General features: G+C 31.0%; 44 protein-coding genes and 1 pseudogene (1 of these 45 only partly in view). 15 read left to right on the top strand and 30 right to left on the bottom strand.

The window, feature by feature from the left end:
- Positions 1 to 391: 391 nt before the first annotated feature.
- The 7 genes from AQ1689_RS12880 to AQ1689_RS12850 all read right to left on the bottom strand — a co-directional run bounded on the left by AQ1689_RS12880 (position 392) and on the right by AQ1689_RS12850 (position 5472).
- Complete coding sequence (locus AQ1689_RS12880; RefSeq protein ID WP_101956352.1) at positions 392 to 898, bottom strand: hypothetical protein; 507 nt, start codon at positions 896 to 898, stop codon at positions 392 to 394.
- Between the two features lie 95 nt (positions 899 to 993).
- A complete protein-coding gene (locus AQ1689_RS12875; RefSeq protein ID WP_101956351.1) occupies positions 994 to 1728 on the bottom strand; it encodes a hypothetical protein in 735 nt (244 codons plus the stop codon).
- A 1-nt stretch (position 1729) separates the two neighbouring features.
- Complete coding sequence (locus tag AQ1689_RS12870) at positions 1730 to 2194, bottom strand: hypothetical protein (protein WP_145993775.1); 465 nt, start codon at positions 2192 to 2194, stop codon at positions 1730 to 1732.
- A gap of 100 nt (positions 2195 to 2294) precedes the next feature.
- Positions 2295 to 3815 (bottom strand): DUF3570 domain-containing protein, encoded by a 1521-nt coding sequence (locus AQ1689_RS12865; RefSeq protein ID WP_180947596.1) that lies wholly within the window; start codon positions 3813 to 3815, stop codon positions 2295 to 2297.
- Entirely contained in the window at positions 3800 to 4012 is a 213-nt protein-coding gene (locus AQ1689_RS12860; RefSeq protein ID WP_058885104.1) for a DUF4266 domain-containing protein, read from the bottom strand. The genes AQ1689_RS12865 and AQ1689_RS12860 overlap by 16 nt, the downstream gene beginning before the upstream one ends.
- 33 nt (positions 4013 to 4045) lie before the next feature.
- Positions 4046 to 5023: an FAD:protein FMN transferase gene (locus AQ1689_RS12855; protein ID WP_101956348.1), complete on the bottom strand. Its 978-nt coding sequence runs from the start codon at positions 5021 to 5023 to the stop codon at positions 4046 to 4048.
- Positions 5023 to 5472 carry a thioredoxin family protein gene (locus AQ1689_RS12850; RefSeq protein ID WP_101956347.1) on the bottom strand — a complete coding sequence of 150 codons (450 nt, stop codon included), beginning with the start codon at positions 5470 to 5472 and terminating at the stop codon, positions 5023 to 5025. The genes AQ1689_RS12855 and AQ1689_RS12850 overlap by 1 nt, the downstream gene beginning before the upstream one ends.
- 110 nt (positions 5473 to 5582) lie before the next feature.
- Between AQ1689_RS12850 and AQ1689_RS12845 the strand changes: the two genes are divergently transcribed.
- The 6 genes from AQ1689_RS12845 to AQ1689_RS12820 all read left to right on the top strand — a co-directional run bounded on the left by AQ1689_RS12845 (position 5583) and on the right by AQ1689_RS12820 (position 11241).
- Entirely contained in the window at positions 5583 to 6518 is a 936-nt protein-coding gene (locus AQ1689_RS12845; RefSeq protein WP_101956346.1) for a hypothetical protein, read from the top strand.
- A 25-nt stretch (positions 6519 to 6543) separates the two neighbouring features.
- The gene (locus AQ1689_RS12840; RefSeq protein ID WP_145993774.1) at positions 6544 to 7191 is read left to right on the top strand and encodes an immunoglobulin domain-containing protein; all 648 of its coding nucleotides are present in this window, start codon (positions 6544 to 6546) and stop codon (positions 7189 to 7191) included.
- 62 nt (positions 7192 to 7253) lie between these two features.
- On the top strand, positions 7254 to 8081 hold the full coding sequence (locus tag AQ1689_RS12835) for a gliding motility-associated C-terminal domain-containing protein (RefSeq protein WP_101956344.1): 828 nt from the start codon (positions 7254 to 7256) through the stop codon (positions 8079 to 8081).
- A gap of 2 nt (positions 8082 to 8083) precedes the next feature.
- Entirely contained in the window at positions 8084 to 9004 is a 921-nt protein-coding gene (locus AQ1689_RS12830; RefSeq protein ID WP_101956343.1) for a PorP/SprF family type IX secretion system membrane protein, read from the top strand.
- A 16-nt stretch (positions 9005 to 9020) separates the two neighbouring features.
- The gene (locus AQ1689_RS12825; RefSeq protein ID WP_101956342.1) at positions 9021 to 10346 is read left to right on the top strand and encodes a T9SS type B sorting domain-containing protein; all 1326 of its coding nucleotides are present in this window, start codon (positions 9021 to 9023) and stop codon (positions 10344 to 10346) included.
- Between the two features lie 10 nt (positions 10347 to 10356).
- Positions 10357 to 11241, top strand: a complete 885-nt coding sequence (locus tag AQ1689_RS12820; RefSeq protein ID WP_101956341.1) for a PorP/SprF family type IX secretion system membrane protein — start codon at positions 10357 to 10359, stop codon at positions 11239 to 11241.
- Positions 11242 to 11297: 56 nt separating this feature from the next.
- Here AQ1689_RS12820 and AQ1689_RS12815 read toward each other — a convergent pair.
- The 15 genes and pseudogenes from AQ1689_RS12815 to AQ1689_RS12745 all read right to left on the bottom strand — a co-directional run.
- A pseudogene (locus AQ1689_RS12815) lies at positions 11298 to 11957 on the bottom strand (ABC transporter ATP-binding protein); the annotation flags it as partial.
- Between the two features lie 127 nt (positions 11958 to 12084).
- Positions 12085 to 13701, bottom strand: a complete 1617-nt coding sequence (locus tag AQ1689_RS12810; RefSeq protein ID WP_239764721.1) for an ABC transporter permease — start codon at positions 13699 to 13701, stop codon at positions 12085 to 12087.
- A gap of 28 nt (positions 13702 to 13729) precedes the next feature.
- A complete protein-coding gene (locus tag AQ1689_RS12805) occupies positions 13730 to 14299 on the bottom strand; it encodes a hypothetical protein (RefSeq protein WP_101956338.1) in 570 nt (189 codons plus the stop codon).
- 36 nt (positions 14300 to 14335) lie between these two features.
- On the bottom strand, positions 14336 to 14818 hold the full coding sequence (locus tag AQ1689_RS12800; protein ID WP_145993773.1) for a hypothetical protein: 483 nt from the start codon (positions 14816 to 14818) through the stop codon (positions 14336 to 14338).
- A 493-nt stretch (positions 14819 to 15311) separates the two neighbouring features.
- Positions 15312 to 15488 (bottom strand): hypothetical protein, encoded by a 177-nt coding sequence (locus AQ1689_RS12795; RefSeq protein WP_180947595.1) that lies wholly within the window; start codon positions 15486 to 15488, stop codon positions 15312 to 15314.
- A 57-nt stretch (positions 15489 to 15545) separates the two neighbouring features.
- Positions 15546 to 16589: a Fe(3+) ABC transporter substrate-binding protein gene (locus AQ1689_RS12790; RefSeq protein ID WP_101956370.1), complete on the bottom strand. Its 1044-nt coding sequence runs from the start codon at positions 16587 to 16589 to the stop codon at positions 15546 to 15548.
- Positions 16590 to 16798: 209 nt separating this feature from the next.
- Positions 16799 to 18166, bottom strand: a complete 1368-nt coding sequence (locus tag AQ1689_RS12785) for an HTTM domain-containing protein (protein WP_101956335.1) — start codon at positions 18164 to 18166, stop codon at positions 16799 to 16801.
- Between the two features lie 101 nt (positions 18167 to 18267).
- Entirely contained in the window at positions 18268 to 20751 is a 2484-nt protein-coding gene (locus AQ1689_RS12780; protein ID WP_101956334.1) for a TonB-dependent receptor domain-containing protein, read from the bottom strand.
- Positions 20752 to 20754: 3 nt separating this feature from the next.
- The gene (locus tag AQ1689_RS12775) at positions 20755 to 21732 is read right to left on the bottom strand and encodes a sterol desaturase family protein (RefSeq protein ID WP_101956333.1); all 978 of its coding nucleotides are present in this window, start codon (positions 21730 to 21732) and stop codon (positions 20755 to 20757) included.
- 29 nt (positions 21733 to 21761) lie between these two features.
- A complete protein-coding gene (locus AQ1689_RS12770) occupies positions 21762 to 22880 on the bottom strand; it encodes an imelysin family protein (protein WP_101956332.1) in 1119 nt (372 codons plus the stop codon).
- 77 nt (positions 22881 to 22957) lie between these two features.
- Positions 22958 to 24193, bottom strand: coding sequence for a DUF4856 domain-containing protein (locus AQ1689_RS12765; protein WP_101956331.1), 1236 nt, complete (start codon positions 24191 to 24193; stop codon positions 22958 to 22960).
- Positions 24194 to 24323: 130 nt separating this feature from the next.
- Positions 24324 to 25889: a bifunctional metallophosphatase/5'-nucleotidase gene (locus AQ1689_RS12760; protein WP_101956330.1), complete on the bottom strand. Its 1566-nt coding sequence runs from the start codon at positions 25887 to 25889 to the stop codon at positions 24324 to 24326.
- Between the two features lie 56 nt (positions 25890 to 25945).
- Positions 25946 to 26761, bottom strand: coding sequence for a hypothetical protein (locus tag AQ1689_RS12755; protein WP_101916056.1), 816 nt, complete (start codon positions 26759 to 26761; stop codon positions 25946 to 25948).
- Between the two features lie 8 nt (positions 26762 to 26769).
- Positions 26770 to 27627, bottom strand: a complete 858-nt coding sequence (locus AQ1689_RS12750; RefSeq protein WP_101916057.1) for a hydroxymethylglutaryl-CoA lyase — start codon at positions 27625 to 27627, stop codon at positions 26770 to 26772.
- Positions 27628 to 28190: 563 nt separating this feature from the next.
- Positions 28191 to 30827 carry a valine--tRNA ligase gene (locus AQ1689_RS12745; RefSeq protein WP_101956329.1) on the bottom strand — a complete coding sequence of 879 codons (2637 nt, stop codon included), beginning with the start codon at positions 30825 to 30827 and terminating at the stop codon, positions 28191 to 28193.
- Positions 30828 to 31012: 185 nt separating this feature from the next.
- Between AQ1689_RS12745 and AQ1689_RS12740 the strand changes: the two genes are divergently transcribed.
- Positions 31013 to 31405 carry a DUF1573 domain-containing protein gene (locus AQ1689_RS12740; protein WP_101956328.1) on the top strand — a complete coding sequence of 131 codons (393 nt, stop codon included), beginning with the start codon at positions 31013 to 31015 and terminating at the stop codon, positions 31403 to 31405.
- A gap of 81 nt (positions 31406 to 31486) precedes the next feature.
- Here AQ1689_RS12740 and AQ1689_RS12735 read toward each other — a convergent pair whose 3' ends face one another.
- Entirely contained in the window at positions 31487 to 32749 is a 1263-nt protein-coding gene (locus AQ1689_RS12735) for a pepsin/retropepsin-like aspartic protease family protein (RefSeq protein WP_232122535.1), read from the bottom strand.
- A gap of 201 nt (positions 32750 to 32950) precedes the next feature.
- Here AQ1689_RS12735 and AQ1689_RS12730 point away from each other — a divergent pair, with 201 nt between their 5' ends.
- Positions 32951 to 34147, top strand: a complete 1197-nt coding sequence (locus AQ1689_RS12730) for a pyridoxal phosphate-dependent aminotransferase (RefSeq protein WP_101956326.1) — start codon at positions 32951 to 32953, stop codon at positions 34145 to 34147.
- A gap of 11 nt (positions 34148 to 34158) precedes the next feature.
- Entirely contained in the window at positions 34159 to 35166 is a 1008-nt protein-coding gene (gene murB, locus AQ1689_RS12725) for a UDP-N-acetylmuramate dehydrogenase (protein WP_101956325.1), read from the top strand.
- Between the two features lie 738 nt (positions 35167 to 35904).
- Here murB and aqpZ read toward each other — a convergent pair.
- A complete protein-coding gene (gene aqpZ / locus AQ1689_RS12720; protein ID WP_101956324.1) occupies positions 35905 to 36591 on the bottom strand; it encodes an aquaporin Z in 687 nt (228 codons plus the stop codon).
- Between the two features lie 130 nt (positions 36592 to 36721).
- Here aqpZ and AQ1689_RS12715 point away from each other — a divergent pair, with 130 nt between their 5' ends.
- The 4 genes from AQ1689_RS12715 (at position 36722) to lipA (ending at position 39830) form a co-directional block, all read left to right on the top strand.
- Positions 36722 to 36928, top strand: coding sequence for a membrane or secreted protein (locus AQ1689_RS12715; RefSeq protein WP_101916064.1), 207 nt, complete (start codon positions 36722 to 36724; stop codon positions 36926 to 36928).
- Between the two features lie 105 nt (positions 36929 to 37033).
- A complete protein-coding gene (locus AQ1689_RS12710; RefSeq protein WP_101956323.1) occupies positions 37034 to 37597 on the top strand; it encodes an RNA polymerase sigma factor in 564 nt (187 codons plus the stop codon).
- A 91-nt stretch (positions 37598 to 37688) separates the two neighbouring features.
- Positions 37689 to 38909, top strand: coding sequence for an Nramp family divalent metal transporter (locus tag AQ1689_RS12705; protein ID WP_101956322.1), 1221 nt, complete (start codon positions 37689 to 37691; stop codon positions 38907 to 38909).
- A 51-nt stretch (positions 38910 to 38960) separates the two neighbouring features.
- Positions 38961 to 39830 carry a lipoyl synthase gene (lipA, locus tag AQ1689_RS12700; protein ID WP_058885138.1) on the top strand — a complete coding sequence of 290 codons (870 nt, stop codon included), beginning with the start codon at positions 38961 to 38963 and terminating at the stop codon, positions 39828 to 39830.
- A 257-nt stretch (positions 39831 to 40087) separates the two neighbouring features.
- Here the strand turns inward: lipA and AQ1689_RS12695 are convergent, their stop codons facing one another.
- From AQ1689_RS12695 to AQ1689_RS12685, 3 genes are all read right to left on the bottom strand, one after another.
- Entirely contained in the window at positions 40088 to 41446 is a 1359-nt protein-coding gene (locus AQ1689_RS12695; protein ID WP_101956321.1) for a pyridoxal-phosphate dependent enzyme, read from the bottom strand.
- A gap of 284 nt (positions 41447 to 41730) precedes the next feature.
- Complete coding sequence (locus AQ1689_RS12690) at positions 41731 to 42111, bottom strand: hypothetical protein (protein ID WP_145993772.1); 381 nt, start codon at positions 42109 to 42111, stop codon at positions 41731 to 41733.
- Positions 42112 to 42526: 415 nt separating this feature from the next.
- The gene (locus AQ1689_RS12685; RefSeq protein ID WP_101956319.1) at positions 42527 to 43762 is read right to left on the bottom strand and encodes an ABC transporter permease; all 1236 of its coding nucleotides are present in this window, start codon (positions 43760 to 43762) and stop codon (positions 42527 to 42529) included.
- A 141-nt stretch (positions 43763 to 43903) separates the two neighbouring features.
- Here AQ1689_RS12685 and AQ1689_RS12680 point away from each other — a divergent pair, with 141 nt between their 5' ends.
- Positions 43904 to 45193 (top strand): exo-beta-N-acetylmuramidase NamZ family protein, encoded by a 1290-nt coding sequence (locus tag AQ1689_RS12680; protein WP_101956318.1) that lies wholly within the window; start codon positions 43904 to 43906, stop codon positions 45191 to 45193.
- 191 nt (positions 45194 to 45384) lie between these two features.
- Here the strand turns inward: AQ1689_RS12680 and AQ1689_RS12675 are convergent, their stop codons facing one another.
- Entirely contained in the window at positions 45385 to 46062 is a 678-nt protein-coding gene (locus AQ1689_RS12675; RefSeq protein ID WP_101956317.1) for a class I SAM-dependent methyltransferase, read from the bottom strand.
- A 131-nt stretch (positions 46063 to 46193) separates the two neighbouring features.
- On the opposite strand from AQ1689_RS12675, the gene AQ1689_RS12670 reads away from it, so the two are divergent.
- The gene (locus AQ1689_RS12670) at positions 46194 to 46553 is read left to right on the top strand and encodes a hypothetical protein (protein WP_101901602.1); all 360 of its coding nucleotides are present in this window, start codon (positions 46194 to 46196) and stop codon (positions 46551 to 46553) included.
- A gap of 454 nt (positions 46554 to 47007) precedes the next feature.
- On the opposite strand, the gene AQ1689_RS12665 is transcribed toward AQ1689_RS12670, so the two are convergent.
- Both AQ1689_RS12665 and AQ1689_RS12660 read right to left on the bottom strand, forming a co-directional pair.
- Positions 47008 to 49572, bottom strand: coding sequence for a DEAD/DEAH box helicase (locus tag AQ1689_RS12665; protein WP_101956316.1), 2565 nt, complete (start codon positions 49570 to 49572; stop codon positions 47008 to 47010).
- Between the two features lie 10 nt (positions 49573 to 49582).
- Positions 49583 to 50342, bottom strand: the 3' portion of a protein-coding gene (locus tag AQ1689_RS12660) for an SH3 domain-containing protein (protein WP_101956315.1). Its footprint extends 35 nt past the window's final position; the window shows 760 of its 795 coding nt (coding positions 36-795); its start codon lies off the right edge, out of view — the gene reads right to left on this strand; the stop codon is at positions 49583 to 49585.

The raw sequence follows: 50342 nt of genomic DNA, 5'->3' as shown, positions 1-50342 counted from the left end.
TATATCTAGGTCTTTTTTTATCTGAAAGCTATACCCCGCTCCTAATAAAGCCGTGTGCATAAAATAATTCGTATGCACTGTAAATTCTCTTTCATTGCTAAGCCCATCTATCGTTAAATTAGCATACGAGCCAATATAACCTAGCTTAATTTGAGCATTAAACGGTGTTTTATAAAGCGCCGTTAACGACAAAGAATTGTTAATTTGACTTCCTAAACTACCAAAATTACTATGTGTAAACGGCATAGTGGTTTTATGCAATGTTGCAGCTATAAAACCTACTTCATATCCTATGTCGGCATATAAACCTTGATGCGATGCTTTTTCTTGCCCGTTTATCGATATACAAGCAAGAAATAAATGAATTATTAAAACTACTTTTAGTTTCATATTACTGTTTTTCAAGATTAATTAATGTTGAGTTATCTGACACACTACATCCGTTTGATTTAACCCAAAAACCTTCAAATTTAGTCTTATCTTTCGATAAAATAAGTTCATAGGTATTTTCAGTACAATAACGACCACAACCAGCTTTAGGATTGTCTATTTCTGTTTTATCGATGGTTTCAACAGTTAGTTTATCACCTTCAAATTTCATATCTAACTTAAAAACAGCAAAGTATTGCTGATCTGGAATTCCTGAAATTTTTAATGAACCTTCAATTAATTCGCTTGCTAGTTCATGCTTTGTAATAGTTAAAGTATAGCGATACTTTGGCGAACAACAACTTGAACACTCTAATGTACCATCCCAAACACCAACAAGGTTTTGTTCAGCATCTTCTTTAACTTCCTCCTTAGGAATACTTATTGTTTGGTTATATACGATATCTATTGATTTAGTACATGCCGAAAACAACAAGCATAAAATTACGATGTATCCTATTTTTTTCATTTTATTTAAAAATTTAATTATTTAAATGATAAAACTATTTGCTTTTACGCTAAAATTTGCTTTTACGCTAAAACCACCCAAACATTAAAAAGCAATTAGAATACCTTTTTAATGTTTTTAAAGTTAAATCCGTAGCTTACATATAGAGCAATCTGATTGTTTTTTGTAGAAAAATCCACCTGATTTGTAGTAACAGATTTTTTACTATTTTTAACACTTCCTGTTAAAAAAGAATCATTATCTGACAGGTAATATTTAGCGCCAAAAGTGATGGTGTTTTCATTTTTAAAATACTTGGTCACCGATATTTCAGGGATAACATACACATTCCCCGATTTTACAGAAGAGTTGCTCGCTGTTATTTTATCCGAAGCATCGCCTTTTTCTTCTTGTAAATTCGTGTTTTTTACAAAAGAAATTGAAGAGCCCAACCCTAGGGTTATATCTAGGTCTTTTTTTATCTGAAAGCTATACCCCGCTCCTAATAAAGCCGTGTGCATAAAATAATTCGTATGCACTGTAAATTCTCTTTCATTACTAAGCCCATCTATCGTTAAATTAGCATACGAGCCAATATAACCTAGCTTAATTTGAGCATTGAACGGTGTTTTATAAAGCGCCGTTAACGACAAAGAATTGTTAATTTGACTCCCTAAACTACCAAAATTACTATGTGTAAACGGCATAGTGGTTTTATGCAATGTTGCAGCTATAAAACCTACTTCATATCCTATGTCGGCATATAAACCTTGATGCGACACTTTTTCTTGCCCGTTTATTGATATACAAGCAAGAAATAAATGAATTATTAAAACTACTTTTAGTTTCATATTACTGTTTTTCAATATTAATTAACGTTGACTTATCTGATACACTACACTTGTATGATTTAACCCAATCACCATTAAATTTAGTCTTATCTTCTGATAAAACAAGCTCATAAGTATTTCCAGTACAATAACGACCACAACCTGACTTAGGAGTACCTGTATTTTCTGTTTTACCGATGGTTTTAATGATCAACTCATTTCCTTTAAGCTTCATATCTAGCTTAAAAACAGCAAAATATTGCTGATCTGGAATTCCTGAAATTTTTAATGAACCTTCAATTAATTCGCTTGCTAGTTCATGCTTTGTAATAGTTAAAGTATAACGATACTTTGGCGAACAACAACCTGTACAATCTATTGTACCATCCCAAACACCAACAAGGTTTTGCTCAGGCTCTTCTTCAGGTTCTTCTTCAACAACCTGTTCAATAACCTCTTGTTCAATTTCCTGATCAGCCATACTCATTGTTTGGTCATATACTATCTCTATTGATTTAGTACATGCCGCAAACAACAAGCATAAGATTATTATATATCCTATTTTTTTCATTTTATTTAAAAATTAATTAAAAGGTAAACGTGTTTTTTAAAGTGATTGAAGTTGCCTCTAATCCGGTAGATCTTTTAAAACGTGACAACCTAAACTCTAATGATTTAAACTGAAATTCTCTTTTTTTGTTGATTTTAAAACCTAAGACACCATTTACTGGTGAAAACTTCATTCCTACCCCATATTTATTGGTTGTGAATTTGGCTAAATCATAATCAGAGGTATAATATTCCGCATCTAAATTATGCGCACCATACGCTTCGAAATAGTCTGATTTTGTTTGAGTATGAAAACGATAAAAAGGATATAAAGTAAAACCATCGCCTAATTTTATTGGTGTTTCTATTTCAAAACTACTCGCTTTTATACCAAAATCATCGGTGTACCATCTGTAAAACAAACGGGTTACTAAAAAATTACTAACAAAATAATTTGCTCTAAAACCAAGGGCTTTTTTCACTCTTGACTTCGGTAATTTTTCACTTTTAACATGTTTAAATTGCTCTTGAGTAATTCCGTCATTAAAATAAACACGGTGAAAAGGCGTATTTAAAATCCCTTTCTGAATAATAACCTCAGCAGTTACAGAGGCATTTAATCGGCTGTTTATATTCCCACCATAAGTTGCACCTACATTATAAGTAAACCTAGTGTCTTTGTCATAGCCTTTGAAAGCTGCTGCTGTTTGATTTCCATAATAGTCATCATCATCGTCATCATCATCATCATCATCATCATCTCTAGCACTATAATTTGTAGTAACTAAACGATCGTGGTGATCATGATCGTGATCATCATCATCATCATCTTTATCATCGTCTTTATCTTTATCAGTATTAAAATAATCGTAATAATAATCATGGTCATCATCATCATCATCATCATCGTCGTCGTCATCATCATCGTGGTGATGCCCATTTTTACCGCCACCTGCGCCAGTATTTCTACCGTCTCTAATTTCACCAGGATAAATTAAAAGCCATTTATCGATAAAAACTCCCGCTGTAATACTTAAAAATTTATTACCATCTTTCGAATCTTTCTGCCAGGTAATTTTACCATAATTTGAGGTAACATCAAACTCTTTTGAATAACCATACAATACCGAAACTGCCGAATTATTATCGGGCATTAACCTGCTAAAATTTAACGACAAATACTTTCGAGTATCTTCACTCGCTAAATTGTTATCATTGTTTTCAGGAGTTTCTGAACGAGTACTTGCCGATGTTACAGCACCGTATTTATCAATATTAGCCGTACTTGCCGACGTATAATGATCTAAACCTAAAGTTGCCCCAAAAGTTGCCGTTTTATTTACCGGTATTGAAACCGATATTTGCGGCGCATTATTATCTAATTTTTCGGTACCTAAACCACCTGTTACTGCACCATTATTTCCGTCTTGTTCATAGTAGTTATATAAAATATCTACCTCAACTTTATCTAATTGTTTTATTTTTTTTTGTGAAAAAGCATTTACACCTGCTATAAAGCATAAAGCAATCATTAATCTAGTATTTAGTTGCATCCACATCCGCCGCCTGTTTTTCCTCCGTTAGCACCTGAAGCTCCTTCTCTATAGTTTTGAGAGCTTGTTTCGTATTGTTCAATTTTTCTTGATGATAAAGCCATATCTTCATCATTTAAATACATTTTTTGATAAGGTTTTACACTTACACAATTTGAAAAAGTGAGTGCTATCAATAAAAATGCCATTGTTTTTTTTATCATATTTCAAGTTTAGTTTTACGTTAATTTTTGTTTTTAGTTTAGTTTTAAGTTCGTAGATGTTTTCATTTTATTATCAGCAGTAATTAACAAACATTCAACACCTTTTAGCTGATTTATAAGCGCCAATCCTTTTTCTTTTCCTAGCACATAAACAGCGGTTGCTAAGGCATCGGCTAATTCGGTATTTTGACAAAAAACACTAACACTTTTTAAGCCCCTAACCGGCCAGCCTGTTTTAGGATGAATAATATGTGAATACTTAATGCCATTAAATTCAATATATTTTGCATAATTCCCTGAGGTTACCACGGCATTATTGTGCAATTTGAAAGCACCAAGACTTTTTAATATATTATTAGGATCTGCAATTTTTATCAGCCATTTTTTAGTAATCGGATGATTTCCCCAAGTGGTTAAATCGCCACTAGCATTTACCAAACCTGCGGTTACCCCTAATTTTTTTAATTTAGCTTTTACCTTTTCGGCGGCATAGCCTTTTCCGATAGATCCGAAGCCAATACGCATGCCTTTTTTAGTTAAAAACACGGTGTTTTTTTGTGTATCAACAATAATATTTTTGTAATTGATATTTTTTACAGAATTTAAAACCGCCAAGCTATCTGGTAATCTCTTCATTGGTTCATTAAAATACCAAAGCCTGTCTAACGAAGCAAAGCTGATATCAAAATTACCATTTGTTAAGGCTGATATTCTTTTACTTCTAGCTATTAAACCAACTAACTCACTACTCACTTTTACAGGCTTTACCCCTGCGTTTCTAATAATTTCTGATGTTTGAGAAGTCGCTTTCCATGACGATATTAAATTTTCAATACGTAGGGTTTCTTTTATTGCTTCTTTAATAAAAAAAGCTGCTTTTTCAGGCGTTTTTGCAACCACTGTAAACTCAAAATCAACCCCCATTAAAAGTGTTTTTTTATTGTAGACTTCTTGTGATTTTACTGAAAAAGATAAAAGAAATACTATTGATGATACCAGTACTTTTAGCATTATTTCAAGTAATTATTAATATAATAACTTGCTGTTTCACTTTTATAACCATCAACCGATTTAACAACCTTACCTTTGTTGTTTAAAACTGCCACAAAAGGAAAAGCACCCGAATTATTGTATTTTTCTGCTGCTTTTTCAATATAAGCGATATGCTCTTTGGTTAATTTTCTTCTACTGCGTAAAAAATCAAGATTTACTAAAACATAGTCTGAAAAAGCTTTCTTTTTAAACATTTCAGAGTCTAATACTTCCTCTTTTAATTCTTTACATGGAATACACCAATCAGAACCTGAAAAATAAATAAACACCTGCTTATTTTGTTCATTTGCTATTTTTTGTGCTGCTTCAATATTGGTTAACCAAACAATATTTTCATTTTCAGATACTTGTGCATTTGTAGTAATAGCCACTACTAGGAATAATACTGTAAAAATTATTTTATTCATTTTTTTTTTGAAATTTTACGCAAAACTAATACTTATTTAGAATTAATAAACATAAATTTGTCGAAAATTTAACCTGTATACTTAATTAATCTAAATTAATTATCTTTTCAATGAAAAAATCCTTTTTACTGTTTCTCTTATTTTTATGTTCTGTTGTTTTAGAAGCACAAGAAGTGACTATTGGTGGCGCAACAGTTATGTGTGGTAGCTCTCAGACCTCAACAGTTCCCGTTAAATACCAAGATGACGCTTGGGATTTCGGAAAAAAGAATAGTTGGTCTGTAATGCTTTATAAAAAAAATGAATTGAATAAGATTAAAGGAAATTTAACTGAATTAGGGTTTTATGCTAATTGTAATTCTTACCGCCCAAAAACATATACCTTTTCTAAGCAACGCATTTATATTAAAGAAATAACTAAAGGTGCAATTACAAGTAGTAAAATCCCCGATTTAACAACATTTACCAAAGTTTACGATGGTGATATTACCTGGAAAAGAGGTGTAAATTTAGCTAGCAGTCTAAATATAATAACACTTACAACGCCCTTTAAATATTCAGGAACTAAAAATTTATTGGTTTATTTTGAAAATGAATCAGGAAAAGGTGCTGGGTATAGCAGTATTCCTTTTTTATGGAACAACAATGGAAATAACAGGGTTGCTTACGCATCTTATAAATTAAGTGATAAAAGCAGTTCTAATGGGCGTATCGACAGAACATTGCCTGTTACCTATTTCAAATTTTCGCCTGCAAGCACACCTCCAGAAATTACTATGGAAGCTGATAAAAGTATTTGTAGTAAAAGTGCTTTCAAGTTTACAGCTGTTAGTGTTACACCAGCTATGGTTACATTAAAATGGACAACATCAGGAACTGGAAGATTTAATAATAAATTCATCAAAAACCCAACATATACACCAAGCACTACTGACTCAGGAAATATAATTCTAACATTAACCGCCACAAATACTGACGGTTCTGATACTGAAAATTTCACACTGACTATTAACCCGTTACCAACGGCATCTATCAAGAAAATTTAAATAACACGTATAAATAATAATTATTATGAAAAAGAAATTACTATCAATTACCGTATTCTTATTTTGTTGTCTTTCAATGCTAGCAAACAATACACTATCTAATGAAAAAACACCTCAACCTCAAATAAATTTAATAAAATCGGTAAACCCTCCTACTACTTCTTTAGCGAATATTACACTATGTGAAGGTGAAGAGTTAAAATTAACAGCTGAAGATGCCGGTACAGGAGCAACCTACGAATGGACTAAGGGAAGTAGTCTAAAATCAAGCACGATAGATTTAATTATAAACACAGTTGCAATAACTGATGCAGGAATATATACCTTAACTGTAACAAAAAATGGTTGTACAAATACCGCTGATATTGAAGTGAAAATCAATAAAAAACCTGCTGTACCAACCCTAAGCAATACCGCCGCTACTTGTAGTGCTGATGGTTCAACTAAAATTACAAATTATGATAGTTCTGTCAGTTATATTTTTACAGATACAGCTACGAATAGTATCGTTAACACTATTAGTATTAAAGCATCTGGTGAAATTGAAAACATGACAATTGGAACTTCATATACGGTAAAAACTGAAAGAAACACTTGTATATCTACAAATTCTACTGCTTTTGATAATAAAACAATGTTACCTGCGCCGGAAGCAATTATCAAACTAAAATAAATTAAAATCTTTAAATCTACGAGGTAAAATAGCCTCGTAGGTTTTTATTAAAATTTATCCGAATGTTAAAAAAAGTATTCTTTATTATTTTGGTTATAGTACATTTTAGTACAATATCGGCAGAAAATAAAATTTATGCGATAAATAACACTTCTTTACATACAGATAAGCATCAAAATTCTTTAACAGAAATCACCCTTTGTGAAGGAGAGGATTTATCGCTTACAGCAGAATTTTTTGTGGGCGCAACTTATAAATGGTTTACCTCGGATAACAAAACAATTAATAGCATTGATTTAGTCCGTTCAAATATTTCTCTAAATATGGCGGGGATTTACCTGTTAACCATCTCTAATAATGGCTGTAATGATACTGCTGAAATAAATATTATCGTGATTCCTAAACCAAATGCGGGAACAAACGGTTCTTTAAATATTTTAAAAGGTATTAGCCCTAGCGAGCAAGAATTATTTAACGCTTTAGGAGGAAATCCTGAGCAAAATGGTGTTTGGACAACCAATAACAACGCATATACCTATACCGTAAATTCGAATACTTGTAAAAGCACTGCCAAAGCTACAGTAAATATTATTGAAGATGTTAAAATAACAAACGCTTTTACCCCTAATAAAGATGGTATTAATGATACTTGGATTATCCTTTCAGATTTATCAAAAATATATCCGAAGAACAAATTATTCATCTTTAACAGGCATGGAAATAAGGTGTATCAGGCTGCTCCTTACAAAAATAATTGGGACGGAATTGCCAATTCAAACCTAATTATTAACAGCCATAGTAAACTTCCTGTAGGTGCTTATTATTACGTTTTAGAATTAAATGACATCAATAATACCGCTTTTAAAGGCTGGGTATATATTAATTATTAAATATGAAAACAACAACTATTATTTACGTTTTTTTACTACTAATACTAGCTAGTATTCATAATTTAAGCGGTCAAAATACAGCTGATTTTTCGGTTTTTAATCATAGTTTAAATATTATAAATCCTGCTTTTACAGGTAAAAATAATAAAACGCAAATAGCAACTAATTATAAAAAAGTCTGGGCAGGTATTGAAAACTCCATACATTCTAATATTGTTTGCTTTAGTATGCCTACCCAAAAAGGTATTGGTCTTGGTGTTTCTATAATAAATGATCGTTTTTATTTATATAATCAAACAAATATAGCTGCCGATATTTCATCTAAAGTAAAATTAGATGCAAATCACGAACTATTATTTGGTTTAAAAGCATCGGTAAATTTCTTTGGAATTAATTTAAAAAACCTGAATACTTTTCAAAGCAACGACCCATTATTTATGCAAAATCAGCAGCTAATTTCGCCTAACTTTTCCGTTGGTTTTGCCTTAAGAAATGAACGTTATTTTGTACATGCTGCCTTATTAGATGTTTTAAAAGAACGTAAAAACACCACATCTGCAAATACTTTAAATGCAATGCGTGTAAATTTTGGTGCAGGAATTTATCATCAACTTAACCCTGTTTTAAGCTTAACTAACACCGCATTATTTAGAGCCACAAAAGGAGCGCCACTTTCTATTGATATTACTTCAATGCTTTCTATAAATAACAATTATGACATTGGGCTTACCTACCGATATAACGCTGCTTTAATGACTAATTTCCTTATAAAAACCACCGATTGGCTACAATTAGGCTATAGTTATGGTATTCCTACCAATGAAATAGCAACATACAACAATGGAACCCACGAATTTTTTATCCGAATATATTTTAATACCAAAATAAATAACCGTTTTAAATGGAGATTAGGCTGTTTTTAACACATAAATACTTATAATGAAAAAAATAATTTTACTCGTTTTATCTTTCTTAGCAACCACAATTTACGCACAAGGTAACCAAGTTACTGTTGGTACTCCAGAGTGTGGAAATTCTATTACAAAAACTGCCCCTGCCCGTTACGATTACGTACTTGAAAAAGAAAATAGTTGGGCTAGTATGTTATATAACGCATCTCAAATAAGTGCTTCTGGGGCTATAAAAGGACTTGCTTTTTATGCCGATTGTACAACGTCTAATGAATGTACTTTTGATACCGCAAAAAATCAAAAAATATATTTAAAAGAAGTTGATTTCAATCAATTTAACAGCACTTCAGAACCTGATTTAGCAACGTTTACCAAAGTATATGATGGTGATATTACCTGGAAAAGAGGGCTTACTATTGAAAATTCTAAAACACAAATTGCTTTTGATACCGAATTTAAATATTCTGGTAAAAAAAGCTTAGTCGTTTATTTTAGTAATGAGAATAACACGCCCTTAGGAAGTTATATGGACTGTGGAGCTTCTCCTTCTTTTTTATGGGATGATAAAGCAGGAGAAAAATCTATTATTTATGAAAACTTCAAAAAAGGAGAGAAAATAGCATCTGGATCTTTCGGAAAAGAACGCCCTGTTACTCGTTTTTATTTTGATGAAATGAATACCGAAGATTTTACGCCTTCTGAACAAAAAGCAACAATTACTGCCGATACTAAAACAATAAGAGCAAACGGTGTTTCATCGAGTCTTATTACGGTTCAATTATATAATAAAGATGGAAGTATTTTACAATACGCAAATCAAAGGGTTACCTTAAGCACTACCGCAGGGGTTTTAGGATCTATTATGGATAAAAAAGATGGTACTTACACCGCTTATTTAACCAGTAGCACCGAAGAAGAAACAGCCGTTATTTCAGGAATGTTAAATGGCGTTATGATTAGAGATACTGAAGAAGTAAAATTCACCAAAAATAAAAATACAGGCGCAGAAGAAGCGGAAGAAGAAAACGAAACTCCGAGTACAGATAACGGTACAAAATCAAATAATTTAGTACAAGGGTTTTCACCAAATAACGATGGTACAAACGATACTTGGCAAATTTTTAGTAATACCGATATCGCTACAAAATACCCTAACAATAGCTTATTTATTTTTAATCGATTAGGTTACCAAGTATATGATGCAGCGCCTTATAAAGATGATTGGAATGGCGAATCTAACGGAAAAATCACGGTTTCTAAGGATGCTAAACTTCCTGTAGGTTCTTATTATTTTATCTTTAATACAGGTCAAGACAAAGAAATTATTAAAGGTTGGGTACAAATAAATTATTAAAAAAAATAACATGTTATTAAAAAAAACATTCTTAATAAGCGCATTCATATTCAGTTTTTGTGCCGTTTCTCAAAATAAAGTAAATTACGGTTTATATAACAACAACCTAAACCTAATTAATCCTGCTTTTGCTGGTCAAGCTGATAATACATCAATACTTATAAACTCTAAAACACAATGGGTTGGTGTAACAGACGCACCTAAAACAAGTACGGTTTCGTTAAATATCCCTTTAAAAGAAAACATCGGAATTGCTTTAAATATTATTAATGATAAGATATTTGTTTTTAACCAAACGCAAATTTCTTTAGATGCCTCTTACAAACTTAAAGTAAGTAGAGATCATGATATATCATTTGGTATTAAAGCCCAAGCAAATTTATACAGCGGTGAATTTAACACAATTAAAACAGCGGCAGAAAATGATGCTTTCTTTGCAGAATCTGTTCATAATTTTAGTCCTAATTTTTCTATGGGAGCAGCCTTAATTCACGACGATTATTACCTGCACGCAACACTAAACACCTTATTAATCGACCAGCGATATAAAGACCTTAACACTAGTAAAAACAAAAGTAAGTTGCACATGAATATTGGTGGTGGTTACACCATAAAACTGAACAATTACTTAAACTTAACACCTTCTACATTGCTAACCGTTATAGAAGGAGCGCCATTAAGTATTGATGCAAACACCACCTTAGAAATTAACGAAAAATACGATGTTGGGCTGTCGTATTCTTTTAATAATTCAATGCAAATAAACACCAAAATAACCGCTACAAACTGGCTTGATATTGGTTATGGCTATAGTATTTACACCAATAAAATAAGCGCTTATCAAAATGGAACTCATGAATTTTTTGCTTTATTTAATTTAGATGATATTTTTTAATTAAATATTTAAAAAACAACTCTATTACAAACATATAAAACCTAAATACTTAGGTTTTATATGTTTTCAAACAATAATTTCACGTAGCTATCTTCGGGGTTTTCAAATACCTGTTTTGTAATTCCTTGCTGTAAAATAACACCATTTTTTAACACGATTATTTCATCAGAAATAGCCATAGCATCTTTAATATCGTGAGTTACAAAAATAGCCGTTGTGTCGGTTTGTTTTAAAATAGCTAAAATATCTTTACGCAACTGACTTCTTAAAATAACATCTAAATTACTAAAAGGTTCATCTAAAATTAACAATTCGGGCTTTGGCGCCAAGGCTCTTGCCAACGCAACACGCTGTTGTTGTCCTCCTGAAAGCTCGTGTGGATAACAATTTTCTTTATCTGATAAACCTACCAAACGCAACACTTCTTTAATTCTTTCTTTTTTATCCGTAGCCGATATATCACTAATTCCGTAGCCAATATTATCAGCCACCGAAAAATGAGGAAACAAGGCATAATCTTGAAACACCATTCCTACATTTCGAAGCTGTGGAGCTACAAATACTTCATTAGATGAAACCACCTTTTCTTTTAATAAAATAGTACCAATATCAAGTACTTCTAAGCCCGTTATTAAACGAATTAAGGTTGTTTTACCACTTCCACTTTCGCCTACTATGGCGATTATTTTTCCTTTGGATAAAGAAAATGACACGTCTTTTAATGCAACTACTTTTCCTTTATTAAATGTTTTTTCAACATTTTTAACTTCTAATATCGTACTCATTAATTTTTTATTTAACTTTCTGTTTGATTCTTTTTTAACGCTCTTTAACTGTCTTTGCTTAACTGTCTTTGGCTATTAATCGATTTAAAAATAAGATCGGTAGTATTCCTGTTAAAATAATACATATCGCAGGCAATGCAGCTTCGGCAATTAGCTCGTCACTGGCATACTCATAGGCTTTAACCGCCAAGGTATTTATATGATATGGCTTTAAAATTAAGGTTAATGGCAATTCTTTCATTACATCGACAAAAACTAAAATAAAAGCACTTAAAATAGCAGGTTTTAGCAAGGGAAATTCAATTTTTATAAACGTTTTAAGCGTTCCACTTCCTAATAATTTTGAAGCTTCGGATAATGATTTTCCAAATTTTAAACTGTTCGATTCAATAGAGTTGTAAGCAACGGCTAAAAATCGAACAAGGTAGGCATAGACCAAAACCATAATGGTTCCGTTAATGATAAATCCTATTTTTATATCGAAATTGGTTTTCATAAAAGTAACCAGCCATTTATCTAACGATAAAGTTGGTATTAAAACACCCACCGCAATTACAGCGCCTGGAATTGCATAGCCTAAAACCCCTATTTTTGCAATCGATTTTAGTATTGATAATCGATTCCATTTTGATAAAAATATCAAAAGCAAGGCAAAAACAACCGTTGTAAATGCCGATATTGTAGCAATACCAAAACTTTGAAAAGCAATCGTTATAAATTCGGATGTAAAAACCTCTTTATAAGTTAAAAAAGCCCAATATAATAACTGCATAAAAGGCAGTAAAAACCCAAATAAAACAGGTGTAAATGCGATCATAAAAAACGTTATTCTTAAGCGCTTTGAAACTGTTTCTCTAGTTACTTTCTGATGATTTTTAGTGGCATTAAAATAGCCTATTTTTCGGCGTTGCCATTTTTCGGCTGTAATTAACAAAAAGATAATAATCACTAAAATTGCCGATAAATAAATAGCCGTTTCTGGTTCTTCTAATGAAAACCAAGCCCTAAAAATACCCGTTGTAAAAGTGCTTATCCCGTAATATTTAGCAGCACCATAATCGTTTAAAACCTCCATTAAAACCAACACCAAACCACCTGCAAATGCTGGTCGGGCTAAGGGTAAAATCAGCTTAAAAAAGGTTTTTCGTTCGCTTGCGCCTAATAATTTTGAAGCCTCAATAATATTGTTTGATTGATTTAAAAAGAAAGCTCTCGAGGCTACATATATATACGGATATAACGAAATACTGAGTACAAAAATTAACCCTGCATGATTCATTACATCAATTTTTAAGCTAAACACTTTTGCTACAATACCGCCATAATCAAAAATACCGGCATAGGCATAGGCTGTAATATAAGACGGAATTGCCAACGGAATAATTAACAACCACTCTAATTGTTTTCTAAACGGAACATGATATCGTGAAACAATCCAAGCAGATGAAATACCAAAAAATAAGGTTAAAATACTCGTCCCGATAATTAATATCAGTGAGTTTTTAAGATAATTTGGCAGTAAATGTTCTAAAAAATGACCCCAGGTTTCGCCAGGTCCATAAAATAAATTGATAAAAACTGTTAGTATTGGTATAGCAACAAACAAAACAATGATCAATAAAAATATTGACCATTTGTTTGCATCTCTTCGAATGTTTTGAAACTTATTTTTCACAAAAATTAATTTAACGTTTGGTTAGTTTTTATACAGAATGCTGTAACGTATTTTTTTTAATTAGGTATTTATTCATCATCATTTCAGTACTCTTAAACCCAATAATAACCCCTAAATATCCGAGTAATTCTATTCCTGTCATATTCACTAAAATATCCCCTAAACAAAGTCCTGTAAAAATCCCTAAAATTAGCAATGCTATATATTTTAACATTTTTATCTTTCCTAACTTTATTAACTCGATATTCTTGCTTTTATAACATTCGTTATTGTTTATATAGCTTTCTAAATGATACAAATATTTTTCAAATAATCTGGAAAATGCTACAGGTGTAATAAATCCGAAACCTTTGGTTTTAACATTATGATGAATTACTACGTTGTCCTTTTGTTTTACTTCAATATTAATTTTTGCCTCCCAATTTAAAATATTTAGTTTCCAACCGTCTAATAAAGTGCTTTTTTTAGTAAAAAGCAGTTGATCTTTTTCATTTTCAACCGCTATAAAACCATCACTTTCAAAATAATTTTTCAGGTTACTTTTAAGCTTTAAATTGTCTTTTACCTTAAATTCAAAATCATTAAAATATTCTTTCATAGTTCATTTTTTTTAACACTATAATTCTATAAAAAATTATTTTTTATCAATTTGTGTTTTATCTAAAGATTCGTTGATTTTTTCATAGTCTCCCGCTAAACTTCCTCCTCCAGAACAGTAAAAATTTAAAATTAGCCTGTTTTCAAATTTTTCCGTTGATATTGAAATCTTATTATCTTTAAAGGAGAATAAAATTATTTTTCCATTTGTCAACGTTTTGAAAGTATTATTACCTGCCTTTTTTGCTACAGTGTCAAAAGTACAGGTTGGTTTTTTACCATCAGCACGAGACCGAACAGAAATATAAATCTCTTCTGCTGAATTTTGCGCTACTGAAACGGCAACCCAATCGTAACCTTCACTACGTTTTTTATAAGAGGCAGTTACATAATTTCCTGAAAAATCAGTTGTTACAACAACGCCCTTTTCTTGTCTTTCTTGTTCTTTTGAATTGTGTTTGCATCCCATAACTATCAAGCCAATAACAGTCAACAATATGATTACTTTAATTGATTTCATCTTTTATTTAAATTTGCTATAATTTAGATACTCTGGAATTTTTAATTTTTTTCACAAAAGTAACTTTTTGTTTTGAAAACTAATCGATTTCTGACCTGGGGAATTACCGCCAATGTGTCGTTTATATTTAGTTGCATGATTAAGCTACTAATTTAGTAAACAAATACAAACCTGAGAAAATTCCGAAGAAATTTTCCAAATAAGCAACGACCAAAGCAATTATACACCCTGTTTAACCCTATTTTTACTTTTCCGCTTGTATTCAGTCATTAATTCTATCAGTTTATCAGTAGAAATATTATAAGAGGATTGAATAGCCCCCTCCTTTCCAAACAAAAACTTAGCTACTTTCATCTCTAAGTTCCTCAATTTTTATATAGTAAACAGGTAAATAATCTTACATTCTCGGTTTTTATAAAATCCTCTTCACATGGCATGTCCTCGGGTATTTCTTTTCTTAATACCAATTTTCTTAATTCTCACAGATTTCTCTTTAATTTGTTAATGTATCATTTGTGTATTCACATTTTTTTTTATCATAATTCCAATGACCTCCACTGTCTAAGCATTTATCAATCACAAAAAAGTCAGTTGATTTTAAATACATAAAAACTCCACCAAATCCTAATACTATAACAAATAAAATCAATTTTATTTTTCTTTTTTTCATAGTCATTTTTTCTGAGGTACTTTCGTTTCCTCTATTACTTACAACGTTTAAATATATTTATTTCCACTGTGCTTTATCAAAAATTAAAACTGCTTTTTTATTGTTTTCACCTAATTTGGTTAATGACAGTTTATCTTCTTTAAAAGTTCCCCACGATTTTAATAAATCAGAAGGAACAACTTCTTTATTTACTGGGTATTCATAATTTGCCTTTGCAAATACTTCTTGCGATTCTTTACTTACCAAAAATTCAATAAATTTAATCGCATTTGCTTTGTTTGGTGCATATTTAGCAACTCCTGCTCCACTTACGTTTATATGTGTTCCGCTACCATTTTGGTTAGGAAAAAACAATTTAATTCCTTTTGCAGCATTTACCTCGTCAGGGTTTTTTGAGTTTAATAATTTACCAATATAATAGGTGTTTACAATGGCTACATCTCCTTCGCCAGCAACGACTGCCTTTACTTGATCACGGTCGTTTCCTTTTGGTGAACGTGCCATATTTGCTACGATTCCTTTAGCCCATTCTGCGGCTTTTTCTTCGCCATTATTAGCAATAATAGACGCTAATAATGATTGATTATAGATATTTCCTGATGAACGAATTAATACTTTATTTTTCCATTTATCATCGGTTAAAGCTTGGTAAGTTGATAAATCTTCAGGGCTTACTTTTTCAGGATTATACACCATTATACGGGCTCTTTTTGTTAAAGAAAACCAGTTATTATCGGCATCTTTTAAATGCGCAGGAATTATTTTTTCTAAAATTGATGAGCTTGCCGACTGCAATAATCCTTTCTTTTTTGCTCTTACCAAACGCCCTGCATCAACAGTTATTAATACATCGGCTGGCGATTGCGCTCCTTCGATGGTCATTTTTTGCATTAGCTCATCAGCCTTTGCATTGGTTACATTTACTTTGATGCCTGTTTGTTTTTCAAATTTAGCAAACAATTCTTGATCTGCTTTATAATGACGGTGTGTATAAACGTTTACTTCTTGTTGTTTTTCTGCTGCTTTTTCTGCTTTTTTCTGATCATTTTTACATGAACTAAAAAGTGCTGTAATCATTAAAATTGCTACTATATTTTTCATATTTATTTTTATTTTGATACTATTTTTATTAGTTACTTTAACGCCCAATTTATATTTTTAGCCGTTAATCATTACGCTGTTATTATACATTAATTAAACGTAAACAAATGTAATTATTTAGATTGATTCTATAATAAGTATTTTAAATTTTATACTTTTTTTTATTTTAAATGATGTTATATTTTTTTTCAGATGAATTTAAAAAGTGCTTAAAGTCCATAAATTTTGATATCGCTGGTAAATGGTAGAATCCATTTTTTATGTTTAAAACTTTCTTTTTCTTGGTATAAATTTACTTTCGAGTTTATATAAGGAGCACTTAAACGACCATTAAGCGTTACATAACTCTCTACATATACGGCTATATTTTCATGCCCTTTATTCTTGAAATGATTGCCTAAGTAATGGGCGTATTCTAGTATAAAATCGGGTTGAAAACTCATTTGTTTTTCTTGAAATGAGGTTAAAAACATACGATTATCTACATAAAAAAATGCTCCTGTTTTACGATCTACAATTTTAAAATTAGCATAACCTACTTTTTCCATTAACATTACTCGCCATGAAAAACGAAAACCTTCTTCTGTCCAAAATAATTCACCAGGATAAGCTAAATATCGCCATGGAAACAATACTTGAAACACTAAAAGAACAGCAACAATCCCTGTAATAACCTGCTTTTTTAAATGGCTTGTATATTGATAATTTTCAATATGTTTTATTTTATCCAAAGGATTTTTTATTTTTCTTCGGATAAAACCAATTATTTTCTCATGAAATGTAGCGTCAAAAAAGATTAATGTTGCTATAATCATAATAAAAGGAAACATCCCTATAGGAAATAAAATACGGGTAAAAACATGAAAAAACACAACTACTGTAAACGCTAATAAACGTGTTTTTTTCCAAAGTAATAAAAAAGGAATAGTTAAATCATAGGCAGCACCACTCCAACTAATTGCATAACAAAACCATTCTTGCTGCATTAAATTACCGCCAATTAACGGGAAATTAAATTTTGATGGCAGCCAAATTTTTAAAGGCTGTGCTCTTAGCAACCAATCGGAATTTAGTTTTGTCAATCCTGCATAAAAATAAACAATCCCTAATAACAGTTTTACACTATCAATCGTCCATTTAGGAACGTTTTTATAGGATTTTTTAGCAATAAAACTATCTAGTGAAAAACGGGCATTTGCAGGTAAAAAAACCAACAAAAAACTCAGTACACTTACAAAATAATAATGGTTTAAATAAGTGGTTTTATCAATCAATTCAATATAAGTGAAGCTTAAAAAAAACGTAATTATTGCCAAGCGATATTTATATCCAAAGGCTATAAAAACGGCTGATAATCCGCAGATAAAAAACAGTAAATAGGTGTATTGACCTAAGGGTTTTATCCATTGAAAACCATCGTATGAAAAATGAAATTCAGGATCAATATATAATGTTTCTATCCATCCGTTGTACCAAAATCGCACAATACTTGCAAGCATCATAATACCGAATAATAGTCTAAAAACCGCTAAAGGAGCCGCATTTGTTTGTATGTCTAAATATGTTTTTTTTTGCATTTTTATTGAAAAAAGACCGCTAATTTAAAAAAAGCGTTTCTATTTTATAAAAAACAGAAACGCTTTACTTTAATCTTAAATTGATTTGAATTTATAAAAAATTATAATTTAAATTCAATAGTTCCGTAAAAAGATCTTGGGTCAGAAGGGATAATCCCTGGTCCTGGATATCCTGTTGCTCTACGGGTAAAGTAAGAATTGTTTAACATATTATTTACCCCTGCTTCAAAATTCCATCTTTTTGAATAGTCATAACTAAACGATAGGTCCATAATTTGAAAAGAAGGAATTTCACCAACCGTTCCTGTACCTCCTTTTGCTAAAGCATTTGACGCATCGGTAAATTGTTTTGATAAATAACTGTATTGTAACGAAGTTCCAAGTTTTTTATAACGGTATTGCAATCCTGTTTTTAAGTTTACCGCAGGCACAAATTCTACTTGATTTCCCTTAATACTTTTATCCGAATAAAATTGTTTGGTATATTTCGATTTTATTACGGCTAAATTTACAAAAGCACTCAAATCATGATCGTTTGACTCTGCATTAAAAGTAGGCAACACTTTCCATTGTACTAACGATTCAACTCCTAAAATATCGGCACTACCAACGTTGGTTCTAATACGTTTTAAAATTCTACTATTAGGATCTTCCCCTAAAATATCACCAAGACGATTGTCGTAATTTAAGTAAAAACCTGTTACATCAAATTTAAGTACATTCACCAATTTACCTCTAAATCCTAAATCGACAGAAAACCCTTTTTCATCTTCTATATTAGGGTCAACTAATGAATTTGGGCTTACAACACGAATATCACTAAAAGTAATTGATCTATAATTTTGAGAAAAATTTGCATACATTTCTAATTTATCCGTATGCTTATAACTCGTTCCTAATCCTAATAAAAAGAAGTTACGCGACAAATTTCTATTTTCCGAATTGGTTACATCAGAACGGATATCTCCAGCAGTATTCGATTTTATATTTCTATACGTTCCGATAGCTTTTGTATTGATATTTTCAAAACGAACACCTGGTGTAAATGATAGTTTATCACTTACTTTTATTATATTTTCGATAAAAACAGCCGCGTTTTTATTCGGGTATTTATACGATGAACTATTAATCGCTATTTCATCAGAAAAACTTCTTTTCGTGTAATCATCTAAAGAAATAAATTTAAAATCAGCATCGTTTTTATCAGTTCCTAAACCTTGTTTCCCTGTATTATCACCCTGATAATAGCGAGCGCCTGCTAAAAAAGTAGCTTCACTATTAAATAAATCATAATGATGTAATAAACGAGCTTCTGCCCCAAAGGTTTTAAAATTACCTACAATCAATTCGCGTTCGGCAGGAGCATTTAATAAAATAGGATCTGTTGTTTCAGGTCTATAGTCGCGAAAACCAACGGCTTTTCGACTTGCATTTAAAGTAAAGGCTCTAAGATTAAGCTTGGTTTGATTTGAAAATTTGTGATCAAAATGTAATGCAGACAACAACCATTTTACCTCAAACCAGTTTCTAGTTCTGTTTGATTGTTTAGGATTTTTATCGAACATTGCATCTGATAATCCTCCAGATTGATGCGCCAAATATTCCATATAGGTAAGCTCTACGCCTAGTTTCGATTTTTTATTTAATTGCGAATAAACACCTGCAAAGGCATTGTATTGATTAAAATCAGAATTTGGTCTGTATCCATCGCCACGTTTGTAGTTTAAATACCCAATATACCCCACTTTACCAACCGTTCCACTAATAGTATTGAACGAATTAAACAAGCCAAATGAAGCAAGTGTTTGCCTTGAAGACAAGCTAAACTCTTTATTTTTATTAGGTTTTTTAAGTTTGAAATTTAGCAAGCCTCCAAACTGTGTACCGTATTGTAATGATGCTGCACCACGAACAATTTCAATTTTTTCTAAGGCTTCTGTTGGCGGTGTATAGTAGTTTTCAGGATATCCTAAAGCATCGGCACTAATATCATAACCGTTTTGACGCACGTTAAAATTAGAGGTTCTGTTTGGGTCTAAACCTCTACCACCAATTCCTAATTGAAGTCCGCCACCATCGCTTTCCCAAATATTTAAACCTGCAACTTTTGAATATATTTGACGGGCATTATTGGTCGCTAAATTGGCGATGGTATTTCCTAGTAAAACAACCTCACTTTTTTTACCTGCATAAATAGCAACCTCTTGTACATCTTGGAGTTTTTGTAAGCTAAAAACCTTTTTTTTATGTGCTGTTATTACTACTTCGGATAAATATTCTTCTAATTTTTTTAAAGAAGCATTTAAAACGATATTTTCATTTTCAATAGTTACTTTTTTATTTAAAATATGATAATCTTCCGAATAAAAAGCCAGTTCATAATCTCCTGGTTTTAGGTCTGATATTACATAATTTCCTTTTGAATTTTGCCATAAATCACCTGCTTTATTAATATAAACAGTTACATTTTTTATGGCAGAATTTGATTTTTGATTGGTAATCTTCCCTGATATTTTAAATTGTGAATATAAGCAAGTACTTAATAAACAACTTAGTGTTACAGCAATTTTTCTAGTAATTTTCATAATTTATTTTGAGCTACAAAAGCGTAAAATTAAACCTTTTATTTTAAAAAAAAGGTTGGTAAATGGTTTATATAAATTTTTTAAAAAAGTATTATAATTTTTATCATCGCCTAAGCCTAAGCCGTATGAAATATTTCCTACTTGCTCTGATCGTAATAAGGTACCAAAAAGCCAGTCCCAAAGGGCTAGTTTTGATCCCATATTTTTATCAAAATGTTCTTGGTTATTACTATGATGAATTTGATGCTGAAAAGGGCTGATAAAAATATATTCTAAAAAATTAAAATAGGTAATTTTAATATGTGAGTGTCGAAGGTTTGATCCGAAGAATAAAAAAAGAAAGCTAAATATATTTACTCCTATAAAAGTTAGTTTGCTTATTTTAACAAAAGAAATATAGTCAAAAAAACCTGTTATAAGTCCGAATATTAAAATGCTTTTGATGTTATTAATAATCAACTCTACAGGATGTAATCGGTATTGTGTTAGCGGATTTAAATGTGTTGCCGAATGATGAATTTTATGGAATTCCCATAAAAAAGGCACTTTGTGAAAAATATAATGAATTAAAAACGACATAAAATCGTTTACTAAAGTCATTGCAAAAGTGTAAGTAAGTAACACGGTGAATTGAGATACTTCCCAGTGAGTTTCACCAAATTGAGTAAGAAAGTATTCTTTGGTATAAAAAGCGATGTATAAACCGAAAACAAAATAAGGCGCTAGCAAAAGTACTTTTACAAAAGCGTTAAAAAACAACAGCCCATAATCAGTATAAGCGGAACTGCTTTTCCAATTTTTTAAAGGAAATAAATAAGACCAAAAAGAGCTTTTGGTCTTATTTTTAATATAACTATAGTATGCCAATACTACAGCACTTGCCAAATACAAAAAGTAAATTCTTTTAGTAGAATTTAGCAGATAAGAAAAAGGAATTTTAAGAGCCTCTTCTACTGTAAGTATTACTTCGTGTAAAGACATTTTTTTTAAGTATTTGTAAAATGAACTAATTAATCTCCGTCAGAATCTACATAGTTTATTTGACCTTCAAATGCAGGAATAACTTCTGATTTTATCATCGCTACAACCGTTACAAAAGAAGTATATGCTTGGTTTAAAGAAGGATCTTTCTTTTTAACTAATGTTTCAAAATCCGTATTAGGAATTGCTACTAACTTAGTTTGCACAGCATTTAATTTACCAGATAATTCATCTGATAATAATTTACCAGATATTTTACTTTTAACAGCCGTTTCTTTTAATAATGTTTTTAAACTGAGTGTTTTTCCATTTTCATAAAAATTAAGTATAGCTAAATGTGCAGCTACTAATAATTTTTTAGATTGCTTACTATAAAGTGCTTCAATATCTTTTGGATATTCTTGTCCTTGGGTAAACTTCCCTAAAGGACCACCTAATTTTGCTTTACGAATTTTCTGTTCGTAATATTCAGAAAACGCATTTAATATTTTATTAAACGACCCGTTGGCTGCCATAGAAGTATTTGAAATAAAACTAGCACGTTCTGTTTTCCATCCACTTACAACATCGTTATTTTTTTCAATCATTTTTGATAAAATAGCATTTACATGGTCAATACGCTTGTTTTTATTTTCTCCAGAAAACTCCGCTAACACATCAACACTATTGTCATAAAATAATAAATCTAAGGCAGGTAAGCCTTGAATTTTAAAATTAGAAGAAAGGCTATAATTAGAAGCATCCTTTTCTTGAAGCCCTACAAGTTCATCAACAGTTTGTTTATCGGTAGGAAAAACATTTACAAAACGATTTAAATATGTAGTTACAGAAGGTCCTATTCTGGTTGCTGAACCTCCCTCATATAAACCTGTATTTTGCCAAGAAATTGCCGTATTTACATACTGGATTTTAACTGCAGCTAAGTTTTCTTTAGTTGTTTCTGTTGAAAATGTTTTAAAACTCGTATTTAATTTACTTAATTCAGTTCCAAAATTAGTAAAAGCAGGAATTATATTGACATCAACCATATTGGTTAAAAATAATTCCATTTTCTTTTCATCTACCTTTTCTTCTTTGCTTGTTTCGCTACTACAGCTAATCATCAGCACTAAAAACAGTGCGCTTGTTAAAATTTTAATGACTTTCATACCTTATATTTATTTACTAGATAAGCACCTTTACAAAGAAAGGTGCTTATTTATATTATACAAATTGAATACTAAAATTACTTAACCTCAGCAATAGTAAAACTAAATCTTTTAGCTACTTTTTCTGATAATTCTTTTAATACAGCTCCAATATTATCTTGGTATAAACCACCGTTTGCTTTTAATTTAGTAACCATTTCAGCTACCTCAGTTTTTGAGAAATAAGGTTTATCAGAACCATTATTTGTAAACTGTAAACTATATACAAAACCTAAACCTTCTGATAATTCATGAAAAGCCCCTGCCTGTGCTTGTGGATCATCCGTAGAATTTACATTTGCAATACCAGCATCTAAATAATGAGCTGCACGAATAGCACATACTAATGATAATTCCTTCTTAATAATAGTTGCTTGTTCATCTCTTGCAGGGTAATTTTTATCAACAATCGCTTGACGACCTTTTAAAAAGGCATTCATCAATCTATCTTTAACACCTTTACCTGCTTCAGAAGCATCGGCACTATAAATATATCCACCCCAGAAACGGTAATTTGCAGCATAATCACCAGCTTTTAAAGCTGCTTTATCAGTAATTGCTAAAGCGTTATTACTTAATGCAGAATATCCGAAAGCTTCATCCCAATGGTGCTCCATTTCGGTGTGATTTTTACCTTCTTTATTCTTATCGTTTTCTACGTTTAATTTATCCGAAGATAAATATTTGTTTACAATTTGGTCTAATTCCATAGCTCCCATTAAACTCTTAGAAAACTCCTGAACGTATTCAAAACCATTCGCATCTACTAAAATCTTTTTAGAACCATCTGCCTTTCTATTCATAATTCCAGCAGTTCCTTTTGAAGCCAGAACTTCTGTACCTGAATTTTTAGCAGCTTCTATAAAAATTGAATTTAGATATCCTGTTACCTGTTTTGTATAAATTTCATCAGCTGCTGTAGTTTTTTTACTCGAAGCAGTTGCTCCAGAAATATTTTTTTTAGATGCGTTTAATTCTGTTCCTAAAAACACCAAACCATCTGTAAAATCAGCTGTACCTTCTTTATGATTAAACATTTTATTTAAAACAGTTTCATCAACCTTTGCTGTTGAAGCAGCTCCTAATGCTGATTTTAATTGTGTATGCATATCTAAACGAGTTTGTTGCCCAGAATAGCTTACGGTACTTTTAGCATCTCTTGAAAAGGTATATGTTGAAGGAGCTTTTACTTCTTTTATAGGGTCTTTTTCGTCACTACACGAAGTCATTAACAATGCAGAAACTGCAAATATTGATAGAACAATTTTTTTCATCTTATTTTATATTTAGTATTTTTTATGCAAATTTATACAACAAATCTAATTTACCAAATTTTATTAAGACTTATTTTAAATAAAATTCATTTTCACTTAAACAAGGCTTAACTTACTAAATAAAAGAAAATTACTTCTTTTTAAGATACTCAACTACCGCCTTTCTAATATCAGCACTTAGCGCCGTGTTTTCGGGCCTATAAACACTAAGAATTCCAGTGTTTTTTTCTGATAACATAGGGATATCAAGTCCTTTTAGTAAATAATCAGAAAAAGCAACGCTATATATTTTATTTTCATTAATACTTTCTGAGCCAATTGTCCAGGTATCACCTATTTTTGTTGCGTTATAACGCTGTAAATAAGCTCCTGTACCTGATGAATTTTCACCATACTCTAACACTTCTTTTAATAAACTTCCTTTAATTTTCACTTTTAAAATAGCTCCTCCATAGGGTAAAACTCTAAAAATATCTATCACACTTATAGCTCCTACCAAGGCATCATCAATACGAACAGAACCACCATTTATTAAAGCGCAATCAACAGTATTATTATATGCAAAACTCATTGAATTTGCTATAATTTCGCCCATATTTGTTTGCCTGCTTCTAATAGGTGTTTCTCTAGCATCTAAAGGAGTTTTAGTTTTATAAATTACCTGATAAGGATTCGATACAATATCTTGAATTTTGTTCTTTAAAACAGTTTGCCATTTATCAACAATAACACCTACTTTTTTATCCGAAGGAATTTTATCATTAATTTCTTTTAACTCTGATTTTAATTGAACTTTTTTAGTTAAAGGATCGTATTCAAAACGGTGAATATAAACTGTTTTAGCATTGGCATCTGCTTTAGCAACAATAACATTACCTACATTATCATAACTATTGGTATGCTCATGCCCTCCCATTATTAATGGAATATTCGGTAATAATTCGGCTACTTTTTTATCTTGTTCTAGGCTTAAATGTGTTAATCCCACAACAATATCTACCTGGTCTTTTATTTCGTTATAAGCTCTTTTTATTTCTTGATACACATCACCATAATACACGTAACTTTTTGGGTTTGATGCAATACAAGCACTAATAAAACCAACCTTTAGTGTTGAACCATCAGGGTTTAAAAATTCTCTGATATAAGAATCTTCAAAATTTTCTTTTCGCCCATTAACTACCTTATGAAAATAATGATGTTTTCCATTTTTATTATGCAATACATTTGATGAAATCCAATCAAAATGACTTTCATTTAATCGCTCTTGTAAATGCGTATAACTTAAGTCTAATTCGTGATTACCAATGGCTACTAAATCAAAATTCATCGCATTCATTACCTCCACCATTTGCTGACCTCTAACACGAGATCCGTCAACTTTCATAGCTCCTATTAATGATGGATTTAAAAAATCACCTGCCAAAACGAGCATCGTATTTTCAGTTTCTTTTTTTAAGTTTTGATGCACCGTTTCTACGCGTGCCATCCCACCAAACTTACCACTTTGAATAGGTGCTATTTCATAAACATCGTTTAATTGTAAGATATTAAAGTATGTTTTTGAAGAATCTTTTTTAAATAGATAGGCTGTATTTGATTTATTTTCAGAACTCTTTTGTACATGTTTTGAAGAGCTACAACTAACAATAAGGACTGTTGCTATAGCTAGTAATACGAATTTAAATTGTTTCATTGATTTATTTTTGATACTTAATTTTCCACAAAATATTTACGACAATAAAAAACACCCTAATGAAGGTATTTACGCGTTTTTTGTCTTATTGTTTTTCGATATGCCACCAATTCAGGAAACTGATAAAAAAAATTTCTTTTTTTATGTGCAATCGTTCTAGGTTTTTTTATCCTTGGTCTTAAAACAAATGCCGTCCAGCTTTCAACAATATCTTCTTCGGGGCTTTCAACAGCATAATCTGTTAAAAATTCAGATGAATTATCTTGGTATAAATCAAATAGTTTATCAACACAATTTGCTTCGGTATAGCAATAATCTCGCTGAATAACATCCCATCGGTTTAATAACTTCCCTTTCCAAAATAAATTTACAAACCTATTGATATAACTTTTTCGATACGCCTCACCTTCATGAGTTAAATACAACTCTCCCTCTTCTTGTTTTCTTTTATTTGTAGGTCTTATTTGGGTTTTATTTAGTGTTAATAAATGCCCAAATTCATGCACCATGGTATAAACAGATTCGTACAATATTTTTTTATCCCTGGTTTTTAAATTTACATCTTTAACGTCTATTTCCAATTGCCATTTATCGTTTCTAGAATTTAACGACACTAACGCACCTACTTTTTCTTGTTCGCCATCGGTCATTAAAACTAGACGTTTAATATATTTTGTCGTTAATTCTTTAGGGAAAATTCTATAAAACTCCTTCCAGTAATCATTTGCTAAATCATTTTTATTTGACTTATTAATAACTAAAACTCCTTTATTTATTTGCCACACTCCTATTCGTTCATCAATTGAATCTTGACAAAAAAGAGCTTGACAAAAAAGAGCTAAAAAGAAAAAAAGTATATTTTTAAATTTCATATTTTTTTTTAAAAAAGTTCAAGCGCTTTATTATAAGCACTTTCAAAACTCATTGGTTTTATATTGGTCACTGCTTTTTGAACCGTAAAATAAGATAATAATTTTTCTGTTGGCATATTACCCGTTAATTCATCCTTAGCCATTGGGCAACCTCCGTAGCCCATAATAGCGCCATCAAAACGCTTGCACCCTGCCTTAAAAGCTGCATCTACTTTTTCGTGCCACTTTACAGGTGTTGTATGTAAATGAGCTCCAAATTCAATTTCAGGATAACTCGGTATTAAATTTGAAAACAAATAACTTATATCCTCAGGCGTTGAGCTACCAACAGTGTCTGATAATGATACTATTTTAACGCCTAAATTAGCCAGTTTTTCGGTCCATTCACCTACAATATCTACATTCCAAGGATCACCATAAGGGTTTCCAAAACCCATTGACATATACGTTACAACCTCTTTATTACTTCTGTTCGCGATTGATAATACTTCTTTTAAAGTATCTAACGATTGTTCAATTGTTTTGTGCGTATTTCGCATTTGAAAATTTTCAGATATCGAAAAAGGATACCCTAAATAATTAATTTCTTCAAATTGAGCGGCATCGTTTGCACCTCTTACATTGGCTACTATTGCCAATAATTTACTCGTTGTTTTTGATAAATCTAACTGTGATAAAACCGCAGCAGTATCTCTCATTTGAGGGATTGCTTTAGGCGATACAAAACTTCCAAAATCAATCGTATCAAAACCTACTTTTAGTAGCGAATTGATATATTTAACCTTTGCCTGGGTAGGAATAAAATGACTTTTTATTCCTTGCATTGCATCTCGTGGGCATTCTATAATTTTTATACTGTCAATCATTATGCCAAATATACATATTTTGATTCGTTTATATGCCTTGTTTTACTGCGATATTGTTAATTTCATAATAAATTACATTCCTCTTTTATTCAAAATTTAACACTTTTTTTATACTTTTAAATAAACTGTCACAATTCAAAAACCGAATGGTCTCTACTATAGAATGATAGCTTTAAAGACTAAAAAAACACATATCGACCAACTAATAGTTCGCTGTAAAAAAGGGGATAGCACTGCACAGATGCCAAGTTTATAACAGCTACCATAAAGCAATGTATAATACAGCGTATTTTAAAAGAATTTTTTACCAGTAAATAGCTATTCTATCTAAAAAAATAATCTTATACAATTTTAATTATAAAAAAATTTCCGATGTAAATGAAAAGGCTGTAAAAACTTCAATGAGTAGATTTGGAAATATTAATTTAACAGATATTTTGAAAACTCTTTAGTTAACTCAGAAAGTTGGTTCTGGCGATATTATTAATAAAAATAAACACAAAAAACCTCGATAATTATAAAATTATCGAGGTTTTTTTATACACTAAAAGAATTTTTAAAGATTATTTTAAAGAAGCTAAACTACTTTTAATAGTTTCAATCTTCGCTAACGTATCTGATTCTTTTTTACGTTCAATAACAATTACCTGATCTGGTGCATTGCTTACAAAACGCTCATTTGATAATTTCTTTTGAATTCCGAATAAGAAACCTTCTGCTCTTTTTAATTCAGCATTTAACTTAATAGTTTCAGCTTCTACATCAATTTCTTCTTCAGCAACAGGAATAAAATATTCGTTCGATTTTACTCTAAACGAAGCTCCATCAACTTTTTCTGAAACATAGTTAATTGTTGATGCGTTGGTTAATTTCTCAATTAAAACATCAAACTTATTGGTGAAATTTTCATTATTTACCACTGATAATTCAACAGCATCTTTAAATGAAATGTTTTTATTTTTTCTGATAGTTCTAATTCCTGATACAACATCCGTAGCAAATTCGAATTCACTAATAATTGCGGTATCTACTTTTTTAAGTTCAGGATATTTCGCAATAATTAACGCTTCTTCTGGCGTTCTGTCAGTAATATGTTGCCAAATTTCTTCGGATAAGAAAGGCATAAACGGATGTAATACTTTTAAATTATCTTCAAAAATAGCAATTACCGCATCAAATGTTTTCTTGTCAATTGGTTGTTGATATACAGGTTTTACTGCTTCTAATAACCATGAAGAAAAATCATCCATTATTAGTTTATAAATTGCCATTAAAGCATCCGATAAACGATATTTAGAAAAATGGTCTTCAATTTCAGCTAACACAGTTTGAAACTTTGCATTATACCATTCTAAACCAATTTTTGCTGATTCAGGCTGTTCAATAGTTGCATCAATTTCCCAACCTGTAACCAAACGAAAAGCATTCCAAATTTTGTTTGAAAACCCTTTTCCTTGCTTACATAAATCTTCATCGAACATTAAATCGTTCCCCGCAGCAGAACTTAATAATAATCCTACACGAACACCATCGGCACTATAATCTTCAATTAATTTTAAAGCATCAGGTGAATTCCCTAACGATTTAGACATTTTTCTACGTTGTTTATCACGTACTAAACCTGTTAAATAAACGTTCTCAAAAGGTTTTTCGTCTTTATATTCGTATCCTGCAACAATCATACGAGCTACCCAGAAAAATAAAATATCTGGTCCTGTAACTAAATCGTTTGTTGGATAATAATATTTGATTTCTTCATTTTCAGGATTATTAATTCCATCAAAAACAGACATTGGCCATAACCAAGAAGAAAACCAAGTATCTAAAGCATCTTCATCTTGTTTTAAATCAGTGGCTACTAAATCAGTTTTTCCAGTTCTTTCTTTTGCTAAAACAACTGCTTCTTCGATGCTATTTGCTACCACAAAATCTTCTTTTCCATCGCAGTAGAAATACGCAGGAATTTGTTGTCCCCACCATAATTGACGCGAAATATTCCAATCACGGATGTTTTCCATCCAATGACGGTACGTGTTTTCGAATTTCTTTGGATATAATTTAACCTCGCTATCTTCACCTAAAACAGCCTCAATAGCAGGTTTGGCTAAATCTTCCATCTTTAAAAACCATTGATCTGACAATCTTGGTTCAATAACAGCTTTAGTTCTTTCCGAAGTTCCTACTTTATTCATGTGAACTTCAGTTTTCACTAAAACACCATTTTCTTCTAGTTCTTTAGCTACTAATTTACGCGCTACAAAACGATCTTTTCCTTGATAATGTAATCCGAAAGAATTTAAAGAAGCATCCTCGTTAAAAATATCAATTACTTCTAATTTATGCTTTTCACCTAAAACTTTATCGTTTTGATCGTGTGCAGGCGTTACTTTTAAACATCCTGTACCAAATTCAACATCGACATATTCATCTTCAATAATAGGAATAACTCTGTTACATAAAGGTACAATTGCTTTTTTACCTTTTAAATGCGTAAAACGTTCATCATTTGGATTGATACAAATTGCAGCATCTCCAAAAATAGTTTCAGGACGTGTGGTTGCAATAGTTAATTTTTCGTCAGAACCTTCAATTTTATATTCTAAATAATAAAGATTTCCTTGTTTTTCAACATGAATAACTTCTTCATCAGATAACGTTGTTTTTGCTTCAGGATCCCAATTTACCATTCTATAACCACGGTAAATTAAGCCTTTATTATATAAATCAACAAAAACTTTAATTACAGATTCCGACATTTCAGGATCCATCGTAAAAGAGGTACGTTCCCAATCGCAAGAAGCACCGATTTTTTTAAGTTGCTCTAAAATGATTCCTCCGTACTCATTTTTCCATTCCCAAGCGTGGGCTAAGAATTCTTCACGAGTTAAGTCATTTTTATCGATTCCTTGTTCTTTTAATTTTGCTACTACTTTTGCTTCGGTAGCAATTGAGGCGTGATCGGTTCCAGGAACCCAACACGCATTTTTACCTTGTAAACGCGCACGACGGATTAAAACATCCTGAATTGTGTTGTTTAACATGTGCCCCATATGCAATACTCCTGTTACATTAGGTGGTGGTATTACAATGGTGTAAGGTTCACGATCATCTACTTCAGAATGAAAATAATTATGTTTCATCCAGTAATCGTACCACTTTCCTTCTACTTCTTTAGAATCGTATTTTGATGGAATATTCATATGTTTTATGTATATTTATGCCATAAATAATTCACTTACTTATGCTTTGGCATTATTTTTGAATTAAAAAAAACAAAAATACAATTATCTATAGAAGTATAAAAAATTAGGTGTTGGTTTTTTTTTAAAACTAAAAAAATATTAAATTTGTAACGGAGTCATTTCCTAAATTAACTTTACTAATTATGAAAAGAATTTTATCATTTATCGCTGTTTGTTTAATTACCCTAACAGTAAACGCACAAGAATTTAAGTTTGAAACAGAAACTATTGACTACGGAAAAGTAGGCATTGCTTCAGAAGGAAAACGTACGTTTGAATTTACTAATATTGGTGATGAACCTATTATTATTAAAGATATTATTTCTGCCTGCGGATGTACCGTTCCTAAAAAGCCCGAAGCACCAATTATGCCAGGACAAAAAGGACATATTGAAGTTTCTTACGACACAAAAAGACCAGGAGGTTTTTCTAAAACTTTAACAGTTGTTTCGAATGCTAAAAACAAAAGAAAAAGAATTAAAATTAAAGGTTTTATTGCTAAAAAAGATGCTGCTGTAAAAGCTAAATCGTTATAATTTAATATTAAAACTGTTATAATTCAGTTTTATAAATTTATAAAACACTTAAAAGTGCCAATGTAAAAATTGGCACTTTTTTTATAGCCGTTGTTTTAATCTGAATTCAAATTTAAGATGCTTTTCACCTCTTTTTACCGTCATTTTTATTTTCTTAGAAGGTTTTTGCTGAAACATCGCTATTATTTCACCTAACTCATATTGATAGGCTGCCCTATTATTTATTTTTTTGATAATATCGCCTTTTTGCAAACCTGCTTTTCCTGCTGGCGAATCGGTTAAAACCTGATCAATTTTAAAAGAAGGTTTAAATTTGTATTGATATTTTGTACTTAAAGAAATAATACGCCCATTATTTTGATGACTATCTGTAGTTGCACTTTTAGCAGTAACTTCTTCTTTTACCAATTCTTGCCCGTCATGAATAAGCTGTAAACCACTCATATTATAATAAAAACCTTTTTTTAAAGACGCATTTTTCTTTAATAACAGCTTTTTATTCGGATAATCTATCCAAACTTTAAAGCGCTTTAAAATAGCACCACCTATACTTCCATTTCGTTCCTTAAAACGCCTGGCATTGATGGTTGATGTTTTATCTAAAAAAGAAACCGTAGGAGTCTTAATTTCATAATTACCCAGCAAAATAGCAGGGATTTTACTTCGTTTTCCGTAAACAGTTCCGCTAAGCCCTTCACCTAAAACATCATTAAAATGCTTTATTGGAGTTTTTAGCACCTGTTTTGTATTTTCAAACAACCACATCGCATCGCTACCGCCTGTATCTATTAACATTTTTACAGGCGTTACCAAATTACCAACGGTATCAACCTTAACAGCAACATCGATATAGGGTTTTTTACGATAAAAACTTAGTGGAAACGCTTCACATTTTCTGCATTTTTTTTGCTGATATTTCTTCGGATTATAAAAAATAATTTTTGAGGTTTTATAATTAATTTCAGCAATAACATCTTTTAATAAATCATAGCCAATAATGCCATGAATAGTTGTTCCCATTTTTGCTGACAAATTAAAATCTTCGGTTAAAACAACAAACAAATCTTGATTATTTCCTACAATAGTATTAAGTTTTAGTTCATTTTTTGTAGAAATCAATGCCGTAACAGGAGCACCGCCCCCCAAACCACGAAGCAGTACTTTTTTTACATTATTCAATTTTAAACTATCTTTTTTTGTCAGATTAAATAATAAGGTGTTGCCTACGCCTGTATCTAAAATAAAAGATAGTTTTTGCCCGTTAACCGACACAGGCATAACAATTAAATTATTTATTAATTTAAAACGCACTACCTGTTTTTTTGTTTGACTCCCTAAAAACATAAAGTTATTTTGAGAAAAGGAAATCACACTACAAAAGACAACAAAAAAGAAGCTTATTTTTTTGATCAAAGTCATTTATTTCAATTTTTGTATTAAGATACATTTTATATTTTCAAAATTTTGTTTTTTTAAGAAATAAGGGCTATTTTTTTCAAATAAAAATTGCAAATTTGCATATCAAACAACTATAAATTATATACTATGCCTGCTATTTCTATAAAAGGGAATTCTATGCCTCAATCACCAATTCGTAAATTGGTTCCTTTTGCTGAGGCCGCTAAAAAAAACGGAACAAAAGTGTTTCATTTAAATATTGGTCAGCCTGATATTAAAACACCTCAGGTAGCTTTAGATGCTGTTAAAAACAATACAATTGAAGTATTATCGTACGCACGTTCTGAAGGTTCTGAGCAGTACCGTACAAAGTTAGCTGCATATTATGCTAAGAATGATATTCATGTAAAAGCAACTAATATTATTGCTACCACAGGGGGTTCTGAAGCGTTATTATTTACCATTGGTAGTATTACAGATCCGGGTGATGAAATTATTATTCCTGAGCCTTTTTATGCCAACTACAACGGTTTTTCTACTGCATCAGGAGTAAAAGTAGTTCCTGTAATTTCTAAAATAGAAGATAATTTTGCCTTACCTGCTATTGAAGAGTTCGAGAAATTAATTACCCCAAAAACAAAAGCAATTTTAATTTGTAATCCTGGTAACCCAACTGGTTATTTATATAGCGAAGCTGAAATTGAAAAATTAAAGCAAATTGTTTTAAAACACGATTTATTTTTAATTGCTGATGAAGTGTATCGTGAGTTTACTTATGATGGTGAAAAGCATAATTCAGTAATGACTTTAGATGGTTTAGAACAAAACGCTATTGTTATCGATTCTGTTTCTAAGCGTTACAGTATGTGCGGTGCAAGAATTGGATGTATTGTTTCTAGAAATGAAGAATTTATCAACACGGCTCTTAAATTTGCTCAAGCTCGTTTAAGCCCTCCAACCTATGCTTTATTAGCAAGTGAAGCGGCTTTAGATACACCTCAAAGTTATTTTGAACAAGTTATTGAAGAATATCAAGAACGTAGAAATACATTAATTTCTGAATTACAAAAAGTAGATGGCGTAAAAGTTGCAAATCCTAAAGGAGCTTTTTACTGTGTTGCAGAATTACCTGTAGCTGATGCTGATCATTTTGCGCAATGGATTTTAGAAGATTTCAACGATAATAACCAAACTATTATGGTTGCCCCTGCTAGTGGATTTTATTCTACACCAGGCGAAGGTAAAAACCAAATTCGTATGGCGTATGTATTAAATAAAGTTGATTTAATTCGTTCTGTAGAGATTTTAAAAATAGCTTTAACAGCATACAAAAAAAGATCATAAATACATATTCATTGAATATTCAACAAAACATATCCTTAAAAAAATACAATACGTTTGGCATTCATGTTAATGCCAAACGTTTTGTTAGTATCGATTCACTTTATAATTTACAACAACTTTTAAAATCAGAAAAAGACTTATTTTTAATTTCTGGCGGTAGCAATATGCTACTAACTAAAGATATTGAAAAGTTAGTTGTTCATATTAATTTAAAAGGAATTTCTATTGATAGAGAAACTGACAACGATATTTACATAACCGTAAATGCTGGCGAAAATTGGCATGATTTTGTACTTTGGTGTGTATCTCAAAATTATGGTGGTATTGAAAATTTATCACTTATTCCAGGAAATGTAGGCACCTGCCCTATCCAAAATATTGGTGCTTATGGCGTAGAGGTTAAAGATACGATTACTCGAGTAGAAGCTATTGAAATTGAAACAGGTAAATTAGTCTGTTTTTCTAATGAAGATTGTAATTTTGGCTACCGAAATTCTATTTTTAAAAATGCTTCGAAAGGCAAATATATTATTACTTCGGTTTGTTTTAAACTTAGCAAAAAAGAACATAAACTAAACACTTCTTACGGTGCTATTGAAGCGGAATTTACGTCAAAAAACATTGTAAACCCAACTATAAAAAATATTTCGGATGCTATTATTGCCATTCGAAAATCAAAATTACCAGATCCTAAAAAAATTGGAAATAGCGGTAGTTTTTTTAAAAATCCTGTAATTTCAAAAAACCACTTTGAAACACTTATCAATCAGTTTCCGTTAATCCCTCATTACGAAATTTCAAAAACAGAAGTAAAAGTTCCTGCGGGATGGTTAATTGAACAATGTGGATTTAAAGCAAAGCGTTTTGGTGCTTGTGGCGTGCATGAAAAACAAGCTTTAGTACTTGTTAATTATGCAAATGCAACGGGTAAAGAAATTTACGAACTAGCACAAAAAATTCAAGCAACAATTAAAGACACCTTTCAAATTGATTTAGAAATTGAAGTAAATATTATTTAATATTTCTTTCAAAGGATAAAACAAGATTCTCGTCATGCTGAATTTAGTTCAGCATCGCATCCTGATTTACTCTTGTCAATTCGAGTGATTTTAATGACTGAAAGGAATTAAAATAGTATCGAGAATTTGAATTGTTTTCTTTGGATATTTAAAAAGTTCTCGATACATTTTTTTGAAAGAAAAAAACACTCGAACTGACAGTTATTTTGATAACCCTTGTCAATTCGAGTGATTTTAAAGCCTGAAAGGAATTAAAATAGTATCGAGAATTTGAATTGTTTTCTGTTGATACTAAAAAAGTTCTCGATACATTTTTTTGAAATAAAAAAACACTCGAACTGACAGTTATTTTGATAACTCTTGTCAATTCGAGTGATTTTAATGACTAAAAGAAATCAAAATAGTATCGAGAATTTGAATTGTTTTCTTTGGATATTTAAAAAGTTCTCGATACATTTTTTTGAAATAAAAAAACACTCGAACTGACAGTTATTTTGATGATTCTTGTCAATTCGAATGATTTTAATGACTGAAAGTAAATATCCTTTTCTGTTCTAAAATTGTTAAAAAAAGCACAAATGCCTAGCCCCGATTGAAGCATTTGTTTGAGCTCTTTTTTGTTTTTTTCAAACAAAAAAAGCGAGTGCGGAAAGCGGGAAATTGCTTCAAAAAATAAAATACTTTAAAACCAAAAAAAACACCTAAAAAAGGTGCTTTTTATATAGAAATAGAACGTTTTTACGCTTTGTCAAATAATGCTTTATGAATAAATCCTGCAACAATTGCTCCTGCTATAGGTGCAACCCAAAACAACCAAGATTGTGCTAAATAACCGCCTCCTGCAAATAAAGCCTGACTCATAGAACGTGCCGGATTTACCGAAGTATTAGTGATTGGAATACTGATTAAATGGATTAACGTTAAGCCTAAACCAATAGCGATTGGAGCAAAACCTTTAGGCGCTCTGTCGTTGGTACTTCCTAAAATTATCAACAAGAAAAACATGGTTAATAAAAATTCAGCAACAAAAGCCGATGTCATATTATAACCTGCTGGCGATAATTCGCCATATCCGTTAGCAGCAAAACCGCCGATAGATTCAAAACCTGATTTTCCTGATACAATTAAAAATAACGCACCCGCAGCTAAAATTGCACCAACTAATTGAGAAACAATATAAGGTACTAATTCTTTTGCAGAAAACTTCCCTCCTGCCCATAAACCTAATGATACCGCAGGGTTAAAATGCCCTCCAGAAATATGCCCAACTGCATACGCCATAGTTAAAACGGTTAAACCAAAGGCTAAAGATACTCCCATAAAACCAATACCTAATTCTGGGAAACCAGCAGCAAAAATGGCGCTACCACAACCTCCAAAAACCAACCAAAATGTTCCAAATGATTCTGCTAAATACTTTTTCATATATTAAAAATTAAATTAAACAATTGTTTTTATGACCCTCAAAAAAATGAAAAGTCACAGGCATAAATTTACAATAAAATAATTCTCTAAAAAAGGAAATTCGTATCTTTGCACTACAAAATTTAATATTATGAAATTAGTTTTTATTACCATCGGACTATTAGCTTTAGCTTTTGCAGGGATTGCTATAAAAATTTGGGCAAAAAAAGACGGTGAATTTGCAGGAACTTGTGCTAGTCAAAATCCTGTTTTAAATGAAAGTGGTGAATCTTGTGGTTTTTGTGGTAAAACACCAGATCAATTTGACTCTTGTAATGATACCGAACACCAGAACTAAACACAGCAAGCAAAACATTTTTTCTTATAATAGGTGGTAAAAACTGCCTATTTTTAGTAGCGTTATTTTTTATTGCTATATTTGCACTACGTTTAAACATACCTCTTGGAAATACCTAAAGAAAAAGTACTTCAACATATTGAGCTGGCTAAAAAAGGAAATCAAGCTTCTTTTAATTTTTTACTAGATACTTTTTGGGGAAATGTATATAGTTATCAATTAGCGAGAATAAAAAATGATAATGATGCTGAAGATATTACCATTCGAGCATTTTCTAAAGCTTTTGATAAAATTGATACGTTTAATGATGATTATCAATTTAAAACATGGCTAATTACCATTTCAAAAAATGTGTATATTGATTCTTTAAGAAAAAAAAATAGCGCTTTTTTATTAAATACTTCTAAAGAACAACAGGAGGCCGCTTTTAGAATTATAGACAACACACCATCGGCTGAAGACACGCTTATTACCGAACAAAACTTAGCCAAACTTTTAAGAGATATTAAGAAATTAAAACCAAAATATCAGGAAATTATTCATTTGCGGTTTTTTCAAGAATTAAGCTATAAAGAGATTTCAGATAAAATTGGAGAACCGATGAATAATGTTAAAATTAAATTATTAAGAGCTAAAAAATTATTAGCTGAAATAATCAAAAAACCTTAACTTACCCTACTTTTAGTTTTAAAAATCAACGTATTACCTTAAAATTTAAAAGACAGCTTTTATTTTAAACTTTTTTTCAGCTCCCCTTTTTATGAAAAAATCACTATCAAAAATACTTGGTCCTGGCTTGTTATTTGCTGGTGCAGCAATAGGCGTATCTCATTTAGTACAGGCTACAAAAGCGGGTGCCGATTTTGGCTTTGGGCTGCTTTGGGCTTTATTAATTGTATCCTTTTTTAAATACCCTTTCTTTCAATTTGGTCCTCGATATGCTGCAGCTACTGGCGAAACGCTATTAGATGGCTATAAAAAATTAGGCAAAGGGGTATTAATTGCTTATTTTATTTTAAATTTTGCAACCATGTTTACCATTCAAGCAGCAGTAACGATTGTTACAGCGAGCTTGGCGTCTAGTATTTTCGGGTTTACAAATAATTTGGTTATTTGGGCTGTTATTATTTTAGGTATTAGTATTGCACTTCTAAGCTTCGGAAAGTATAAATTACTTGATAACTTGATGAAATACCTCATCATTATTTTAACAATAAGTACTATTATAGCGGTAATAGTAGCGCTTTTTAATACCAAAAAAGGATTTAATTTTCAGCAAATACTACCTAGTGGAACTGCACAAATTACCTTTTTAATTGCTTTTTTAGGATGGATGCCCGCACCTTTAGATGTTTCTATTTGGCACTCTCTCTGGTCTGTAGAAAAAAGTAAAACCACCTTCGAACAAATAAAACCCAAATATGCTGTTTTTGATTTTAATGTTGGCTACATAGCAACCTTCTTTTTAGGGGTTTGTTTTGTGGTGCTTGGCGCATTGGTAATGCATCAATCAGGAGAATCTTTTTCAAATAAAGGAAGTCGTTTTGCTCAGCAATTAATCAATTTATACACCGAAAATTTAGGTGATTTTTCTTATTTATTTATAGGAATAGCCGCATTTACCACCATGTTTAGCACCGCTTTAACTACTTTAGATGCTTCTCCAAGAGCAATGACCAAGGCTTCTAATTTATTATTTGTAAAAAAAAATAGGCTAAATTATTCTTTTTGGATACTTTTTTTAGCCATTGGTACTTTTATTATTCTAAACTATTTTTTAACTGATATGGGGTTTTTAGTTAAAATAGCCACTGTTTTATCGTTTTTAACAGCACCTTTTTATGCTATTTTAAATTATGTATTGATAACAGGAAAACATACTCCTAAAAAAAATCAACCAAAATTACCTTTACGAATATTAAGTATTGCTGGTATTATTTTTTTAATCGGATTTAGTCTTTGGTTTTTAATCAATTTATAACAGTTTTCTTTGTAAATTTGCTATTCAATTTTTTATCGAATTTTTATTGAAATGGCAAACGAATCAGTAATAGTACCAGAAAGAGTAAAAAAACCAAAATGGTTGCGTGTAAAGCTACCTGTTGGAAAAAAATATACCGACTTACGAGGTTTAGTAGACAAATATAAATTAAATACCATTTGTACCAGTGGAAGCTGCCCAAACATGGGAGAATGTTGGGGAGAAGGAACGGCTACCTTTATGATTTTAGGAAATATTTGTACCCGTTCATGTGGTTTTTGCGGAGTAAAAACTGGAAGACCAGAAACCGTAGAATGGGATGAACCTGAAAAAGTAGCGCGCTCTATTAAATTAATGGGTATTAAACATGCCGTTTTAACATCAGTAGATAGAGATGATTTAAAAGACGGTGGTTCTATTATTTGGGCAGAAACTGTAAATGCAGTGCGTAGAGCAAATCCTAAAACAACCATTGAAACATTACTTCCCGATTTTCAAGGAAACGAAAAACTAATTGATCGTATTATTGAAGTTGCTCCTGAAGTAGTTTCTCATAATGTAGAAACCGTTCGTAGATTAACCCGCGAAGTTCGTATTCAAGCAAAATATGATCGAAGTTTAGGCGTGTTAAAATACTTAAAAGAAAAGGGAATGCGTACAAAATCGGGTATTATGCTTGGTTTAGGCGAAAAGGAAGAGGAAGTTATTCAAACCATGAAAGATTTACGTGCTGTTGGTTTAGATATTATTACTATCGGTCAGTATTTACAGCCTAGTAAAAAACACTTACCTGTTAAGCAATTTATTACCCCCGATCAATTTAAAAAATATGAAACTTTAGGTTTAGAAATGGGCTTTATGTATGTAGAAAGTGGCGCTTTAGTGCGTTCGTCTTACAAAGCGCATAAACATGCACAATAATATTAAGAACTTCTTAACGTTTTAGCCCCTTAAATAAGGCGATAGCGTTAAAAAAATGTCAAATAATTTATTTTTAAGCAACACCAATTGTTTAAGTTTTAATTTTGCAGTGCCTTTAGTTAATAAATGCTTTAAAACAACTTTGTAAACTGTTTTTCATAATTTAAATTATTTGAATTAATTTAAAAAAGCCCACTCTTATGAGTGGGCTTTTTAATTATTTTTACTTTATATAAAATACTTTTAAATAAAAAATATTAAATAGCACTTATAATATCGTACTTGGTAATAATATGGTGTTTTCCATTTCCTAAATCAACTAAAACTGCTTGGTTTTCTTTTGTAATTAACTTAGAAACAGCATCAATTGAAGCATCTAACTTTACCATAGGATACATAGCCCCCATTATATCTTTTATTGGCGTATCAGCAATGTTTTTATCGGCAATATAACGGTGTAATAAATCTGATTCGTCAATAGAACCTACAAAACCATTGGCATCTCTTACCGGGATTTGTGAAATTTTAAATGCACGCATTCTTTCAATAGCATGCGACACTAATTCTTCAGTTTGAACGCTTACTAAAGCTTTATCAAGATGTCCTTTAATTAAATCTTCAGCGGTAGTTACTTCTTTATCTAAATAACCACGTTCACGCATCCAATCGTCATTAAACATTTTCCCTACGTATCTACTTCCGTGGTCATGAAAAATAACAACGACTACATCGTCTTTTTTGAAATGTTCTTTTAATTGTAACATTCCTTTTATTGCCGATCCTGCTGAATTTCCAACAAAAATCCCTTCTTCTTTGGCTATTTTACGGGTATAAACGGCTGCATCTTTATCGGTAACTTTGGTAAAACCATCGATTACAGAAAAATCTACGTTTTTAGGCAAAATATCTTCTCCAATTCCTTCGGTGATATATGGATAAATTTCATTTTCATCAAAAACACCTGTTTCGTGGTATTTTTTAAATACAGAACCGTAGGTATCAATTCCCCAAACTTTTATATTCGGATTTTGCTCTTTTAAATACTTTGATGTTCCTGAAATAGTTCCTCCTGTTCCTACTCCAACTACTAAATGTGTAATTTTACCCTCAGTTTGTTCCCAAATTTCAGGTCCTGTTTGCTCGTAATGTGTTAAAGCATTCGATGGATTATCATATTGGTTTACATACCATGAGTTTGGCGTTTCTGCTCCTAATCGCTTAGAAACTGAATAATATGAACGAGGGTCTTCTGGCTCTACATTTGTTGGGCAAACAATAACCTGTGCGCCAACGGCACGTAAAATATCCATTTTTTCTTTAGACTGCTTATCAGAAAGTACAAAAATACATTTGTAGCCTTTTATAATTGCCGCTAAAGCCAATCCCATTCCTGTATTTCCTGAAGTTCCTTCAATAATAGTTCCTCCTGGTTTTAAACGACCGTCTGCCTCAGCATCTTCAATCATTTTTACTGCCATTCTATCTTTAATAGAGTTCCCTGGGTTAAAGGTTTCTACTTTGGCTAAAACTAAAGCATCGATTTCTTTGGTTACAGAATTTAACTGAACTAATGGCGTGTTTCCAATAGTTTCTAAAATATTTTTTGCGTATTTCATTTCTTCGTTTTACAAAGGCAAAGGTAATTTTTTTTAAACGTTTTACAAGTATCCTATTTGTTTAGTATTTGTTATTAATAGTAAGAGAAATCATCATATAATTACTATATTTTCTGTTTTTAACGCCTCAGGTTATCCATCATACTAAAAGTAGTCGCTTATTCTTAAAATTAAAAAAAGCCATACCATTTTACGGTTATGACTTTATATTTTTACTATTATTATCGCTTGCTTATATACGCCACTAGTTAAAAAATAGCTATTTCTATATTGAAACCTTTTTATCATCGTTTCAAATACCACCAACACCATTTTGTTTTATCATTATAAACACCGACAGGAATATTTCTGTCTTGATTAACACACACATCTTTCTCTCCATCATTATAAATTAACTTAAAGTTCGTTAATAATTTTAACATATCATCTGTATTATCTTTTTTTTCTTTAAACAATTTATAAAAATCAAAAAAATAAGCTTTTATAGAAAAATTGATACTATCATTAGGTTTTATTATCGATTTATTATCATAATCATAATTATAGAAATAAACAGTATCCTTTTTAAGTACCCATTTAAAGTTTTTAGGATTATATTCAGTTCTATTTTTCAAAAACACTATCGGTTTATCACTTTTATTCACTACCGTTAAATATATTTTCATATTCAATTCATTGTGAGACCTATAAGCAACTGTATCTCTCTCTGTATCAAGTATTGATATTTTTGTTAATTTTAAACCTAAATCCTTACACTTAACATCACACAATCCTGTCTTATTCGTAAAGTCTATTTTTTCTATATATGTAGTATTGCGACCACAACTATAGGTAATAAACACAATAAATATATAGACTCTAAAACTATTCATTATCCTTTTCATATTGATCTATATTTTTTTGTCATTCGCGAAACTGTATTTTGATTGATTTTCACAAGGAAACTAATAGCTGTAAATTACCTAAAAATCCCTAGCCCCGATTGTAGCATTTGTTTGAGCTCTTTTTTGATTTTTCTTCAAAAAAAGCGAGTGCGGAAAGCGGGAAATAGCTCCAAAAAAAAAGTGTAAAAATAATTATCTACGCAAATTTTATGGCTTTTGATGGGGCTATTTTTGTGATAATATATGAAGGGATTATCAGCATTAAAAAACATAAAAATAGCGTTCCTAAACTTAGTGCGATAATCGCTAAAATACTGATGTCAACAGGTACGGTTGCCACTGCGTAGGTTGCGGGGTTTAGCTCGATTATTTTAAAGTATTTTTGAATTAATAACAGCGATATCCCTATTAAATTACCCCAAAAAAGTCCTTTTAAAATTAAATAAGAGGCGTTGTATAAAAATATTTTTTGAATGCTCCAATTACTGCTTCCTAAGGCTTTTAAAATCCCGACCATTTGTACACGCTCTAATATTAAAACCAGCAAGGCGGTTATCATATTAATTCCGGCTATTAAAATCATAATTCCGATGATAAACCATACGTTATTATCAAAAAGTTTAATCCAATCAAAAATTAATGGGTAATTTTCTACAATCGTCATGCTGTTTAAGGTAGATCCGATGTTGCTGTAAATTTCGTTTCCTTTTTGGGTTAACTCCTCAAAATTGTCAATTAAAACTTCAAAACCGCCTATTTGATCGGCTGTCCAGCGGTTAATTTGTCGAACTTCTCGGATATCGCCAAGTAGCATGGTTTTATCAAATTGGGCGAAACCTGTATTGTAAATCCCTACAATAATTGGCTTCCGCATTTTATATTTTAGCTTGCTTTTGGTAGCGCTAAAAAGGGTTTGAATGGTGTCGTTTAATTTCAAATTTAACCTGCTGGCAATTGCCTGAGAAATTAGTATTTCTTTGTTTCGAGGCAACTCAAAATTTGGCAAACGTCCTTGAATTAAATATTCTTTGAAAAATGAAAAATCATAATCGGAAGAAACGCCTTTAAAAACAATGGCTTCAAAATCGGTTGGGGTTCTTATAATTCCGCCGATATTGGCAAAAACTTGCACGTTTTTAATGCCTTGAATATTTGTAAACTTCGGATAAAAATCTTGGGTTTTAGAAATTGGTACGGTAGAAATATCCGAGTTATTGGTATCGTAATTTACAATTTGAATATGCCCTTTAAAGCCCGTCATTTTATCGCTGATTTTTTTCTGAAAACCTGATGCGATTGCTACGGAAATTAACATAATTACAATACCTAAAGCAATGGCAATAGTCGCAATTTTAATAATAGGCGATGAAATACTGCTTTCACGTTCTTTGCCTGCAATAATTCGTTTGGCGATAAATAATTCGAAATTCAAAAGTTATATTTTTTTTAGAGACTCAAAAGTACTTAATTATTGCTTAATTTTAGGCGATGCTTAGTAGCAATTAAATTTTTCGTGGTTTTTATTCGTAAAAGATTTTTAAGTAGTAATTTTATCTTTTTTAAAGATATTTACATGAAAAACAATTTTAGTTACTTTTTATTATTATTAACCTGTTTTAGTTTTCAATTTTCTTCTTGCGCTCAGCAACAGAAATCAATACCTAAAAAGGTAGCAACAACAACTACAAACCTTACAAAAATACCACTTCCTTTAAAAATTGGCGCTGATAGAACCAATTTATATCTACATAAATTAAAAGGAAAAAATATCGCTATTGTAGCCAATCAAACTTCTGTTTTAAATGTTTTTCAACGTGCCGAAGTAGCACCTAATACAATGGGGTTGAAAACAGTACAATATCATTTAGTTGATTATTTACACGGTTATAAAAACATCAACGTGCAAAAAGTTTTTGCACCCGAACATGGTTTTCGTGGTAAAGCAGATGCTGGCGAAACGGTAATTGATGGCGTTGATACTAAAACGCAATTACCGATTATTTCGTTGTACGGAAAAAATAAAAAGCCCTCGCAAGCGCAATTAAAAAACATCGATGCTGTAGTTTTTGATATTCAAGATGTTGGCGCTCGTTTTTACACCTATATATCGTCGTTGCATTATGTGATGGAAGCCTGTGCACAGGCAAATATCCCTGTAATTATTTTAGATAGACCCAACCCTAACGCTCATTATATTGATGGTCCTGTTTTGCAAATGGCGCATACAAGTTTTGTAGGAATGCACCCTGTTCCCGTGGTTTATGGAATGACTATCGGTGAGTATGGAAAAATGATAAATGGCGAAAATTGGCTTAAAAACACTTCAGAAAATGTAAAATCTAGTCTAAAATGTGATTTAACCGTAATTCCTTTAGAAAATTACACGCATAATATAACTTATAATTTACCGATAAAACCATCGCCTAATTTACCCAATGAAATTTCTATAAACCTATACCCTAGCCTTTGTTTTTTTGAAGGAACAACGGTTTCGGCAGGTAGAGGAACTAACAAGCAGTTTCAAATTTATGGTGCGCCTTATTTGAAAAAAACGGCTTTTAGTTTTACCCCAAAAGCCAACGATGGTTCAAAATACCCAAAGTATAAAGGGAAATTATGCTATGGTGAAAACTTGCAAAAAAGCGATAAACTTTCGGGTTTAAACTTGTCTTGGCTGATAAAATCCTATAAAGAATCGCCTAAAAAATCTTTTTTCACCGTGTTTTTTACCAAACTTGCTGGAACAAAAAAATTACAGCAACAAATTCAACAAGGTTTATCAGAAAAAGAGATTAAAAAATCATGGGGAAAAGACTTATCAGAATTTAAAAAAATCAGGGCTAAGTATTTGATTTATAAGTAGCATTTAAAATTAAACTAAGAAAGGCAAGGATAAAAGCAAGGGGTTGAAACCCCTTGTTAAAAACAGTGTCAAATCGAACCTGTCAATATGAATTTATTTCAGATTCTCATCCTGATTTGCCGTAGTTCTACTCTGATGCGATGCTGAAATAAATTCAGCATGACGACACAAAATAAAAGCATAAAAATCACTTAAAAAACAGTGTAAAGTGTGGTTACAATTATGCCTTTTTTATCTTCTAAAACAACCGATAAAAGCTCTTTTTCCTCTTTCACTTGAAAATGAAAAGGAGCTTTTAAAATAGCTAAACCGCTTTTCTTTTTTATCCTAATTCCCTGCCCTGAAATAATATCTTTATTTGGAATAAATTCTGCACTTGGCAAATGTTCTGTTAAAATAACATATTTATAATTACTTAATTTAGCTAGCACTTCTTGTACTTCATCGTTCGATAAATGTTGTAAAACTTGCCTTAAAATTACGCAATCGGCAGTTGGTAAGGTATCTTTTGCGATATCTAAGGTTTGAAAAGTTAAATTCGGGTTTTTGAATTTTTCGGTGTTATATGTTATGAGTTCTGGCACAATATCTGCCGCAATATATTGCTTTGTATGTGTTACTAATTCTTTTCCGATATTAAAATCGCCACAGCCTAAATCGCAAACTATTAATGGTGTTTCAAACGATTTTAAAAATGAATTTACCGCCGATAAATAAGGTGTTACAATTTCAATTTCATGCGAACCCGCCCCCGAATAGAAAGCGGTGTTGTTATTTCCCCATAAATTCAGTTCATAAACCTGTTGCATGGCATCTTTTGTTGGCCATGGAGTTTTTGGAGGTTTAGGATTTGTCGTTAAATTATTCATTTATAGATTATTATTGATAATGAATTAAAGCGATTATTATTGAGGATAAATTAAGCTTCAAAAATAATAGAAAATAATAGAATTGTATCTTTATCCTCTTTTAAAATTATAAAAATTATTTATTCAAATAAATGAAAGACGCAAATATAGCATCCGCAAGTAAAACCAAAACTTACAATAAAGTTCAAAAAGAAATTAAAAAATGGATGCGTAAAAATTCTTTTTTAATTACAAAAAACGCAAGATGGTACGTAGGAATTACCAATGATCCTAGTAGACGAAAAAGAGAACACAAAAACAAGAATAATATACAATGTCTGTATTGGAAAACATGGAATATGAAATCTGTTCGACTATCATTAGCGTTAGAAACTCATTTTCACAATAAAGGTTTATTGGATAAAGACCTAAAAGGTGGTTACGATAGAAAAACATCCAAACATATTTATGTTTATAAGAAATTTCCTACCTTGATTAATAAATTGAAGTAGAACAGAAAAGTTTTAATCAAAATCGTAATAACTTTATTAAATCATTTTACTTAGAAATATACATAAAATATTGATGAACGAAAATATAGGCATATCTGATTTTGATAAAATTAGACAAATAATGTTCAGAAAATCATCAAAATAATATATCCAAAAACCAATGCTATTAAATAAAAATAAAATCCCCGTAGCTTTTTCTATTATACAACTATTATGTTTCGTTTTATATTCTATTTTTGATACTCCTCTTGTACATCCTCATGCTATGATATCTATAGAAACATTCTTTTTTTTAATAATAAATACTTTTTTAATACTTCTATTTTCGATATTTTTTTTAATTAAAAAAAAACAAAATATTAGTATTTGGATTATCCCTTTTTTCTTGTTTATCTTTAATTTATATCAAACTACATAATATTAAAAAAGATATTTTAAAATATTCGGTAAACACCTAACTAATACTACTCCAAAGCCCGTTTGATTTTTCTATTTGCGTATAAACTTTTAACAAACGTATATTTTCAGGTTTCGAAAAACTAGCATCATTTTCTAAAACAGCGATTGCCGTTTGACGGGCTTTTTGTAGGATTGCCGTATCTTTTACCACATCGGCAATTTTTAGGTTTAACACACCACTCTGTTGGGTTCCCATAATATTTCCAGGACCTCGAAGTTTTAAATCTACTTCGGCAATTTTAAAGCCATCGGTGGTATCAACCATGGTTTGCAAACGGGTTTTGCTATCGGATGACAATTTAAAACTCGATAATAAAATACAATAACTTTGCGATGCGCCACGCCCTACTCTACCTCGTAATTGATGCAATTGACTCAAGCCAAAACGCTCGGCACTTTCAATAACCATTACCGACGCATTTGGTACATTTACACCAACTTCAATTACCGTTGTTGCTACCATTATTTGAGTTTCGCCTTTTATAAATCGATTCATTTCAAATTCTTTATCGGCAGGTTTCATTTTTCCGTGAACGATACTTATTTGATATTTTGGCAATGGAAAATCACGAGAAATACTCTGATAACCATCCATTAAATCTTTATAATCCATCGCTTGCGATTCTTCAATTAACGGATACACCACATACGCCTGTCGCCCTTTGTTTATCTCATCTTTTAAAAACTTAAAAACGGATAAACGATTGCTATCATACCGATGTACGGTTTTAATTTCCTTACGCCCTGGCGGTAATTCATCAATTACCGAAATATCTAAATCACCATAAACCGACATCGCTAAAGTTCGTGGAATTGGCGTTGCAGTCATCACCAAAACATGTGGCAGAATTGATTTTCTTACTGAAACCGTAGGCAAACTATTTAACGTTGCAATAATTCTTTTTGTTGTTTTATCTAGTCTATTTTCAAGGCTATTTTTGAGGCTGTTTTCAGACGAATTTAGAATTTTATTTTCATCTAACCGAACCACTTTATAACCGAATTCTGTTAAAATTTCGGTACGTAAACGCATTGCTTCTTGCTGTTTTTCGGTCGTATGATATTTGCCATTAACCTCTATAATTAGTTTTTTTTCAAGGCAGATAAAATCAATTAAAAATCCATCAATAATATAATATCTTCGGAACTTAAAACCTGTTTGTTTACTGCTTAAAACCTCCCACAAGGCTCTTTCGGCTTTCGATGTTTTATTTTTTCGTTTAAAGGCGATTTCTTTAATTAATTGATGAGCCTTCGGATTTTCATTCTTATATTTTTGATGAAGATTTCTACCTTTTTCATTCAGAATTGCAGGCGGTTGATTTTTCTGCCATAATTTAGATCGCTGTGCCACACCAAAGCGATGTTGCTCATCAATAATAGCAAGCCCTAAGTTTTTAAAACAGACTTTATCTTCTAAAACAGCGTGTGTTCCTACTAAAATATGCGTTAAACCCTCTTCTAAATTCGTATGAATTTCACGTCTTTTTTTAATTCGGGTTGAACCTGTTAATAATTCAACTTTTATCGTTGTTCCTTCTAAAAGCTCGGTAATTCCATTATAATGCTGAATCGCTAAAATTTCAGTTGGCGCCATAATAGTTGCCTGATAGCCGTTATCAATGGCAATTAACATGCTTAACAGCGCCACAATTGTTTTTCCTGACCCCACATCACCTTGCAATAAACGGTTCATGTGTTTGCCAGAACCCACATCTTTTCGAATTTCTTTTAACACTCTTTTTTGAGCATTTGTCAATTCAAAAGGTAATTTATTGGTGTAAAAATCAGTGAAATTTTCACCTACTTTTTCAAAAACAGCGCCTTTTATTTTTGATTTACGGATGCGTTTTTTCTGTAATAATTGAATTTGAATAAAAAATAATTCTTCAAATTTTAAGCGATATTGTGCTTTCGCTAATAATTCTTGACTTTTAGGAAAATGGATATTTAGTAAGGCTTCTTTTTTGGCTAATAAATTATTTTCTTCGGATATATAATCAGGTAATGTTTCTGCTAATACTTCGGATGCTTGTTCAAATAAATTTTGGATAAACCCCCGCAATATTTTATTGGTAATTCCTCTATTGGCTAATTTTTCAGTCGATGGATATACAGGTTGCATGGCTGTTTGAACATTACTTTTGTGTTCTTTTACTGTTTCCATTTCTGGATGCGGCATATTTGCCCTGCCGTTATACCAATTTAATTTTCCATAAATCACATACGGAACATCAATTTTTAAGCTATTTTTTATCCATTTAGCACCCTTAAACCATACCAAATCTAAAAAACCCGTGCCATCAGAAAAAGTTGCCACTAGCCTACTTCCTCGTTGTTGTTCAATTTCTTTAATCGCTGTTATTTTACCAACTATTTGAACCTCAGCCGTATTTTGAGCCAATTGCTGAATCGTATAAAACTGCGTTTTATCAATATAACGAAACGGAAAAAGGTGTAATAAATCATTACAGGTTTTAATTCCTAATTCGGAATTTAACAATTCGGCACGCGCTACACTAACGCCTTTTATATACGTTATCGGATGATTTAAATTCATTAAATAATACCTAATCTTTAGTTTGAATAAATGTTTTTCCTTTCCAAATTAACTCTTTTTTTTCTATAATTATTTTGGTATGATTGGTTTGTTCGTCTAAAACCTCTCCTTCTTCTTTTTCATATAAAATGACTCCTTCCTTACCATTTTTATTTGTCGGAAAAATTAATTCCTCTCCAAACCAATTTCCTCCATCTCCTATTTGAGTTAATTCTATTGCTTTTTTTAATGTATTCCCATCATTAAACAAATAATAACCTCCACCGTTAAAACCACAAGATTCTACCATAAAATCAATATAAACCATATTTTCTATCGACACTACACCTTGATTATCAAAAGTTTTCATTGAAAAACCTTGTTCAACCCCTAATAAAGATGAATTTTCTAAATACGGTTTATCTTCATTAACAACTCTTACTAATATATAATAGGCTGAATTTTCTTTTTTCAAAGAAAGTAAATATTTAGAATTATCAACTTCTTTTTTATCTAAAGAAATAAGCCCGCCTAAAATAAAACCTATCGAATTTTTATATGTTACTTTATACCAATAACTGTTAATTCCATTATAAAATAAAAAATCATTTGTTTTTTCTAAAACAGTAATTTCAGCACCTATTTTTAATAATGAAATCACTTTAGAATTTACATCTGAAGCTTCTCTTAATTTTACATTATCTCCAAAAACATACCTTATTTCATTAAGTGGAAATTCATTTTCTTTTCCAAAGATATTTTCTTGAGCAATTATATTAAAAAAAGCAGTT

This window comes from Tenacibaculum finnmarkense (assembly GCF_900239185.1).
Taxonomy (GTDB): domain Bacteria; phylum Bacteroidota; class Bacteroidia; order Flavobacteriales; family Flavobacteriaceae; genus Polaribacter; species Polaribacter finnmarkensis.
Note: the sequence above shows the minus strand (reverse complement) of the source record. Positions and strands in the feature narration are given on the sequence as shown.

Coding starts and splice junctions, on each gene's coding strand:
- AQ1689_RS12880 (WP_101956352.1), bottom strand. CDS start 898: ATGAAAAAAATAGGATACATCGTAATTTTATGCTTGTTGTTTTCGGCA.
- AQ1689_RS12875 (WP_101956351.1), bottom strand. CDS start 1,728: ATGAAACTAAAAGTAGTTTTAATAATTCATTTATTTCTTGCTTGTATA.
- AQ1689_RS12870 (WP_145993775.1), bottom strand. CDS start 2,194: ATGAGTATGGCTGATCAGGAAATTGAACAAGAGGTTATTGAACAGGTT.
- AQ1689_RS12865 (WP_180947596.1), bottom strand. CDS start 3,815: ATGTGGATGCAACTAAATACTAGATTAATGATTGCTTTATGCTTTATA.
- AQ1689_RS12860 (WP_058885104.1), bottom strand. CDS start 4,012: ATGATAAAAAAAACAATGGCATTTTTATTGATAGCACTCACTTTTTCA.
- AQ1689_RS12855 (WP_101956348.1), bottom strand. CDS start 5,023: ATGCTAAAAGTACTGGTATCATCAATAGTATTTCTTTTATCTTTTTCA.
- AQ1689_RS12850 (WP_101956347.1), bottom strand. CDS start 5,472: ATGAATAAAATAATTTTTACAGTATTATTCCTAGTAGTGGCTATTACT.
- AQ1689_RS12845 (WP_101956346.1), top strand. CDS start 5,583: ATGAAAAAATCCTTTTTACTGTTTCTCTTATTTTTATGTTCTGTTGTT.
- AQ1689_RS12840 (WP_145993774.1), top strand. CDS start 6,544: ATGAAAAAGAAATTACTATCAATTACCGTATTCTTATTTTGTTGTCTT.
- AQ1689_RS12835 (WP_101956344.1), top strand. CDS start 7,254: ATGTTAAAAAAAGTATTCTTTATTATTTTGGTTATAGTACATTTTAGT.
- AQ1689_RS12830 (WP_101956343.1), top strand. CDS start 8,084: ATGAAAACAACAACTATTATTTACGTTTTTTTACTACTAATACTAGCT.
- AQ1689_RS12825 (WP_101956342.1), top strand. CDS start 9,021: ATGAAAAAAATAATTTTACTCGTTTTATCTTTCTTAGCAACCACAATT.
- AQ1689_RS12820 (WP_101956341.1), top strand. CDS start 10,357: ATGTTATTAAAAAAAACATTCTTAATAAGCGCATTCATATTCAGTTTT.
- AQ1689_RS12805 (WP_101956338.1), bottom strand. CDS start 14,299: ATGAAAGAATATTTTAATGATTTTGAATTTAAGGTAAAAGACAATTTA.
- AQ1689_RS12800 (WP_145993773.1), bottom strand. CDS start 14,818: ATGAAATCAATTAAAGTAATCATATTGTTGACTGTTATTGGCTTGATA.
- AQ1689_RS12795 (WP_180947595.1), bottom strand. CDS start 15,488: ATGAAAAAAAGAAAAATAAAATTGATTTTATTTGTTATAGTATTAGGA.
- AQ1689_RS12790 (WP_101956370.1), bottom strand. CDS start 16,589: ATGAAAAATATAGTAGCAATTTTAATGATTACAGCACTTTTTAGTTCA.
- AQ1689_RS12785 (WP_101956335.1), bottom strand. CDS start 18,166: ATGCAAAAAAAAACATATTTAGACATACAAACAAATGCGGCTCCTTTA.
- AQ1689_RS12780 (WP_101956334.1), bottom strand. CDS start 20,751: ATGAAAATTACTAGAAAAATTGCTGTAACACTAAGTTGTTTATTAAGT.
- AQ1689_RS12775 (WP_101956333.1), bottom strand. CDS start 21,732: ATGTCTTTACACGAAGTAATACTTACAGTAGAAGAGGCTCTTAAAATT.
- AQ1689_RS12770 (WP_101956332.1), bottom strand. CDS start 22,880: ATGAAAGTCATTAAAATTTTAACAAGCGCACTGTTTTTAGTGCTGATG.
- AQ1689_RS12765 (WP_101956331.1), bottom strand. CDS start 24,193: ATGAAAAAAATTGTTCTATCAATATTTGCAGTTTCTGCATTGTTAATG.
- AQ1689_RS12760 (WP_101956330.1), bottom strand. CDS start 25,889: ATGAAACAATTTAAATTCGTATTACTAGCTATAGCAACAGTCCTTATT.
- AQ1689_RS12755 (WP_101916056.1), bottom strand. CDS start 26,761: ATGAAATTTAAAAATATACTTTTTTTCTTTTTAGCTCTTTTTTGTCAA.
- AQ1689_RS12750 (WP_101916057.1), bottom strand. CDS start 27,627: ATGATTGACAGTATAAAAATTATAGAATGCCCACGAGATGCAATGCAA.
- AQ1689_RS12745 (WP_101956329.1), bottom strand. CDS start 30,827: ATGAATATTCCATCAAAATACGATTCTAAAGAAGTAGAAGGAAAGTGG.
- AQ1689_RS12740 (WP_101956328.1), top strand. CDS start 31,013: ATGAAAAGAATTTTATCATTTATCGCTGTTTGTTTAATTACCCTAACA.
- AQ1689_RS12735 (WP_232122535.1), bottom strand. CDS start 32,749: ATGTTTTTAGGGAGTCAAACAAAAAAACAGGTAGTGCGTTTTAAATTA.
- AQ1689_RS12730 (WP_101956326.1), top strand. CDS start 32,951: ATGCCTGCTATTTCTATAAAAGGGAATTCTATGCCTCAATCACCAATT.
- aqpZ (WP_101956324.1), bottom strand. CDS start 36,591: ATGAAAAAGTATTTAGCAGAATCATTTGGAACATTTTGGTTGGTTTTT.
- AQ1689_RS12715 (WP_101916064.1), top strand. CDS start 36,722: ATGAAATTAGTTTTTATTACCATCGGACTATTAGCTTTAGCTTTTGCA.
- AQ1689_RS12705 (WP_101956322.1), top strand. CDS start 37,689: ATGAAAAAATCACTATCAAAAATACTTGGTCCTGGCTTGTTATTTGCT.
- lipA (WP_058885138.1), top strand. CDS start 38,961: ATGGCAAACGAATCAGTAATAGTACCAGAAAGAGTAAAAAAACCAAAA.
- AQ1689_RS12695 (WP_101956321.1), bottom strand. CDS start 41,446: ATGAAATACGCAAAAAATATTTTAGAAACTATTGGAAACACGCCATTA.
- AQ1689_RS12690 (WP_145993772.1), bottom strand. CDS start 42,111: ATGAAAATATATTTAACGGTAGTGAATAAAAGTGATAAACCGATAGTG.
- AQ1689_RS12680 (WP_101956318.1), top strand. CDS start 43,904: ATGAAAAACAATTTTAGTTACTTTTTATTATTATTAACCTGTTTTAGT.
- AQ1689_RS12675 (WP_101956317.1), bottom strand. CDS start 46,062: ATGAATAATTTAACGACAAATCCTAAACCTCCAAAAACTCCATGGCCA.
- AQ1689_RS12670 (WP_101901602.1), top strand. CDS start 46,194: ATGAAAGACGCAAATATAGCATCCGCAAGTAAAACCAAAACTTACAAT.
- AQ1689_RS12665 (WP_101956316.1), bottom strand. CDS start 49,572: ATGAATTTAAATCATCCGATAACGTATATAAAAGGCGTTAGTGTAGCG.